This is a genomic window from Streptomyces sp. NPDC086080 (genome assembly GCF_044540255.1).
Lineage (GTDB): Bacteria > Actinomycetota > Actinomycetes > Streptomycetales > Streptomycetaceae > Streptomyces.
Map to the genome: position 1 here is coordinate 56798 of NZ_JBITRU010000029.1, position 56374 is coordinate 113171.

Genomic DNA, 56374 nt, shown 5'->3' on the forward strand with positions numbered 1-56374 from the left:
GGACGGCGTACCGTCGCGCTCTTCCGGCGATCCGCCGGCGTCCGGGCTCTGCGCGGTCACGTCCGTCGATTCCTCTCGTGTACGGGAACCCCGGCCGTTCGGCCGGCTTGTCGGGGGCCCGCCAGGATCATCGCACAGCGTGAAAACGCGAGGACAGGGAACGGGGCCGCACTTCACCCCCGATTCCGCCGATCGTGCCGGTTCGGCCGACACCGCCCCGGCACATCCGTACGGGCGGACGACGGCCTCTCGAAGTCGCCCCGTCCCAGGGGCCCCTCATGGCACCCTGACGACAGGGGAAGACGCCGCGGCACACGGGAAGCGGCTGCCGCGGACCGACGCCCCGGACGTCGGTCCGGGGCGTCGCGCCCGCCCGCCCGCGCGCTCGGCGGACAGCGGCCGGGATCGCCGCGCGTGTTAGGTTCCCCTTCGGACCGTGACCGCGTTCACTCACAGGGGACGGTGACTCTCATGACGTCGGAGGAGAGCGGGGCACCGGGCGGCGAAGCCCCTCTGCCGCGGATCCTGTGCGACACGGCCGCGCTGGGCGCCGCCGTCGACGACACGTCGGCCGGCGCGCTGTGGCGGCTCGAGGAACCCGGCCGGCAACTCGACGCCAACGTCGTACGCCTCCCGCCGGGGCACCAGGTCGACACCCACCGTGAACCCGAACTCGACGTCCTCCTGCTCGTCCTCGCGGGGGACGGCACCCTCACCGCCCCGGACGGCCCCCACGCCCTGTCCGCCGGCACCCTGACCTGGCTCCCGCACGGCTCCACCCGGCGTCTCGCCGCCGGCCCCGGCGGTCTGACCTACCTCACCACGCACCGCCGCCGCCCCGGTATGCGGATCCAAAGCCGGCCCCCGGCAGCCGAGGACAGATGACCCCGACGGCCGAAGGAGTCCGCTCACCACCATGAACCACTCCCTGCCCGGCCGCCGTTCCCGGCCCCGCGCCGCGCTGGCCATGTCCGCGGACGTCGCCTCGGCCGTCCTCGACACCGAGTCCCTCGCGGCCCTCGCCGCGCTGTGCGACCTCGCGCCGCAGCCGGTGCTGGACGACCTGACCACCCCACGGGCCCGTGGCGTGCTGGCCGATGTCGACCTGCTGGTCACCGGCTGGGGCTGCCCGCCACTGGACACGGACGTGCTGCGGGCGGCACCACGGCTGCGGGCCGTCGTGCACACCGCCGGCAGCGTGCGCGGCCATGTGACCGACGCCTGCTGGGAACGCGGCATCGAGGTGTCCTCCGCCGCCGCGGCCAACGCCCTCCCGGTCGCGGAGTACACCCTCGCCATGATCCTGCTGACCGGAAAGCGGGTGCTGGAGACCGCGCGCCACTACCACGCCTCCCGCACCGGGCCCGACTGGCTGGGCACGTCCCGCACGGTCGGCAATCACCGCCGCACCGTCGGCATCCTGTCGGCATCGCTCATCGGCCGCCGGGTCATCGACCTGCTGCGCCCGCACGACATCGAGGTACTGCTGCACGACCCGTGTGTCGATGCCGGCGAGGCCCGCGAACTCGGCGTGGAGAACGTCGGGTTGACGGAGTTGTTCCGGCGCGGCGACACCGTGAGCCTGCACACCCCGCTGCTGCCGGAGACCCACGGACTGGTCGGCCGTGACCTGATCGACTCCATGCGTCCCGACGCCGTACTGATCAACACCGCCCGCGGCGCGATCGTCGACCAGGACGCCCTCACCGATGCCGTACTGGCCGGCCGCATCCGTGCCGTGCTCGACGTCACCGACCCCGAAGTCCTGCCGCCCGAACACCCGTTGTGGGAGTGCGACAACGTTCTCCTCACCCCCCACCTGGCCGGCTCGCAGGGCAACGAATGGCGCCGGCTGGCCGGCCTCGCCGTCTCCGAGGTCGAGCGCTGGGCCTCCGGCGAGGGCTTCCGCCATCCCGTACGACGCGAAAGGCTGGCCTTCCTGGCATGAGCATCCCGTTCGCACTGCCCGCCGACGACCACGGCGTCAGCCCCCGCACCGGTTACACCCGTGCCCACTGGGAGGCCGTGGCGGACGGACTCCTCACCGCGGCCTGGCGCTGGAGCACCCCCGGCAGCGCCCTGCTGGACCTGCCGGGGCGCGCCTCCCGCTCGGGCGTGCGTTCCGACGGACTCGAGGGCTACGCCAGGACGTTCCTCGCCGCCGCGTTCCGCGTCGCGGGCGCGGACGGCGACGACCCCCACCACCTGCTGGAGCGGTACGCGACCGGTCTGGCCGCCGGCACCCGCACTCCCGGCCGCGACGACACCGAGTCCTGGCCACGGATCCTCGATTTCGACGTGCGGGGCCAGCCGATGGTCGAGTCGGCGTCGGTCGCGCTCGGCCTGCGGCTGACCGCGCCCTGGCTGTGGAACCGGCTGGACCCCGGTGTGCGGGAGCGCGCGGAGGAGTGGCTGCGGGGCGCGCTGCGGCACACCCCGGCGCCCAACAACTGGTACCTCTTTCCGTACACGGTCGCCGGGTTCCTGGAGTCCGTGGGCCGCGGTGACGCCGAGACGGCGGCCGCGCGGCAGCGCGGGCTGGAACTCCTGGAGAACTGGTACCGCGGCGACGGCTGGTTCGCCGACGGGGACGGGCGTGCCTTCGACCACTACAACGGCTGGGCCCTGCACCTGTATCCGGTCCTCGACGCCCATCTAGCCGGCGACGAGGAGGCGTTGGCACACCATGGCGCACGTCTGCGCACCCATCTGGAGGGCTTCGCCCTGATGTTCGGCGCGGACGGGGCACCGCTCCACTTCGGCCGTTCACTGACCTACCGCTTCGCCGCCTCGGCCGCCGTCTCGCTGGGCGCGGTGACCGGCCACACCCCGCTGACACCGGGCGCGTCACGCCGTATCGCCAGCGGCTGCCTGCGCCACTTCCTGGACCGGGGCGCGCTCACCGCCGACGGCCTCCTGAGTCCCGGCTGGTACGGCCCGCACGAGGCCAGTCTGCAGAGCTACTCAGGCCCGGCTTCGCCGTACTGGGCGTCGAAGGCGTTCGTCGCCCTGCTCGCCCCCGCCGGCTCCGCCTTCTGGACGGCGCGCGAGGAGGCCGCGCCCGTGGAGGAGTCCGACCGGGTGCTGGCGCTGCCCGCGCCCGGACTGCTCCTCCAGGCGACCCGGTCCGACGGGATCGTGCGGCTGCACAACCACGGCAGCGACCATGTGCGCCCGCACGAGGGCGAGTCGGCGGCCGAGGACGACCCGCACTACGGACGCCAGGCCTATTCCACCCGCACCGGACCCACGGCACCCGGCAACACCGCCGACAACCACCTCTCCGTCCGGACCGGCGGCCGGTCCAGTGTGCGCCGCCGCATCCACCCCCTGGGCGCCGGACACGGCGACGGCTGGGGCTGGGCGGCCTCCTGGCACCGGCCCGTCTTCACCGCGGGCCCGCCGATGGTGCCCGGCCTGCGCGTGGAGAGCGTCACCGTGGCACTCGGCCGTCACGAACTGCGGGCGCACCGGGTGGTGGGGGCGCCGGCGGGGTCCGGGCTCACCCACACCGGCTGGGCGACCGGCCCCGAGGAGTCACTGACCTCCGCCCTGTACGGACTGCACGGCTGGGACGACCCGTCCCCGGAGACGATCCGTGCCCCCCGGGGAACGGCCTGGACCGCGTGGGCCCGGGTCCCGCGTCTCACCGGCCGCTGCGAGGGCACCTCGGTGCATGTCGCCCTGGCCGCCCTCACCGGGGACCCCGGCCCCGCGCCCCTGTCCGAGGTGGTGGAAGAAGTGCTGGTGGACGACGGGGTGATCGAGGTCGTCTGGGCCGGCGGCACGGCCCGTACCCGGATCGGCTTCGGACCCGTGCGGGTGTGTCACACGGTGCACGGAGCGGCGAGCGGATGAGGCGACGTCAGGACGGGCCCCCGGCACCCTTCGCGGTCCGTCCGGTGGTCCCGGGGGTGCTGCCGGGCGTGGTGTCCGGCGTGGTGTAGAAGACCGATGAGCCCTGCTTGGTGCGCTGGGCCTGGTTGCGGGCGACGAGACCCTCCAGAGTGCTGCGCACCACGGTGGTCCTGATGGTGCGCTCCGGGTGCGCCTTCCCGAGCGCGTCGGCCACCTCCGCCGCCGAACGCGGCTCGCTCCGCTCGCTCAGGTGCAGTCGGACGAGTTCGACCAGCTTCGGCCCGTCCTTCCCGGTTGTCCCGGCCTTGGGCGACCGGTCCTCGGACGACCCGTTCCTGGCCGACCGGGTGGTGGTTCCCCGCGCGGCGGACGGCCCGGCCTTCGCCGCGGACGGCTTGCGCGCCTCCTTCGCCGGCGCGGTGCGCGCGGCCGCCCTCTTCGCCCGCTTCGGCTTCTCCGCCGCCCGCTTCGGTTTCTCCGTCGCCGGCTCGGCGTCGATCCTCCCGCGCGGTGCGGGAACGGTCGCGCCGCCCGGCGTCGTCCCGGCCTCGGGAGCCTCCTGGGGCGCGGGCGCGCCCGAGGTCCCGGCAGGCGCGGCGGGCGCGGCGGGCGCGGCGACGAGGCCCAGCGCCTGCCGCATGTTCACCAGAATCGTGTGGTCGTGCTGAAGCACCGTCAGCTTCTCCTGCAGCGAGGCGATCTCCGCGGTGACCCGTTCCTGCTCCTTGACGTTGCGCTCCAGGTCCCCCGCGACCTGAGCGGTGTACTGCGAGGTGAGGTCGGAGGCTGCGGTCGAGTTCTCGGACATGTCAGTGCCCCTTTCTTCCCGTTGGTTCCGCTGGTGGCCAGCCATGGTACGGCCGAGCGCGGTTGACCGTTTCTGCTGAGGGGCCCCGGTTGACGTTCCCGGGGGTGCGGGAGACGGCGACGGCCTGGGGGCGGGTTGTGTGCATGCCATTGACAAGGGAGGCGCGAGCCGGAAACTTCAATCCAGTGAGCGCAAAAATCGAACTCAGTGCTGCAAAAGATCTACTAACACATGGTAATCCACGGCAGACACATCGAGACCGACCTGGATGGCACCTCATGAGACGGATGCATTTCGGCCTGCGCACGATCACCGGCCTGCTCCTGGCCGGCCTCGTCGCCGCGGGTCTGCAACCCGGTACGGCCACCGCCGCAGCCACGGCGGTCCGTGGCCCCAACCTGGCGCTGGGGAAGAGCGTCACGGCCGACGGCTCCCACGCCGGTTACCCCGCCGGCAACATCACCGACGGACGTCAGCTGAGCTATTGGGAGGGCCTCGAGGGGGTGTTCCCGCAGTCGGTCCGCGTCGACCTCGGCGGCACGGTCGAGGCCGATCAGGTCGTGCTCGAGCTGCCCGCCACCTGGGAGCCACGCACCCAGACGCTCGCCGTCGAGGGCAGCGCCGACGGCAACTCCTACGCCGGCCTGTCGGGTTCCGCCCCCCATCGCTTCGATCCCGAGGACGGCAACACGGTCACCGTGGACTTCACGGCCCGCGAACTGCGCCACATCCGCGTCCGGGTGAGCGCCAACACCGGCTGGAACGCGGCCCAGTTGTCCGAGATCGAGGTCTACGGCAGCGACGACGGCGGTGATCCGCAGGATCCGCCCGCCGACGGCACCGACCTGGCGCTCGGCAAGCCCATCGAGGCCTCCTCCACAATTCACTCGTTCGTGGCCACCCACGCCAACGACGGTCAACTGGGCACCTACTGGGAGTCCGGCGGCCACCCCGCCACCCTCACCACCGAACTCGGTGCCGACGCCGACCTCAGCGGTGTCGTCGTCGCGCTCGATCCCGACCCCGTCTGGGTCCGGCGGACACAGAGCATCGAAGTGCTCGGCCGCACACAGACGTCGGACACCTTCACCTCGCTCAAGGCCCGCGCCGACTACACCTTCGACCCCGGCTCGAACGACAACACGGTCACCATCCCCGTCACCGGCCGCTACGCCGACATCCGGCTGAGGTTCACCCACAACTCCAGCGGATACGGCGCCCAGGTGGCCGAGCTGAAGGTCATGGGCACGGCCGCGCCCAACCCCGACCTGGTCGTCTCCGACCTCACCTGGACGCCCGCGTCCCCCACCGAGACGGACGCCGTCACCGTCCGGGCGACCGTGCGCAACGCCGGTACTGCCGCCTCCGCCGCCGCCACCGTCGATGTCAGCCTGGAGGGCACCGTCGCGGGCAGTGCCCCCGTCGGCGCGCTCGCCGCGGGCGCCTCCACCACCGTGTCCGTGAACGTCGGCAAGCGTCCCCAGGGCAATTACACGGTGTCCGCCGTGGTGGACCCCACGGACACCGTTTTCGAACTGGACGACACCAACAACAGCCGCACCGCGGCCGGAAGGCTGACGGTCGACCGGAGCCCCGGCCCTGACCTGGAGGTCCGTGGCATTCGCACCGACCCGGCGAGTCCCGCCACGGGCGCCGAGGTCTCCTTCACCGTCTCCGTGCACAACCGGGGCATCTCACCGGCCCCCGCCGGCTCCGTCACCCGTCTCGCCGTGGGCGGCAGGACCCTCGACGGAGCCACCGGGGCCATCGCCGCCGGCGCCACCGCCGAGGTGGCCGTCAGCGGCACCTGGACGGCCACCGGCGGCGCGAGCCTGATCACCGCCACCGCGGACGCCACGGACACCGTCGAGGAGACCAACGAGGACAACAACATCCTCACCCGCTCGATCGTGGTCGGCCGGGGCGCCGCCGTGCCCTACACCGAGTACGAGGCGGAGGACGGCACCTACCGGGGCACCCTCCTCACCGCCGACCCCGAAAGGACCTTCGGCCACACCAACTTCGCCACGGAGTCCTCCGGACGCGCGTCGGTCCGGCTCGACTCGACCGGTCAGTACGTGCAGTTCACCTCCACCGGCCCGACCAACTCCGTCGTCGTACGCAACTCGATCCCGGACGCCCCGGGCGGCGGCGGCACCGAGGCCACGCTCAGCCTCTACGCGAACGGCGAGTTCGTGCGAAAGGTCGGCCTCAGCTCCAAGCACAGCTGGCTGTACGGCAACACCGACACCCCCGAAGGACTCACCAACATCCCGCAGGCGGACGCCCGCCGGCTGTTCGACGAGTCCCACGCGCTGCTCGGGACCACCTATCCGGCAGGCACCGTCTTCCGGCTCCAGCGCGACACCGACGACACCGCCGCCTTCTACATCGTCGACCTGGTCGACCTGGAGCAGGTGGCGCCGGCCGCCGGACAACCCGCCGGATGCGTCTCCATCACCGAGTACGGGGCCGTCCCCAACGACGGCATCGACGACACCGACGCCCTCCGGCGCGCGGTGACCGACGACCAGAACGGGCGGATCGACTGCGTCTGGATCCCCCCGGGCCAGTGGCGCCAGGAGCAGAAGATCCTCACCGACGACCCGCAGGATCGCGGCCAGTACAACCAGGTCGGCATCCGGGACGTCACCATCCGGGGCGCCGGCATGTGGCACTCCCAGTTCCACACGCTGACACCACCGCACCAGGCGGGCGGCATCAACCACCCGCACGAGGGCAACTTCGGCTTCGACATCGACGACAACACCAGGATCTCGGACATCGCCATCTTCGGCTCGGGCACCATCCGGGGAGGCGACGGGGGAGCCGAGGGCGGAGTCGGCCTCAACGGCAGATTCGGCAAGAACACCAGGATCAGCAACGTCTGGATCGAGCACGCCAACGTCGGGGTGTGGGTGGGCCGCGACTACAGCAACATCCCCGAGCTCTGGGGCCCGGCCGACGGACTCCGCTTCAGCGGGATGCGCATCCGCAACACCTACGCCGACGGCATCAACTTCGCCAACGGAACACGCAATTCCGAAGTGGAGAACTCCTCGTTCCGCAACACCGGCGACGACGCGCTCGCGGTGTGGGCCAGCAAGTACGTCAAGGACCCGTCGGTCGACATCGGCCATGACAACCACTTCCGCAACAACACCGTTCAACTGCCCTGGCGCGCCAACGGCATCGCCGTCTACGGCGGCTACGGCAACACCATCGAGAACAACCTGGTCCACGACACCATGAACTACCCGGGCATCATGCTGGCGACCGACCACGACCCGCTGCCCTTCTCCGGGCAGACCCTCATCGCCAACAACGGCCTCCATCGCACAGGCGGTGCCTTCTGGAACGAGGACCAGGAGTTCGGTGCCATCACCCTGTTCGCCCAGGGGCCGGACATCCCCGGTGTGGTGATCCGCGACACCGACATCCATGACTCGACCTACGACGGCATCCAGTTCAAGACGGGCGGCGGCGCGATACCCGACGCCCGGATCGTCTCGGTCACCATCGACAGGTCCAACAACGGCTCCGGGATCCTCGCCATGGGCGGCGCCCGCGGCAGCGCCACACTGACGGGCGTCACCATCACCGATTCGGCCGAAGGGGACGTGGTGATCGAACCGGGCTCGCAGTTCGTGATCAACCGGTAGCGCCACCCCCCGCGCGCTGCTCCGTCCGGCGGGCCCGTACTCCACCCGGGGTGCGGGCCCGTCACTCGTAAGGGTGTGTCCCGGGGCCGGGTGACGCGGTACCGGGACAGGGCAGACGGGGGACTTCCCCGGACTCGCGCGGGGGAGCCGAGGCGAATCGGGCCGGTCGAAGTCAGGCTGAGGGCATGGCTGCATCGATCGACTGCCCGCGCCGTCCCCGTCACCGAGCCGCGGCCCGGGGCGGACACCGGGCCGCGGTTCCCGTCCGGGCGGACGGCCGTGTGCCGTTGACGGCCGTCCTCCTGCTGGTTCTGGCGGCTCTGGCCGGGTGCGGGGCGGGCACCGGGACCAGGACGCCGGACGCGCCGGTGCCCACCGCGCAGGCGGGCGGGCCCCCGGGCATCGCGGATCCCGCCCAGGGCCGGGCCGCCGCCGGAACGGAGGCACGGCCGCCGGCCCGGCTCCCCGGCCTCGGACCCCGCACGCTGGCGTGGATTCCGCAGAACGCCCGTCAGGTCCTCGTGGTCACCGGCCGGGACAGGGACGCCAACCGCTCCGAGGCCGTGCTCTACGAACACACCGGCTCCGGCTGGGAGGCGGGACCGGCGTGGCCCGCCCGCAACGCCCTCAGGGGGTGGACCGACGACCACTGGGCGGGCGACCTCCGCTCACCGATCGGCGTGTACACCCTCACCGACGCCGGAGGACTGCTGCCCGATCCCGGCACCGCCATGCCGTACGACCGGTCGGACGGCTTCAGCGTCAGCGGCACGGGCTTCGAGGGGGAGCCGCTGGAGGGTTCCTTCGACTACGTCGTCGCCATCGACTACAACCGCCAACCGGGCACCACCCCGCTGGACCTGACGCGTCCGCGCGGTGCCGACCGGGGTGGCGGCATCTGGCTGCACGTCGACCATCAGGGACCCACCCAGGGCTGCGTCAGCCTGGAGAAGCACCATATGAGGGAACTCCTGCGCGCCCTCGACCCCACCAGGCACCCGGTGGTGGTGATGGGAGACATCGACTCCCTGAGCGAGTGACGCCGGCGCCGGAAGGGCTGGAATCAGCCCTTCCGGCGCCGGCGTCGAAGGACGTCAGCCCGCGTCCCGTGTCCGCCCGCCCCCTTCCGGCGGTGACCGCCCCGCCGCGGATTCCCCCGCCGTCAGATGCTCCAGCACCTCCACCAGCTCGTCGCACGCCCGCTCCACCGACCGCCGCGTGTTCTGCTGCTCGGTGATCACCGCGGACAGCAGCAGGGAGGTCAGGGCCAGAGCCCCGTTGAAGGTCTGCAGATTGACCATCACCTCGACCTCGGACAGGCCCTCGAACGGCCCGATGCGGTCGGTCGCCGCGATCGTGGCCATGACGGAGGCGAACAGCGCGCACAGCATGCTCCCGGGCAGCCGGAACCGCAGCGCCGCCCAGATCAGCAGCGGATAGACGGAGAACAGCAGACTCCCCGGACCGCGCGTGGCCACCGGCACGAGGAAGCCCGCCATCACCGTCAGCCCCACCGCCTCCTTCCACCTCGACCAGTGCAGGGGAGGCCGCAGCCGCAGGAGCACGAGCAGCACCGGGGTGATGAGCAGCACGCCCATCGCGTCGCCCACCCACCAGGCCATCCACACCCCCCAGAAGCTCCTCCACGGAAGGTCGCCCGTGGCGACCAGCAGCCCCGCTCCGGTCGACGAGCTGATCAGCATGGCCGAGAAGGCGCCCAGGAACACCAGGGTGAGACAGTCGCGTAATCGGCTGAGATCGCTGCGGAAGTCCACCATGCGCAGCAGGAAGTACCCGCACACCGGCGCGGCGGTGTTGCCCGCGATGACGCCGACCGAGGCCGGGCTCAGCGTGGTGAGGTACATGAGGACGAACATCGCACCCAGGGCGATTCCCACCCAGCTGCGCAGCCCGAGGATCAGCAGAGAGGCGACGGCCACCCCGGTCGGCGGCCAGATGGGTGAGACCACCGCACCGGCGACGGTCAGGTCGCCCAGCAGCCCCAGTCGTCCACCGGCGTAGTAGCAGACGGCGACGGCCAGAGTCTCGAGCACGAAGACGGCCGGTGTACGAAGATCCTTGCGAGCCACCACACAACCCATCACACACCGAGGCGGCCGTGTCGGCGAGGCGGGGCACCGGGTGCTGTCGGCTCTATGGATGAGCGTCCGGTCCGTCGTGCCCGATCACCAGGACGGCCGCGTCGTCCTCGTGGCCCACCTGCTCCGCGCCCTTGATCAGGGCGGCGGCCAACGCGTCCGCGCTCATGCGCGCGACCGCCGCGATGCCCGCGAGGCGCGCCGCTTGTTCGAGACCTTCGTCGAGCGGCATGGACGGCCCTTCCACGACCCCGTCGGTGAGCATCACGAACACCCCGCCGGTGTCGAGCCGGTACCGGGTGACGGGGTAGACCACCCCGGACTGGATTCCCAGCGGAGGGCCTCCCTCGTCCTGGGTCACCCCGGACCGGCCGTCCGCGGTGGCCCATACGCACGGCAGGTGCCCGGCGCGGGCGCTCTCCAGCAGCCGGGTCTCCGGGTCGAGCCGCATGAAGGTGCAGGTGGCGAACAGGCCGGAGCCCAGTGACAGCAGCAGTTCGTTCGTCCGGGCGAGGAGCTCACCCGGGTCGCTGTCCACCGAGGCGAGCGCGCGCAGCCCGACCCGGATCTGCCCCATGAAGGCGGCGGCCTCGATGTTGTGCCCCTGCACGTCGCCAATGGACAGTCCGATCCGGCCGTCGGGCATGGTGAACGCGTCGTACCAGTCCCCGCCGACGTTGAGACCCTGGTACGCGGGCACGTACCGCACGGCCAGCTGCACACCGTCGGCGACCGGGAGCCCGCGCGGCAGCATGCCGCGCTGGAGGGCGATGGCCAGTTCCACCCGGGAGCGCTGCACCTCGGCCTGCGCCCGTGCCTGAGCCGTCAGCGTCCCGAGCCTGACCAGAAGCTCGTCGCCGTCGTCCGTGGAGCCGGTGCGGGACATGGATCACTCACTCGGGCGAGGACACGCACGCGCGCTGGCCGCCCTGGGGGACAGAATGCGCATTGATCTATGGAAAGGATGATAGTCAGCGGGAGGGCGGCCGGGCCAGTCGCACGCTCGCCGGCGCCGGCCGGAGCGGACCGCGGCGGCCGTTCCCGTCCGGTCGGTCGCCGGACAGCCCCTAGGGTGTGGGCATGGAGCAGCGGGAGATCATGCAGCGGAGCGTCGGCATCCTCACCGAAGCCCTCGAGATGCGGCGGCGGTTGCGTGAGAACCCGGACGACGACGTGGCCAGGAGCGGTGCGGTGGCCACCCTCCTGGAGGAGATGCTGCCGCACGTCCAGTTGCCGGCCGACGCGAGCGCGCGCGAGGTGGCGGACATCGTCACCGAGAAGCTCGGCCCCGCCATCGTGCAGATCACCTCGGCGCTCACCTTCGCCTTCGTCCAGCTCGCCGAGATCCACGACGAGGGCCGCACCGATGTGTCCTCCGCGGACGTCCTGCGCTCCATCTCGCTGTACTACGAGACCGGAGGCGAGCGGTAGCCCTCCGCGGCCCGGCTCCCGGCAGGTCTTCTCGTACAGGCACAGAGCGGACGGGTGCCGCGCGCACCCTTGACGCCTTACGGGTCAGTAGCGATCCTCGGCCCATGAGCTTGTTCCGGTCATGACAAATTGCCGGTCATGACACATCTTGACGGAGGGCCGTGCCCGATGACCACGTATCGCACACGACGACACGCCGGGTTCGTCACGCTGCTCCTCCTCGTGCTGGCCGCGCTCCTCGTCCCCACGCCCAGCTCCGCGGCCGACCGGGACTGGTGGGATCCCGCCGCCCGGCCCGTGCCGGACTCCGGGATCAATGTCACCGGCGAACCGTTCAAGGGCACCGATTCCGCCGGAGAGGTACGGGGGTTCGTCGACGCGCACAACCACATCATGTCCAACGAGGCCTTCGGGGGCCGGCTGATCTGCGGCAAGGCGTTCTCCGGCAAGGGCATCGCGGACGCGCTCAAGGACTGCCCCGAGCACTACCCCGACGGTTCGCTCGCCGTCTTCGACTTCATCACCAACGGCGGTGACGGCAGACACGATCCGGTCGGCTGGCCGTCCTTCGCCGACTGGCCCGCCCACGACTCGCTGACCCACCAGCAGAACTACTACGCCTGGATCGAACGGGCCTGGCGCGGCGGTCAGCGGGTGCTCGTGAACGACCTCGTCACCAACGGCGTGATCTGCTCCGTGTACTTCTTCAAGGACCGGAGCTGCGACGAGATGACGTCGATCCGGCTCCAGGCGAAGCTGACGTACGACCTGCAGGTGTACATCGACGGCATGTACGGCGGGCCGGGAAAGGGCTGGTTCCGGATCGTCACCGACAGCGCGCAGGCGCGTGACGTCATCGCCCAGGGCAAACTCGCGGTCGTGCTCGGTGTCGAGACCTCCGAACCCTTCGGGTGCAAGCAGATCCTGGACATCGCGCAGTGCGACCGGGCGGACATCGACGCCGGCCTCGACGAGTTGTACGCGCTGGGCGTGCGCAGCATGTTCCTGTGCCACAAGTTCGACAACGCGCTGTGCGGGGTGCGCTTCGACTCGGGTGCGCTCGGCACCGCGATCAACGTCGGGCAGTTCCTGTCCACCGGTACCTTCTGGCGCACCGAGAAGTGCGCCGGTCCGCAAGCCGACAATCCCATCGGTCTCGCCGCCGCGCCCCGGGCCGAGAAGGAACTGCCGGAAGGCGTGGCCGTACCGTCCTACGCCGAGGACGCACAGTGCAACGTCCGCGGCCTCACCGAACTCGGTGAGTACGCCGTGCGCGGCATGATGCAACGCAACATGATGCTCGAGATCGACCACATGAGCGTCAAGGCGACCGGCAGGGTCCTCGACATCTTCGAGGCCGAGTCGTACCCCGGCGTTCTCTCCTCGCACAGCTGGATGGACCTGAACTGGACCGAACGGCTCTACGGCCTCGGCGGGTTCGCCGCTCAGTACATGAACGGCTCGGAGCAGTTCGTCGCGGAGGCGGAGCGCACCCGGTCACTGCGCGACGAGCACGGGGTGGGCTACGGCTACGGCACGGACATGAACGGTGTCGGCGGCTGGCCGGCCCCGCGCGGGGCGGACGCCCCGAACCCCGTCACCTATCCCTTCCGCAGCGTCGACGGCGGGTCCGTCCTCGACCGGCAGACCACCGGCGAGCGCACCTGGGACCTGAACACCGACGGCGCCGCGCACTACGGCCTCGTCCCGGACTGGATCGAGGACATCCGGCGCGTCGGCGGGCAGGCCGTGGTGGACGACCTCTTCCGGGGCGCCGAGTCCTACCTCGACACCTGGGGGGCCTCCGAACGGCACCGGGCCGGGGCGAACCTCGCCAGGAACGCCCGCGCCACCGCCAGTTCGGCGGAGTGGAACCCGTTCACCAGCTATGCGCCCGGTCGTGCCGTGGACGGTGACGCGGGCACCCGCTGGGCCAGCGACTGGAGCGACGACCAGTGGCTCGGCATCGACCTCGGTGCCACCCACCGGGTCGGGCGGGTCACCCTGGACTGGGAACGCGCGTACGGCACTTCGTACCGCGTCGAGCTCTCCACCGACGGCACGGACTGGCGCACCGCCTGGTCCACCACCTCCGGCGACGGCGGGCTGGACACCGCCGAGTTCACCCCTGTCGAGGCACGCCATGTACGCATCGCCGGCCTGAAACGCGGGACCCAGTGGGGCTACTCGCTGCACGAGGTCACCGTCCACGGCGGTTGAGACGACCGCCCCCGGCGGCGGTGCGCTGCCTGGACGGGGGAAACCGGCAGCAGGGGCGGGCGGTCTGCCACCTGGGCATGCTCCGGTGGGCGGCGTCGCTGCTGCCGCCCGAGGAGGGTGCGCGCGCCGTCGCCGAACCGGACGCCGGCATGCTCACCGCGCTCGCCGGGCCCCTGCCGGCCGGTCCGCTCGCCGCCCCCCACCCCCGGACGACCGACTGGTCCCCGCCCCGCGCGCGGCACGGACCCCGCAGGCGTGTGACCGCCTGCTCACCGGAACGACCGTGGACCGGGAGGAGACGGCAGCCGCCCGTGCGAGCCGTCCACCGGGGCCGGACTCCGGCATCTGGACCTGCCCCACCTCGGTGTTCAGCGGAGCGCGGCGGCGGAGGAGACACCGGAGGGGGACTGAACGGCGCCCCCCGTGGGCGGCGCCCGTTCCGGAAGGGCTGGGCCCGCTCGCCGCCGGCCGGGTGACGGCGGCGGGCAGGAGTCCGGTCACACGGGGCGGCGGCCGCTGCGCGGAAGGTCCTCGGCCAGCAGGGCGCGTACCGCGTCCAGTGCCGTCGTCCGGTCGGCGGGGACGAGCCCGATCCGAGTGCGGCGGTCCAGGACGTCCTCTTCGTCGAGGGCTCCCTCGTGCCGCACGGCCCACAGGAGTTCGGCTCCGGTGACCGGATACCCGGGCAGCACCGGCTCGGCCAGCCGGGGATCGCGCGCGGTGAGCGCCTGCACGGCCGGTGCCTCGGTGCCGTAGAGCCGGACGAGCCGGCGGGGCGCGGGCAGGGCGGCGAGGACGTGCGGTGCGGCGGCGCCCACCAGGGGCAGGGACGCCGTGGGGGACGGGCCCGCTTCCAGTCCGCGGAGGCGGACCGCGGCGTCGACGGCGTCCTCGGCCATCCGCCGGTAGGTGGTGAGCTTGCCGCCCACGACGGTGACGACGCCCTCCGAGGAGGTGAGCACCGCGTGCCGGCGGGAGAGGTCGGCCGTCCTCGCCTCGGCGCCCGGGCGGTCCGCGGCCGTGTCCAGCAGGGGACGCAGCCCCGCGAAGGCGCCCACCACGTCGGCGCGGTGGACCGGGACGCGCAGTACGGAGCACAGCACGTCGAGAAGGAACCCGATGTCGGTCTCCGGGGCCTCGGGGACGTCGGGGACGTCCCCCTCCACGGGCTCGTCGGTGAGGCCGACGTAGACCCGGCCGTCGTCCTGGGGCAGGACGAGGACGAAACGGTTGCTCTCCCCGGGGATCGGGATGTGCAGGCCGGCGGTCAGCGGTCCGAGGGTCTCGGGACGCAGCACGAGGTGGGTGCCGCGCGAGGGACGTATCCGTACGCCGTCGACGAGGCCGCCCGCCCAGACGCCGGACGCGTTGATCACCGCGCGGGCGCGGATCTCGCCCTCCTCGCCGGTGAGTTCCTCCCGGACCCGGGCGCCCGTCGAGGTCAGCTCCAGGGCCCGGACGCGGGTGAGGACGCGGGCCCCGCGCGCGGCGGCCGTCCGGGCGAGCGCGGTCACCAGACGGGCGTCGTCGGTGAGCCGCCCGTCCCAGGACAGCAGACCGCCGCGCAGTCCGTCGCGCCGCAGGGCGGGCGCGAGATGGCGGGTCTCCACCGCGCTGAGGCGGCGCGGCGCGGGCAGCGTGGCCCGGGCCGTGCGGGCGGCCAGACGCAGGGTGTCACCGGCGTGGAAACCGGCCCGCGCCAGGGCGGCCTGCCCGCGGGAGACGAGCGGGGTGAGGGGCAGCACGAACGGCTGGGGCTGCACCAGGTGGGGCGCGGTGCGCTCCATCAGCACCCCGCGCTCGACCGCGCTCTCGTGGGCCACGTCGAGCCGGCCGGAAGCGAGGTAGCGCAGCCCTCCGTGGATGAGTTTGCTGCTGAAGCGGGAGGTGCCGAAGGCCAGGTCGTGGGCGTCGACGGCGACGACGCCCAGCCCGCGGGCGGCCGCGTCCAGCGCGGCCCCCGCACCGGTGGCCCCGAGACCGACGACCAGCACGTCGACGGTGCGTCCGCCCAGGGAGTCGGTCAGTTCGCGGGCGCGGCGGGCGGCGGAGAGGGAGGAGTCGCGGGCGCGGGCGCCGGGAGCGGTCATGGGGTGAGGGTCCTCTCCAGAATGCCGCGCAGTTCGCCGAGGAAGGCCTCGGCGGCGAGCTCGGGGTCGTCCTCGTCGGTCATCGTGCGCAGGGACAGGGTGAAGGACTGCACGATCAGCAGTACCGACCGGGCCTGCCGTTCCAGGTGGGCGGTGCGCACCGAGCCGTCGGCGTGCCCCTCGCGCAGGGAGCCGGACAGGAGTTCCAGCAGAGCCTCCTGGCTGGCTCCGCGGCGGTCCAGCACATAGGGCAGGAGCAGTTCGGGGTCCACGTCGAGGATCTTCCGGAACAGCGGATGGGCGCCGAAGGCCCGTACCGCGGCCACCAGGCCCTCGGTGAGCAGCTCGCGGACGGGCACCCCGGGACGCCGCTCGGGGATGGCTCCGGTGGCCACCGCGATCCACTCCCGGGTCATCAGGTCGCCGACCAGTGACCGGACGTCGGGCCACCGCCGGTACAGCGTCATCCGGGAGACCCCGGCGCGGCGGGCCACGTCGGTGAGCGTGGTGCGGCGGACCCCGACGGCCAGGACGCAGTCCCGCACCGCGTCGAGCACCGCGTCGTTGTCCGGACCGCCGGAAGCGTTGTGACGAATAGGCGTCATGTGTCACAGTGTAACGCCACGTGACGCCGTCGGTCGACGGCATCGCTCGTTTCCGACCCGTGAGGACGACAGCCATGGACATGCTGTGGAGCGGCTGGGGCGACCCGGCCGAGGCGACGCCGCTGCCCGACACGGTGATCGGGCTGTTGCGCGATCTGCTCGGGGTCAAGCCGCGCGAGGCCGCGCCCGTGGCCCTCGAGGACCTGGCCGTCCCCGCGAGCCCGCTGCCGCCCGCCGCCCACCGTGCCCTGGCCGCGGCCCTGGGCGACGAGGCCCATGTACGCACCGACGCGGAGACCCGTGTCCGGCACACGCGCGGCAAGTCCACCCCCGACCTGCTGCGCATCCGGGAGGGCGATGTCGCCGCCGTCCCCGCGGCCGTGCTTCTGCCCTCCGGGCACGAAGAGGTGCTCGCCGTCCTGCGGGTGTGCGCCGAACACGGTCTGCCGCTGGTGCCGTTCGGCGGCGGCACCTCCGTCGTCGGCGGCCTCGCGCCCGAACCGCACGGCGTCTTCGTCGCCCTGGACCTGCGGCGCATGGACGGTCTGCTCGACCTCGACCCGGTCTCCCGCACCGCCACCCTGCAGCCCGGCCTGCGCGCCCCTCGGGCCGAGGAGCTGCTCGCCGAACACGGCTACACCCTCGGCCACTTCCCCCAGTCCTACGAGTGGGCCACCATCGGCGGCTTCGCCGCCACCCGCTCCAGCGGTCAGGCGTCCGCCGGGTACGGCCGGTTCGACGAGATGGTGCTGTCCCTCACCCTCGCCACCCCCGAGGGCACCCTCGACACCGGTCGCGCCCCCCGCTCGGCCGCCGGACCCGACCTGCGTCAGCTCGTCCTCGGATCGGAGGGCGCGTTCGGCGTCATCACCTCCGTGACCGTCCGCATCCGCCCCGTCCCCCGGGCCCGCGTCTACGAGGGCTGGCACTTCCCCACCTTCGAGGAGGGGACCACCGCGCTGCGCCGGCTCGCCCAGGACGGACCGCGCCCCACCGTCCTGCGCCTGTCCGACGAGACCGAGACCCTGGTCGGGCTGGCCAACCCGGCGGCGATCGGCTCCGGCACCCACCAGGCCACGGGCTGCACGGCCGTCGCCGGGTACGAGGGCACCGACGAGGACACGGAGCAGCGCAGGGAGCGCGCCGCGGCCGTCCTGCGCGCCTGCGGCGGCACCCCCTTGGGCGAGGAACCCGGCCGGCGCTGGGCCCACGGCCGTTACTCCGCCCCGTATCTGCGCGACGCGCTCCTGGACGCCGGGGCGTTCGCGGAGACGCTGGAGACGGCGACGTTCTGGTCCCGCGTCCCCGCGCTGTACGCCGCCGTCCGCGACGCGCTCACCGCCACCCTCACCGGGGCCGGCACCCCGCCGCTGGTGATGTGCCACATCTCCCACGTCTACGAGAACGGCGCGTCGCTCTACTTCACCGTGGTCTCGGCCCAGGGCGAGGACCCGGTGGCGCACTGGAACCGCGCCAAGCACGCCGCCAACGAGGCGATCCTGGCCGCCGGCGGCACGATCAGCCACCACCACGGAGTCGGCACCGACCACCGCGACTGGTACGTCCGCGAGGCCGGCGCCCTGGGCATCGACGCTCTGCGCGCGGTGAAGCGGACGCTGGATCCCGCCGGACTGCTCAACCCCGGGGTCCTCCTGCCCGCCGACTGACCCGCACCGCTTTCAGGTCACCCGCCCGTCCCCCTTTCCGCCGGCCCGCCAGGAGGCACCCGATGCGCCAGTTCACCGCCGTCGTCAACCCCGCCGCGGGAGCGGCCGCCGGAGCGGCCGCACTGCTCGCCCTGGCCCGGCACCTGCGCGAGGAGGGAGCCGACCTGCGGACCGAGTACAGCCGCAGCCTGGCGCACGCGCGGGAACTGGCCCGCGCCGCCGGGGGCGAGGGGCGGGTCGTCCTCGCCGTCGGCGGTGACGGCATCGCGGGCGGAGTCGGCGGCGCCCTCAGCGGGACCGGAGCCGTGCTCGGCCTGGTCCCCGCGGGCCGCGGCAACGACTTCGCCCGCGCGCTGGGGCTGCCCTCCGCCCCGGCCGCCCTGGCCCGCCTCCTGCTCCACGGCGAGTCACGGCCGGTGGACACCATCGAGGTCGTCTCGGCCACGCACGACCGCACCGTCGTCCTCGGCAGTGTCTACGCCGGTGTGGATGCCCTCGCCAACCGTCACGCCAACCGGTCCAGGGTGCTGCGGGGTTCGGCCTCCTACTACGCGGGCGGCCTGCGGGCCGTCACGACCTGGCGGCCCGCCCGCTACCGGGTCACCGTCGACGGCCGGGAACACTCGCACACCGGCTACACCGTGGTGGCCGCCAACTCCGGCTTCTACGGGTCCGGCCGGATCATCGCCCCCGACGCCCGCGTGGACGACGGCCTGCTGGACATCGTCATGATCGACAAGGCGCCCCGGTGGATGTTCTTCGCCCTGATGAACGAGCTCAGGACCGGCGCGCACGTCCGCCGGCCCCAGGTGCGGATCCTGCGCGGAAGCGAGATCCGCATCGAGGCCCACCGGGAGATCCCCTACGGCACCGACGGGGAGGTGGACGCCGTCCTCCCCGTCTCGGTCAGGGTCCTGCCCGGAGCGTTGAACGTGCTGTACTGACCGCACTGACCGCTCGTCAGGACCCGGTGCCGCCCCGGTGGTAGTGCTGGGCCAGGCGCGTGAGCGCCACCGCGCCCAGAAGCAGCCCGAAGTCCCGCAGTGCGACGTTGTAGTAGCCGGACAGCGTGAGCAGACTGACGATGATGCCCGCGAGCCGGCCGGCGACCAGCCGGCACTGCTCCACGACGCCCGGCTCGCCCGGTCCTGGAGGTCAGGACCCGCCCCGGCACCGACCGCCACCCCGATGCGGGCCGGAGCCGGCCGGCGGAACGGCTGCCCGGGGGCGACCTCGCCTGCCCGCCGTAAGCAGAACCCTGCGGCTCGAGCGATCCGCCGCCCTGATCGCCCTGCGCGCCGCCTGCCCTGCTCGTCCGGTGCCGTCCTGGCGCCGTCCTGTGTCACGGGGCCTTCCCGGCTGCGGCGCCCACCCCGCCCTCCCGCCGTCGTCAGGGCGGTAACCGCCCTGACGGCACGGCCGGCCGGCCGCGCTGGTGTTCGGTGGGTCCCCCGCCGGGCGTACCCCCGCGTGCCGGCGGACCGATCGTTCACGACCGGCACCGCCGTGCGTCGGGCGCGGGCGGCGCGACGCAACCCGGGAGTCACCCGCCGTTACCGGACACACCCCAAAACTGGACGTCTTCGTTCTCTGGAATTATTCGCGTCTGGGCCTTAGGTTCGGCGCATGACCTCATCCCGGCCGCCCACCGCCGCCGAGGAGCTCCGCGGTGCGGGCCTGCGTGCGACGGCGGCCCGCGTCGCCCTCCTCGACACCGTCCGCCGGGGCGGCCATCTCGACGCCGAGGCGATCGCCTCCGAGGTGCGCCGGCGGACCGGACACGTCTCCCTGCAGGCGGTGTACGAGGCACTCCACGCGCTCACCGGGGCGGGTCTTGTGCGCCGCATCGCACCCGCCGGCGGTCCCGCCCGCTACGAGGGCCGCGTCGGGGACAACCACCACCATCTGGTGTGCCGTTCCTGCGGTGCCGTCGCCGACGTCGACTGCGCGGTCGGTGACGTGCCCTGTCTGACCGCGTCCGACGCCCACGGCTTCGTGATCGACGAGGCCGAGGTCGTCTACTGGGGCCTGTGCCCCGGCTGTTCCAGCTCCCGCAGTACCTGAACTGCGCGAACCTTTTCGCCCGGAAGGACTCCCATGACCGACAACCATGACGCGATCGTCACCGAACCCAAGGCGGAGGGGGAGGGCGGCTGCCCGGTCGCGCACGGACGCGCCCCGCACCCCACCCAGGGCGGCGGGAACCACCAGTGGTGGCCCGAGCGCCTCAACCTGAAGATCCTCGCCAAGAACCCGGCCGTGGCGAACCCCCTCGGTGAGGACTTCGACTACGCCGAGGCGTTCCAGGCCCTCGACCTCCCGGCGGTGAAGCGGGACATCGCCGAGGTGCTGACCACCTCCCAGGAGTGGTGGCCGGCCGACTTCGGGCACTACGGCCCGCTCGTCGTCCGCATGGCCTGGCACAGCGCGGGCACCTACCGCATCAGCGACGGCCGCGGCGGCGCCGGAGCCGGCCAGCAGCGCTTCGCCCCGCTCAACAGCTGGCCGGACAACGCCAACCTCGACAAGGCCCGCCGGCTGCTGTGGCCCGTCAAGAAGAAATACGGCAAGAGCCTGTCCTGGGCCGACCTGCTGATCCTCTCCGGCAACGTCGCCCTGGAGACGATGGGCTTCACGACCTTCGGCTTCGCCGGTGGCCGCGTCGACGTCTGGGAGCCGGAGGAGGACGTCTACTGGGGTCCCGAGTCCACCTGGCTCGGCGACGAGCGCTACACCGGCGACCGGGAACTGGAGAATCCGCTCGGCGCGGTCCAGATGGGCCTCATCTACGTCAACCCCGAGGGCCCGGGCGGCAATCCGGACCCGATCGCCTCGGCCCGCGACATCCGCGAGACGTTCCGCCGGATGGCGATGAACGACGAGGAGACGGTCGCCCTGATCGCCGGCGGCCACACCTTCGGCAAGACCCACGGCGCGGGCCCGGCCGATCACGTCGGCGACGACCCGGAGGCCGCCGGCCTGGAGGAGCAGGGTCTCGGCTGGAGGAACACCTTCGGCACCGGAAAGGGCGCCGACACGATCACCAGTGGTCTCGAGGTGACCTGGACCAACACGCCGACCACCTGGGACAACAGCTTCTTCGAGATCCTCTTCGGCTACGAGTGGGAGCTGTTCAAGAGCCCCGCGGGCGCCCACCAGTGGCGGCCGAAGGACGGCGCCGGGGCGGGCACCGTGCCCGACGCCCACGACCCGGCGAAGAGCCACCAGCCGACCATGCTGACGACGGACCTCGCCCTCCGCTTCGACCCCGTCTACGGCCCGATCTCCCGGCGTTTCCTGGAGAACCCGGACCAGTTCGCGGACGCCTTCGCCCGCGCCTGGTTCAAGCTGACCCACCGCGACATGGGACCGAAGTCGCTCTACCTCGGCCCGGAGGTGCCCGCCGAGACGCTGCTGTGGCAGGACCCGCTTCCCGAGCGGACGTACGACCTCATCGACGCCGCGGACATCGCCGGCCTCAAGGAGCGCGTCCTGGCCTCGGGCCTGTCGGTGTCCGAGCTGGTGTCGACGGCGTGGGCGTCGGCCTCGTCCTTCCGCGGCAGCGACAAGCGCGGCGGCGCCGACGGCGCGCGCATCCGCCTGGAGCCGCAGCGCGGCTGGGAGGCCAACGACCCCGACCGGCTGGCGACGGTGCTGCGCACGCTGGAGGGCATCCAGGAGTCCTTCAACTCGGCGCAGACCGGCGGCAAGGGGGTCTCGCTCGCCGACCTGATCGTGCTGGCCGGCGCCGCGGCCGTCGAGAAGGCCGCCAAGGACGGCGGCTTCGACATCGAGGTGCCCTTCACTCCGGGCCGCGTGGACGCCTCGCAGGAGCAGACGGACACGGAGTCGTTCTCCGCCCTCGAGCCGACCGCCGACGGCTTCCGCAACTACCAGGGCAAGAGCAACCGGCTGCCGGCCGAGTTCCTGCTGCTGGACAAGGCCAACCTGCTGACCCTGAGTGCCCCCGAGATGACCGTACTCGTCGGCGGTCTGCGCGTCCTGGGCGCCAACCACCAGCAGTCGTCGCTCGGTGTTCTCACCGACGCCCCCGGCACCCTGACGAACGACTTCTTCGTCAACCTGCTCGACATGGGCACCACGTGGAAGGCGACGTCCGAGGACCGGGCCACGTTCGAGGGCCGCGACGCGGCCACCGGAGAGGTCAGGTGGACCGGCACCCGTGCCGACCTGGTGTTCGGATCGAACTCCGAACTGCGCGCACTCGCCGAGGTCTACGCGAGCGACGACGCCGGGGAGAAGTTCGTGACGGACTTCGTCAAGGCGTGGGACAAGGTCATGAACCTGGACCGGTTCGACCTCGTCTGAGTCCTCCGTTGCGCTGATCCGGGCCGGCCGTCGCAGGCTGGCCCGGATCCGTGTGCGGGCCCGGGTACGCGACACGCCGACACGGGAACCGGCCGAATCCTTCCCGAGTTGTCAGTGTGAGGTTGCACAATGATCAGAAAAGGAGATCAACTCCGGCGCGGTGCTGGGTAGACGGTCTCGTGTCCGGCTCCGGAAAGGTCCTGCTGATGCTCTCCACCGTCGACCGCTCGAGGTCCCTCGTCGCCCTGCCGACGGCGCGCCGCCGGTACTCGCGTGAAGGCGCCGGCCCGGTGCCCGCCGGCCGCCCGGTGGGTGCCGCCGCCGAGGCGCTGCGCGTCATCGCCGACCCCCGCACCCCCACGTATGTCACGGTGTACGCGAACGGCCGCCGCAGATACAGCTACTGGCGCCCCCTGGACTCCGCCACCGGCACCGGGGGCTGCTACGCCGCGCTGCCCACGGCCGACTGCGACGAACTGCGGGCGGCAGGCCGGATCACCCTGGGCGAGCCCGTCGTGGACCCCAACCGCACGACGTACCGGGTCCGTCCCGCCGACCGTGTCCCGTCAGCCGCCCGCGCCGAGCAGACGGCCGCGCGCACCCGGCCCCAGCCGGTGCCCGGCGCCGTACCGGAGCGCTTCCGGGTGGCGTGAACGGCGGCGGGGCCGCCCCGGAGACGCTGACGCTCTTCGGTTCCCTCGCCCGTCACGGCACCCGTGGCGCCGACGACCGGATCCGTGCCCTGGCGTCCACCGCGGCAGGGCTTCCGTCAGGGCTCCGAAGGTTTCGGGTGTTCGCCCTTGCTCGGACAGAGTCAACCTCGTACGCGGTCGCCCACAGTGTTGTCATGCCCCGGACGCATTCCTCCTTGAGGGTGCTCCCACGGGTGACAACGGTGGTGGCACCGACAGTGACACGGGCGGCGCTCCCGGTACACAGGACGACGGCTTCACCGCCACCGGCGGTTCGACGGCGCCAGTGGTCTCCCACCTGCGCCATAGGCTCCTGAACCCGTCGGCGGGCTTCCCGGAGAGGGGAAGCCCGCCGTGGCGCGTCAGGCGATCGACGCCGAGACGATGGCCGACACCGCGAGATTGCAGGACGCGGTCACCCAGACCGCCGGGTGCGGTTCCGGCTCCACCAGCGTCGCACCCAGACGGCCCGGCGTGATGAGATCCACCACCAGGAAGGCCACGGCCATCATCACCAGCCCCAGCACCCCGAACGCCGCGGTCGACACCAGTCCCTTGCCGAAGTCGTCGTACGTCGTCCAGATCGAGGTGAACACGATCCCGCCGATACCGAGCAGCGAGGAGCTGAGCACGACGGAGGCGTTGCGGTTGCGCTCCTGCCAGATCTGCCGGCCGAGCTTTCCGGGCGTCAGCACGTCGACCAGCACGATGCCGAGGACCAGCAGGACCAGTCCGAGTGCGCCGTAGGCGGTGGCCCGGCCAAGTCCGTTGACGATGTCGCTCATGGGGTGCCGGCTCCGTAGCGTGAGAGATCGTGAATGATCGCGGTCAAGGGCGTGCAAAATGTAGCGCACCCGTTCGGCCGTTCGGCCCCGTGGCCCCTGGAGCCCGGGGGCCGATGCGGTCCGCCGCGACAGCACCGCGAGGCCTCACGCGGGGGCCGGCACCGGCGCGACGCGGCCGCTCAGTGCCGTGGAGAACTCGTCGGTGACCCGGTGGAGGGCCGCCGCCGGGCCTGGAGCGATGGTCAGTGTGCCCTCCTCGTCCACGACGATGTCCTTGTCGAGGGTGAACCAGCCCTGCACGATGTGGCCCGCGCCCATGGAGCTGAGCACGGGGCGCAGGGCGTAGTCGATGGCCAGGACGTGGGCGGTGGTGCCGCCCGTTGCCAGGGGCAGCACCGTCCTGCCCGCGAGGGCGTACTGCGGGAGCAGATCGAGCAGCGACTTCAGCAGCCCGGAGTAGGCGGCCTTGTAGACGGGCGTACCGATCACCACGCCGTCCGCCTCCTCGAACAGCGCCGCGACCCCGGTGATCGCCGGGTGCCCGAAGTCGGCCCCGAGCAACGCCTCGGCGGGCAGGGTGCGCAGGTCCAGCGGGATCACCCGGTGGCCGTGGTCCTCGAGACGGCCGTCCAGATGGCGCAGGAGGCGTGCGGTGCGAGAGGTGGCGGAGGGACTTCCTGAGACGGACAGGACGACGGCCATGGTGGACCTTTCCGGATCGGGTTCGGACATCAGGGGTTCGGGGAGACAGCGGGCGCGGCGGTGGCCGGCGGACGGTGTGTCACCATGCGCTCGACTCCACCGTGACCAGGGGCACCAACTCGTTGCGCAGCGTTTCGAGGAAGGTCACGATCTCCGCCGCCACCGAGCGGTGCTGGACGTCGTTGAGGACGTCGTGGCGGGCGCCCCGGACCACCGAGAGGCGGGCGCGGGGCACTGCCTTCGCGGCGCGCGCCAGGGCGTCGCGGTCGGTGAGCGGATCCGCGTCGCCGGCGAGCAGCAGCGCCGGGACAGGCACATCACCGGCGTACACCGCGGACACCGCGGCTTCGGGCACCGCGTTGTTCAGTGCGCCGCGTCCGACCTCAGCGTCCTCGGTGAGCGTGCCGCGGTGCGCGGGGCAGGCGGTGCGGACGTCGAGTTCCTCCTCCCAGGTTCCCGCGACGGTCGCGCCGGGGGCCGGGAGACCGGCCAGGACGACGGCGTCCGGCCGGGCGGCCGGGGCCGCGAGGTCCGATCGGCCGAGAAGCGTGGCGATCGCGGCGGCGCCGGTGTCCGCGCCGATCAGGACGACCGGACGGGCGACGCCGCCGTCCGGCGCGGTGCCCTCGATCGCGGCGGCGATGCGCGCAGCCAGCCGGGGGAGAGGGTCCTCGGCCGAGGCGTCGGTGGCCAGGTGAGGGCCGTCGATCACTCGTACGCGATAGGCGTCGGCGGCGAGCCGTCTGCCCAGCCGGGTGTAGGTCGCCCGGGTCTCACCGCGTCCCGGCACCACGACGACGGTGCCGCGCGTGCGCAGACCCCGAGGACCACGGTGGTCGGTGTACTGGCTCATCTCATACTCCTGCCGACCGGGGCACGGATGCGGGTGGTGGCCCGGTCATGGTGTCGGGGGTGGGGTTCCTCAGCCCTGCGCGAGCCGGCGCTCTCGGGTGTGCCGGTTCTCGGGCACCGGCAGGCCGAGGTGGCCGCGCAGGGTGTCGGCTTCGTACCCGGTGCGGAACAGGCCGCGCTTCTGCAGCAGCGGGACCACCCCGTCGACGAACAGCTCCAGTTCGTCGTTGGTACGGAAGGCGAGGTTGATGCCGTCGAACGTGCCGGCCTCGAACCACGTCTCGATGGCGTCGGCGACGGTCGTCGGTGCGCCGACGAAGGGGGAGCGGCGGAACTCGTTGGCGGATGCGGCGACCTGACGCAGCGTGAGTCGTTCTGCCCGGGCCCGTTCGATGATGTGGTTCGCGGCGGTCCGGCCTCCCCGCTCGGCGAGGTGGGCGACGTCCGGGAAGGGCGCGTCCAGGTCGTGCCCGCTGAAGTCGTAGGCGCCGAAGGAGCGGCCCAGGAGCGCGAGGTTGCCCTCGAGGTCGTTGTCCTCCTCGAAAATCTCCCGCTCGCGGCGCCTGGCGGCCTCGTCGGTCGCGGCCACGACGGGGCCGCCGTGAAGGAAGATCTTGATGTGCTCGGGGTCGCGGCCGTGGGCGGCGGTGCGTTCCTTGATGTCGGTGTAGTACGCGCGGGCCTGCTCCAGGGAGCCGCCGGGCGCGTAGATGCCCTCGGCGACCCTTGCCGCCAGGTCGCGGCCCTCCTCGGAGACACCGGCCTGGAAGATGACGGGCTGGCCCTGGGGCGAGCGGGAGATGTTGAGCGGGCCGGCGACCTGGAAGTGCTCCCCGGCGTGGTCGAGGGCGTGCAGCCTGCCGGGTTCGAGGAAGACGCCGCGCTCGACGTCGGCGGGGAAGGCGTCGTCCTCGTAGGAGTCCCACAGGCCGCGGGCGACCTGGACGAATTCCAGGGCCCGGCCGTAACGGGTGGTGTAGTCGAGGTGTTCGTCCAGGCCGTAGTTGCGGGCGGTGCCGGTGTCGAAACTGGTGACGACGTTCCAGCCGGCACGGCCCCCGCTGATGTGGTCCAGGGAGGCGAAGCGGCGGGCGAGGTTGAACGGGGAGTTGTACGTCGAACTGGCGGTGCCCACCAGGCCGATGTGCCGCGTGTGCGTGGCGACGGCCGACAACAGGGTGAGCGGCTCCAGGCGGTTGAGATAGTGGGCCGGGTAGGTGTGGTTGATGAACTGGCTGTCGACGATGAACAGCGCGTCGAACAGGGCGTGTTCGGCGGCCTGGGCCTGCTGGATGTAGTAGTTGATGTCGATGCTGGCGTTCTTGGCGACGCGCGGATCCTTCCACAGGCCGTGCTGGCCGGGACCGCCGACGCCGTAGGGGTGCAGGGCGAGGTGGATCTTGCGGGACATGGGTTTCTCTCTTCCTGTTCTGCGGGAGGGTTCAGGCGTGTACGAGGGCGCGCAGGGCCTCGCGCTCGGCCCGGTCGGCCGAGGCGCCGTTCAGGGTGGGTGCGGAGCCGACGAGCAGCCGGGTGTAGACGTGCTCGGGCCGTGTGATGACGTCCTCGGCCGGGCCGTCCTCGACGAGTTCGCCGCGGTACAGCACCGCGATGCGGTCGGCGATGCCGGCCACCGATCCGAGGTCGTGGGAGATGAAGACCAGGGCGACCCCGTCGGCGCGCAGCTCCTTGAGAATCCGCAGGACCTGCACGCGGTTGGCGGAGTCCAGGGCGCTCACCGGTTCGTCGAGGATGACCAGCCGCGGTTCGGTGACCAGGGCCCGGGCCACGGCGACGCGCTGACGCTGACCGCCGGAGAGCTCCCCGGGCAGCCGGCCGAGGAGGTCCTCCGACAGACGCACCCGGCTCAGGAAGGCACGGACCCGCTCGGTGGCCGGTGGGCGGGGCACGCCCTTGACCAGCAGTGGCTCGGTGAGCGACTCCTCGATGGTCAGGTCGGGGTCAAGACTGCGCAGCGGGTCCTGGAAGACGTACTGGACGACGCCGCGGCGGCGCAGCTCCCGCCACTGGCGGTGGCCGTGGGCGGTGACGTCCTGCCCGTCGATCACCAGTGATCCCGCCGTGGGACGCACCAGGCCGAGCGCGGCCCGCGCGAGGGTCGACTTGCCCGACCCGGTCTCGCCGATCAGGCCGACCGTCTCTCCGGGCGAGACGGCGAGGGACACCCCGCGCAGCGCGCGGTGGCGCCGGCGGCGCGGACCGTAGTGGACGTCGAGACCGGTGATCTCCAGGACGGGACCCGCTTCGGCGTGCTCGGTGGACGTTCGTCGCTCGCTCATCCCTCCTCCTTCGGCGCGAGGAACTTCTCCAGGCCGTACTGCTCGTGCTCGTCGATGAGCAGCCGGGTGTACGCGTGGCGCGGGTGGTGCAGGACGGCCTCGGTCGGGCCCTGTTCGACCACCTCGCCCTGCCGCATCACGAGGACCTCGTCGCAGAGCTGGGCGACGACGGCGAGGTCGTGGGAGACGATGACGAGGGCCAGTCCGGTCCGCTCGCGCAGGTCGGCCAGCAGGTCGAGGACCTCGGCCTGGACGGTCACGTCGAGGGCCGTGGTCGCTTCGTCGGCGATGAGGATCTGCGGGTCAGCGGCGATCGCGGCCGCGATGAGGACTCGTTGCAGCATGCCGCCGGACAGTTCGTAGGTGTACCGGTCGTAGACCAGGTGGGGATCGCGCAGGCGCACGGCTCCCAGCAGGTCGAGCGCACGCTGCCGGGCCTCGCGCCGGCGCACCTTCTTCTTGACGCGGACGACCTCGGCGATCTGTGCGCCGACCCGGATCGAGGGGTTGAGGTAGGACGCGGGGTCCTGGAAGACGGCGCTGATGGTGTCACCCCGCAGCGCCGTCCACCGCTGGGGCGTGAGCGTGCTGATGTCGGTGCCGTCGATCGCGATCGTGCCGCCGCTGACCTCGAAGTGGGGCGGCAGGACACCGAGCGCGGCACGGCAGGTGAGGGTCTTGCCGCTGCCCGACTCGCCGACGATGCCGACGGTCCTGCCGGGCGTCAGGTCGAAGCTGACGCCGTGGACGATCTCGCGGTCGGTGACGCGGTCGGAGATGCGCACCTGGCGTACGGACAGCACGGGTGCCACCGGAGCCGGTGAGGTGCCGGCCGTGGTGTCGCCGGGACGCTCCCGGACGGCAGGGGTGGACAGGGTGGTCATCCGGTACCTCCGGTGGTGGCGGGTGCGGCGGTGGCGGGGCGGTCGGTGCGGGCCTTGCGACGGTTGACCAGGGCGCGGCCCGCTTCGCCGGAGACGTCGCGAATGGCGTCGGCGAGCAGGTTGGCGGCCCACACGGTGACCATGATCAGCAGCGCCGGGACCACCGGGGCCCACGGCTGGTGGCCGAGGTAACCGAGATCGGAGGCGAGCAGGCCGCCCCAGGTGGGCTCGGGCGGCTGCACACCGATGCCGAGGAAGGTCAGACTGGAGACGATGACGAATCCGGTGCCGACGGTCTGGGCGAGTGCGACCGCGATCGGTGGAAGCACCTTGACCCACACATGGCGGCGCACGATCCAGCCGAGCGAGGCGCCGCAGACGAGTGCGGCCTCGACGTACGGGGAGCGGGCCACGGCGAGGGTCGCGGCGCGGGAGACCCGGTAGAACAGGGGTGACACCAGCACCCCCGTCACCAGCATGGCCTGGGTGATGCCGTTGCCGAGCAGCGCGATCACGGCGACGGCGAAAAGCAGGAACGGCAGGGCCACCAGGGTGTCGGTCAGCCGGAGGGTGATCCACTCGAAGGTCCGGCCCAGGTACACCGACAGGATCCCGGGGACGACTCCCACGACCAGGGCGGTGAGCGCGACTTCGAGCGAGCTGAGGACGCTGACACGGGAACCGTCGAGGAGGCGGCTGAACACGTCCCGGCCGAGGTAGTCGGTGCCCAGCCAGTGCGCCGCCGAAGGGGGTGCGAGGGTGTTGTCGCTGGGGGCCAGGGGATTCTGCGGGGCCAGCAGCGGACCGAGGACCGCCAGCAGGACGACCACGGTGAGGACGGCGACGGCCGTCCGCCCGGAGGCGAGGGACAGAACGCGGCGCACCATGGGTCACACTCCTCTCTGTGAGGCCGGCGTCACGCGCGCGAGCACCAGGTTGACGATCAGGTTGAACGTGACGACCAGGACGATCGACACCACGAGGACGCCCTGTACGGCGGGTACGTCCCCGGATTGCGCCGCGTCGTTGGCGAACCGGCCGAAGCCCTGCAGGCCGAAGATCCATTCGGTGACGACGGACGCGCCGACCAAGGAGGGGAACTTCAGTCCGAGCGTGGCGAGCGCGGGCCCGAGGCCGCCCCGCAGCACGTGCCGGAAGAAGATCCGGCGGGGTCCGAGCCCGCGGACCACCGCGCCGGTGACGTAGTTCTCGCTGTAGGCGGCGACGAGGCTGCCGCGCAATTGACGGGCGACATCGGCGACGACGTCGAAGCTCAGCGCGAGTGCCGGCAGGGTGATGTGCGTCAGCCAGGGACCGACCCCGCCCTCCAGCGCGGTGACGTATCCGGCGGACGGGAACCAGTTCAGTCCCACTGCGAACACGGCGACCAGGACGATGCCCACGACGAAGGCCGGCATCACCGAGATGATCGTGACGAAGCCGGTGACGGCGCGGTCGATCCAGGTGGTGCGGCGCAGTGCCGCCAGGGTGCCGAGGACGAAGCCGAGCGTCACGCCGATGACGAGCGCCAGGACCGCCACCGACAGGCTCACGCCCAGGCCGAGCCCGATCAGGGCGGAGACATCGGCCCCGTTGGTCCAGCTGGTGCCGAGCCGGCCCTGCAGGACGTCGGTGAACCAGTCCCCGTACTGCTCCAGGAAGGGCCGGTCCAGACCCCACTCAGCCTCCACCCGGGCGATGGCCTCGGGAGTCGCCTCCTCGCCCAACTGGAGTCGTGCCGGGCTGAGCCCGCTCAGCGACCGCAGCGCGAACGTCACGAACGTCGCGACCAGGAACACCGGCACGAAGAGCGCGACCGCTCGGGCGAGGGCGGCCAGGACGCGGCCGAGCGCGTGCCGGGTCCTGGTCACGGCGACCCCGCCACGGAGTGCGGGCGGCGCCGGTGCGTCGGTCGTCTTCATGGGGTGGCCCCCTCTCTGACTGTGGTGGACGGAGGTCAGTTGCCGCCGGAGACGGTCACTCCGGTCCAGTTGATGTGGGTCGGGTTCTTCGGCAGGTCCGAGACGGACCCGCTCTTGGCGAAGAGGTTGGGTGAGGAGTACGTGAAGACCAGCGCCCCGCTCTCCAGCCCGGCCCGGGTTGCCGCTTGCAGGACCGAGGCGTACCGCGGGTCGTCGAGCGGGGTCTGGCGGACCTCGGCGACGGCGTCCTCGAAGCCGTCCGGCTCGTACGGCGAACTGAGGTTGAGCGGTCCGTCGGGCCCGAAGTGGGCGGTGAGGGTCTGCAGGGCCGAGTCGCGTCCGGTGGTTCCGTACAGCGAGAACGTCAGGTCCTTGGCGAAGAAGGGTGTCGCCCAGTTCTTGTCGATCTTGATGGTGACGGTGATGCCGACCTTCGCCAGCTGGGACTGCACGATCTCGGCCGCCGGGTCCTCGGCCGGGATGACCAGGTCGAGCGCTATGTCGCCCGGTCGGTAGCCGGCTTGCGCCAGCAGTTTCTCGGACTTCGCCGGGTCGTACGGGTAGCGGTTCTCCGACTCCGGGTCGTAGGCGACGTAGCCCTTGGGGAAGGGCTGGTCGGTGACCTCGCCGTAGCCGAAGGTCAGCTTGTCGACGAACTCCTCGCGGTTGACGGCGTGGCGGACGGCGTCCACGACCCTGTCGTCCTTGAACGGCGCCTTGTTGACGTTCAGGCTGATGTTGGAGGCGTTGAACCCGGGCTGGACGAAGACGTCGAGCCCTGCCTTCTTCGCCGATTCGGCCTGGCTGGGGTCGATGTCGGCGAAGTTGTAGACGCCGGTGCGCAGACCGGACACCACCGTGGAGGCGTCGGGCGCGGAGGTGAGCTCCACCTTGTCGATGTGGATGTTCTTCGCGTCCCAGTAGTCCGGGTTCTTCGTCAGCACCGCCTTGGTGCCGGGGATGAGCCGGGTGACGGTGAACGGCCCGGCGCCGACCGGGTTCTGATCCAGTTTCTCCGGCGCCTCGGCCGCCTTGGGGCTGGCGATCTGCAGGACGCGCTCACCGAGCAACTGGGGAATCTGGTAGTCGACCTGGGTCAGGTGGACGATGGCGTCGAGTCCCTTGGCCTCCACCGACTCGATCGAGGTGAGATCGCCGAACAGGGCGGAGTTCTTCTGCTTCTTGGCGCGTTCGACGGCGGCCTTCACCGCGGCGCCGTCGACCGGTTCCCCGTCGCTGAACGTCAGGCCGGGACGCAGATGAAAGGTGACCTGGTCGCCCTGGGCGTTGTAGTCCCAGCTCTCGGCCAGATCCGGGACGGCCTCGCCCTTCTCGTTGACCCGCGTCAAAGAGGCGTACACCAGGGCAAGTTGGCGGAACTGGGCGCCGCTGCCGCTGACCACCGGGTCCCAGTGACCGGGGAAGTAGGACGAGGCCCACTTCAGGGTGCCGTCCGGGGAGGCCGCGGCGGACCCGCCCCCGCAGGCGCCCAGCGAGGGGACCAGTACCGTGGCGAGCGCCACGCCGAGGGCTGCGCCACGCAGGCGGCCGGAGCGGCGCACGGACCGACGGACGGGCCGGGGGGACGGTTCGGAGGTACGGAGCACAAGCTGTCCTGACATGTCATACCTTCTGTGACGTCCCTTCCCCACGGTGAGCCGCGCGGAAGGGGAGAACGAAAGAGGGGGCGCACCCGTGGGGGCCTGCGCCGGGCAGGCCGGCGGAGCCCTCGGGGCACACGTGGGGCACACCGTGCCCCGGGCAGTGGGCGACCGAGGATCAGGGCGCCGACCGGGATGCGGTGGACGAAGTGGGATGCGATGTGAAGCGAAAGGCGTGGGCCGACGGGTGTGGCCGACCGGCCGGGAAGCGGCTGGCGGCGGAGACGTCAGGGGCGTGGGCGCGGTGCGCGGTCAGCCGTCCCGGTTCCGTCCGGTGTCGGTCGTCCGAGTGCCGTGGGCAGTCAGCGACAGAGGGCGCTGGACGTGCGCCGCAGGTCCACGTAGCGGCACATCACGCCGGGGTGCGTCGTGTGCATGTCCCACATAGTCGGGCTGTTCTCGGTCACTGTCAATGGACACTTATTGATGTCTCATTGGGCGGACGTGCGGCATCGCTCGATGGGCGGGCCCCTCAGGGCCGGTTGGGGCGGGTGGCCGGGTGCGTGGCGGCCTCGTCGGGGTGCAGCCACAGGGAACCGCCGGCGGTGTCGACCCGGACGGCGTGCGGCGGCGGCCACTGACCCTCCGTCAGCAGCCGTGCCTCGGGGCCGGTCAGACTGCGGTACCGCAGCAGCGCGGCCTCCGGGGCCGGACGGGCCGGCGATGGGGGCGGCTCCGGACCCAACTCACCCACCGCCGCGGCGTATTCCTCCCAGCCGCGCCAGCCGGGCACCAGCCGGCGCGCGGTGCCCGCCCGGAACAACACGGTCGGCAGCGCATAGCGCAGGCCGCCGTCGGCTGTCTCCTTGGCGGTGCCCGGATGAGGGGACCCGCCCCGCACGGACAGCGCCTCGCGCACCGGCCGGCGCGCCTCGGCGTGGTCGGAGCGGACCCGCCGGAGTACCGCGCTCGACGCCGCGTCGGCCCCGAGGCGGGCGAGGTCCACGCCCGGTACGCCCCGGGCGGCGGACAGCGCCGACGCGAGTGTGTCGGCGGGCTCCCCGAGGACGAAGACGGTCTCGCGCAGTCGCCGCAGCACGCGCTCGGCCACCTCCTCGCCCTGCAGTTCCGCCGCCTTGGCCACGAGCGAGGACGGCCAGGAACTCGCCGCCACCCGGGTCAGACGCGTGGGCCCGGGTGCCCCCGTGTGCCCGGCGATCTCCTCGATGTGCCGCTCGTACCAGGCGGTCTCGGCCACCGGATCGGGTGCCGGATCGTCGTCGTCGAGGAACAGGAGGCAGAACACCCGGCGCCAGCGGGCCCGGCCCGCCAGCGCGGTGCGCAGACACCGCAGAACGGGCTCCGACCCCCAGGCCCACGGACACAGCGGATCGGTGTACTCCACGACCTCCACCGGAAGGTGCTCCGGTACCGCCGTCACGCGACGCCCCGCCGGTCCGGTCCGTCGAGCACGGGCGTGGGCAGCAGTGCATCGAGGGTCGTCCCGCCGAGGACGGTGGTGGCGTCGGCCTCGATACGGCGCCACACGCCGGGCAGCCCTTCGGCGGGGCCGGGGTAGGCGAGTTCACCCAGCGGCTCTCCGCGCAGGGTGAGCACCTCGCCGTCGACGGCGCGTACGACGTCGAGCAGGGAGATCTCGCCGGCGGGGCGGCCGAGCCAGTATCCGCCCTCGCAGCCGCGCTGGCTGCGCACCAGGCCGGCCCTGCGCAACTCGCCCACGACGGACTTCAGGAACCGGAACGGGATCTGCTGCGAGGAGGCGATGGACTCACAGGTCAGCGGACGGGAAGGTTCGCGGGCGAGTTCCAGAAGGGCTCGCGTGGCGTAGTCCGCCTTCGCGGAGATATGCATACGCCCATCATGCCCGAGGTGTTGTGGGCCGTGAGGAGTTACGTCGCACTCGGATCCTTCATTGCGGGATTGTTTCCGCAGGTGACAAGCAAAAGATACCTCTTGACATCCTTTCTGGCGCGAACCTAGCGTCCCGGCCATGAGCGAGCCGTTGACAACCCCCGGTGACAAGTTCCACCCTCATCTGCACGAGACCCCGGACGTCCCGGTGGCCCCCCTGCGTGCCCGTCTGCACCACATTCGCGCCGACTCCCTGGACGGCGGCACCGCGCAGACCGGCGGCATGCGGCGGTTCGCCGCCGTCAGCGGCGCGACGGTGGGTTCCGAGAAGCTGTGGATGGGCCAGACCCACGTCGCCCCGGCGACAGCGTCCTCCGACCATCACCACGGCGAGTCCGAGACCGCGATCTACGTGGTGAGCGGGCACCCCGAGTTCGTCTTCCTGGACGACTCGGGCGAGGAGCCGCAGGAGATCCGGCTGAAGACCTCCCCCGGGGACTACGTGTTCGTCCCGCCCTTCGTGCCGCACCGGGAGGAGAACCCCGACCCCGTGGACGAGGCCGTGGTCGTCATCGCCCGCAGCACGCAGGAAGCGATCGTGGTGAACCTTTCCCGGCTGTACGCACTGCCGGCGGAAGAATCCTGACGGTCCGTGTCCGTCCGGCAAGGTGGAACCACGAGCCACGAGCCGAAGTCGTCGTCACCCCTCCGGTGTGCTTCACCGCCCTCGACGGACCGCGGCCGGCGCCGGTGCGTGACCGGTACCGGCGGCTCCGGCTCGCCGGGCTCGTGCCCCGTCACGCCCGGCGGCCGATGTCGTCCGCGCGGGCGAGGAAGGGGCGGTCCGGACCGCGGCGTCCAGCGAGCGGCGGTCCGGACCGCGGAGTCCAGCGGACCGCGGTAGGCGAAGGCCGTCACGCCCACGGCCGGCGGGGGAGCGGGTGGCCGCCGGGCCGTCGTCCGTCTCCTCGGCGACCACGTGCGGCAGCGCGTCGCCGCCCAGAACCCGCTGCCACTGCCGGAGCAGCAGGATGCCCTGGTCCTGGACGACCGTTCCGCCCGCCCGGTCCAGCACCGCGCCGATCCTGCCCGTCTTTCCGGTGAGTGGGGCGTGCAGCACCACCCAGTGGGGCCGCTGTCTGCGGAACTCGACGCCGAAGTAGTCGCACGGTACGTCGAGTTCGCGTACGAAGGCGACCGCCTCGGCCCGGGTCCGGGGCGCCCGGCCCTCGGGCGGGTGTACGGCTCGTCCTCCTCCGGAGTGTCCGGGGAGGACGGACCGGGACATGGGGCAGCGGCCGTGTTCCTCTCCGGCCCGGACGGGTCGGGGCGACGTGGCCGCGCCGGCCCCCTCGCCCGTTCCGTCCGTGTAGCCCGCCACCAGCAACGCTCCCGCCACCGGGGCCACGACCGGTCTGTGCGCGACCGTGCCCCCGCACCCGCTCACCCCTTGACGTCCGGTTCTCTGGCGTCAGTGTGACGCACGGGGCACGGGAAAGTAGCAACTCATTGGCAAACAAAAGGACTTGCTCGATCTGCGGGTGAGCAGGTCATGTCGGCGCGCATCCGGGGCATCAGAAGTCCATCGGCCGGACCGGGAAGGGACAAGCGTCATGAGCAGGGGCAGTCGCACTCTCACCGTGATGTACGTCGCCGTCGCCCTCTGGCTCTCCTTCTGCACGGTGCGCACCTGGGGCACCGTTCCCCCCTGGACCACCCTCGCCATGGCTGTGGCCGCCCTCGCCCCCGTCGTCGGTGTGGTCCGCGAAACGGTGATCGCCGACGAACGGCGCGCCGTCGCCGTCCTCCGCGAACGGGAGGGCCGCCGGGCTGCGTGGCGCGACTCGGTGGCCGCGGCGCTCGCGCAGGCCGAGGTGGAGGCCGCGTGCTGCGAACGCTGGTGGACGTCCTGCGCCACCGAGCACGACCCGGCCTGCGCGCACCGGACGTCGTGGGGCACAACGGCGTGAATCACCGGCCGGCCCTCGGGTCCGGCAGGTGCTGCGCCGATTTCTGGTCTGTACCAAAGTCTTGACGTCCGCTCACCTCGCCTCTTGAATCGAGTCGTTGCGCATTCACCCCCCCCCACACCCTCGTTCGGCGCACCCGTCCCCACGGGCCGCCGTACGGAAGGGAGAGCCATGTTCTCTCCGCGCACCCGTCGCCGATGGCTGATCGCCGCCCTGTCCGCCGTACTCGTCGCCTCCGGCGCGGTCGGTACGACCGCGCGGGCCGAACCGGCGGACGCCACCGCCGCGGCGGCCGTCACGTTCTCGGACACCTTCGACGGGCCCGCCGGCGCGGCCGTCGACTCCTCGAAGTGGCAGACCGAGACCGGCGACAACGTCAACAACCACGAGCGGCAGTACTACACATCGGGCAACCGGAACGCCGCCCTGGACGGTCAGGGCCATCTGGTCATCACGGCCCGCAAGGAGAACCCGGCCAACTACCAGTGCTGGTACGGCACCTGTCAGTACACCTCGGCACGGCTCAACACCGCGGGCAGGTTCACCGCGCAGTACGGGCACGTCGAGGCGCGGATGAAGATCCCGCGCGGACAGGGCATGTGGCCGGCGTTCTGGATGCTGGGCACGCCGGTGAACTGGCCGGACTCGGGCGAGATCGACATCATGGAGAACGTCGGCTTCGAGCCCTCCACGGTGCACGGAACGATCCACGGTCCCGGTTACTCCGGCTCCGGCGGCATCGGCGCCGGGTACACACTGCCGGGCGGACAGGCCTTCGCGGACGCCTTCCACACCTTCGCCGTCGACTGGGCACCGGACTCGATCACCTGGTCCGTGGACGGGAACGTCTACCAGCGGCGCACCCCCGCCGACCTGGGCGGAAAGCAGTGGGTGTTCAACAAGCCGTTCTTCCTGATCCTCAACCTGGCAGTGGGCGGCTACTGGCCCGGTGACCCGGACGGATCCACCGTCTTCCCGCAGCAACTCGTGGTGGACCACGTATCGGTGACCACGAGCGACTCACCGGCCGGTGGCGCGATCCGCGGCCTGGCCGGCAAGTGCGTCGACGTCGCGGGGGCCGGCACGGCGAACGGCACCCCCGTTCAGCTCTACGACTGCAACGGCACCGCCGCCCAGCAGTGGTCGGTGGGCGGCGACGGCACGATCCGGGCGCTCGGCAAGTGCCTCGACGTCGCGTCGGGCGGCACGGCGGACGGCACGCCCGTCCAGCTGTGGGACTGCAACGGCACCGCGGCCCAGAAATGGGTCGTGACCGCGGCACGCGACATCGTCAACCCGCAGGCCGACAAGTGCCTGGACGTGACGGGCAACAGTTCCGCCAACAGCACCCGGCTGCAGATCTGGACCTGCTCGGGCGGCGCCAACCAGAAGTGGACGGTGGGCTGAGCCGGAGCCGGAGCCGGAGCCGGAGCCGGAGCCGACGTCGCCGACCGTCGCCCAGGACCTCACCGTCCGGGGCGGCGGTCGTTCGTCCAGCCCGGCGGTGGCCCGGCGGTGGCCCGGCGGTGGCCCGGCGGTGGCCCGTCGCGGACGACGCCCCGATGGGCTTTGCCCTTCTTCCGTCCCGCGGGAACATGGCCGGGGCCGCGTCCGTTTGACCGGACGACCGTGCAGACCCGGGCTGACGACCAGGACCGGGTGGACAGCGACACAACCCGAGGTGGCACCGAATGGCGATGTGGGACCGGCTCAAGGACCAGGCAAGGACGCTCCAGCAGTCCCAGGGCGCAGCGAGGCCGGGAGCACGGCAGCAGGGGCACGGCTCGTCCTCCCCCGGCGGCGGCTCCAAGGCCAAGCTGGTGGGGCTGTTCAAGACCCAGCTCGCCTCGGCCAAGGCGGAGCTGAAGAGCGGCGCCTACCGCGACGCGAGCATGGCGATGTGCGCGCTGGTCGCGGCGGCCGACGGCCGGGTCGACCCGGTGGAGCGGCAGCGGGTGGAGGAGCTGATCGTCTCCAACGAGGTGCTGCAGAATTTCCCGCCGGACCAGCTCCGCAAGCGGTTCAACGAGCATGTGGACCGGCTCACGGCCCACTTCGAGCAGGGCAAGGCGCGGGCGCTGGAGGACATCGCCAAGGCGGCGAAGAAGCCGGTCGAGGCGCGGGCGGTGGTGCAGACCGGAATGGTCGTCGCCGGCGCGGACGGCAGCTTCGAGCCCGCCGAGCAGTACGCCGTCCGTGAGGCGTGCGCGGCGCTCGGTCTCTCGCCGCAGGAGTTCGGCCTCTGACGGCAGCCCCGATGTCAGTGGCACCTCCTACGGTGTGATCAGTGGGCCCGCCGGAGCGGCCGAGGGCCCGTCTGGGGAGGGGTGTTGCCATGTCCGCCGGGACCGCGGTGTCGACGACGTATCTGGAGCTGTCGCAGGAGGGTGGCGGCGCGCACAAGTTCTACGAGGTGTCGGTCGACGGCCAGGTGGTGACGGTGCGGTACGGCCGGATCGGCGCGGCGGGGCAGACCCAGACGACGACGTTCGCCTCGGCGGCGAAGGCGCGGGCCGCCGCGGCGAAGAAGGTGGGGGAGAAGGTCCGCAAGGGCTATGAGCCGGCGGTGCCCGGCGGGCGGGCCCCGCGTGCGGTGACCCGGCGTCAGGTGGCCTCGGCGCCGTCCACCGCGCGCGCCGTGGCTCCCGTGCTGTGGCGGTTCGGGACGGGCTCCTCGGCGTTCGGCATCCATGTCGACGACGACCGCTGCTGGGTCGGCAACCAGTCAGGAGACGTCTTCACCCTGGACCACGAGGGCGGCGTACTGGCCCGGTTCAGTCTGCCGGACGGCGTGAAGTGCCTGGTGGCCGACGACTTCTGGATCTACGCGGGCTGTGACGACGGCCGGGTCTACGACCTGTCCTCGAAACTGCCGTTCGCCGCCTACGACATCGCCGCGGATGTCGACATCTTCTGGCTGGACATCCACGAGGGCGTTCTCGACGTCTCGGACCGCGAGGGCCGGCTCACCGTCATCGACCACGAGGACGAGCACCAGTGGTCCCGCCGCAGCCAGGGTGAGCACGCATGGATGGTCCGTGCCGACGACCGGGCCGTCTATCACGGCCACCATCGGGGCGTCACGGCCTACGCACCCGACGGGAGCGGCGAGTTGTGGCACACGCCCACCCGCGGCGGTGTGCTGTTCGGCTGGCAGGAGGACGACACCGTCTACGCGGGTACGGCGCACCGGGTGGTGCAGCGGCTGTCGAAGGCGACCGGTGCCGTCGAAGCCACCTACGCCTGCGACAGCTCCGTGTACTCGTGCGCCACCGCGCCGGGCGGACGGTTCGTCTTCGCCGGCGACTCCGCGTCGTCCGTCTACTGCTTCGACCGGGACGGCACCCGGCTGTGGAAGCTCGGCACGGGAGGCGGATCGGCGCTGTCGATGCAGTACCGGGACGAGCGGCTGTACCTGGTGACCACGGACGGTTCGCTGGTGTGCGTGGACGCGAGCGAGGCGGCGGTCTCCGCGGCGCAGCAGGGCACCGTGCCGGTCGCGCGGGACGTCAAGCTCGCCGCGGCCCTGCCCACCTACACACCGGCCACGACCGCGACCGCGGTGGCCACCGTCGCGCAGGCGCCGTCCGGCGCCGTGGTCGTCGAGTGCGTGCAGGACCACGGGCGGCTGCGGGTCCATGTCGTGTCCGGCGGCTACGACGCGTCCTGGAACGTGCAGTTCCCGCGCGCGATACGGGTCCCCGGCGCGCGCTATGTCGTGGACGCGCTGCACCCGGCGGCCGGCGGCTTCTACCGGGTGCGGGGTGAGATCCGGCGGCTGCTGTGACCCGCAGGCGCACCGCCCGTTCCGGCGCCCGGAGGTTCCCCGGAAGGGCCGGGGAACCCCCGCTCGGCGGCCGGCGTCCGTTCAGATGCCGCAGGTCGGCGCGGACCAGTAGCGGCTGGCGCGGTGGTCGACGTGGGTGTGGTCGTCGTGTCCCGGGTAGCCGGGTCCGAGGATGCCGCTGAAGCCGTGGTTGCGGGCCTGCTTGGCCAGGGTGCACAAGGAGTGCGGTCCCGCGCCCAGGTCGGCCGCGTCGCCGTACAGATGGCGGCTGTTGCTCGCTCCGCCGACGGCGTCGTTGCAGGAGTGGGAGCGGAAGCCGCTGGTGACCCGGATCGACTGGTCACCGAGCGCGTGCCGCAGGGCCTCCAGCTTCCACATCGTCCGCAGCGCGTTGGACTTGGCCGTTGCGGCACTGACCGCGCCGCCCGACCAGGTCGAGTTGCAGCGGTTCAGTTCGGCGTAGGAGAAGTGGATCGGCGTGCAGTCGTCGTCCTGGAGGGCGTACAGCTTGTTGTAGGTGTTGGGGCCCGCCACCCCGTCGGCGGCCAGGCCGTAGGCCGACTGGAAGCGTTTGAGCGCGGCCGCCGTGGCCGGGCCGAAACTGCCATCGACAGCCAGCACCGACCCGTAACCCGGATAGCCGCCCAGCCGGATCTGGAGCTGGGTGACATCGGCGCCCGAGGCGCCCTGGGACAGGGTGCGGGGCCAGGTGTAACAGCCGTCGGCGTGCGCGGTGCCCGCGGTGGCGACGGTACCCACGACTATGCCGGTCGTGAGCATGACAATCGAGAGAATGAGTCGTACAGCGCGTCCGAGCATGCGATCTCCGGTCCTGGGACGTGTGGGCTGGGCTGAGTGACGAGTCATGTGACGCGCGTCAACCATGAGGCACGCACCCGACCGAGCGCAAGGGCACGCCCTGATGGGCGCACGCGGCCGTCCCGTGAGCCTTGTACGCGCCCCCGGAGCCGGGCCGACAATGCAATGCCCCGATCACCCCGTGAAGTGGCGTGTCTCCCCGCCCCTGTTGAGGAAAGCAGGTCGCCCGTCGTGCTGCTGCATCTGCCCACGTCCCTGTCCGAAGCCCAGCGCTGTCTCGCCGAGGGAGCGGTACCCGTAGGCGGCGCCACGCTCGTGTGGGGCCTCTGGCAACGCGACGGCTTCCCCGAGCAGGCGATGTCCCTGCGCGCGCTCTCCGAGGCAAATCTGATAGACCGCCAGGCACTGGGCGGGGCGGTCCTGCTGCACCAGGTGGACGACCGGGTGCCGGAAGTGCTGCACCGGGCGGCCTCCACCGTCGGGACCGGCGCCGTACGCCGCACGGCCACCGTCGGCGGCAACATCGTGGGCAGCACGCTGCGCTGTCTGCTCCCGGCCGCGCTGGTCCTCGACGCGCGGGCGACCGTTCTGGACAGCGAGGGCGCGTACGAGACCGACCTCGGCGAAGTGGTGGCCAAGCGTCATGTGCTGCTGGGTCTGCGCTGGCGCGACCCCCTGACGAGCGGCTACTACAAGGCGCCCGGCGAAGTGGGAGGCCCGCCGCCGCTGGTCGTCGCCACCGCCGTACATGCGGGGAACGACGGCCGGCGGCGTCTCTCCGTCGCCGTCCGGGACGGCTACGAGGTGACCAGCGCGACCGCCGACTGCCACACCGGACCCGAGCTGACGCTCGGCGCTCTCGACCGCACCGTCCTGGCGTCGCTGCCCGGGCCGGCCCGGGAGGCGGTGCGCCGGGAAGCGACCCGCGTCCTGGACCGTCTCGCGGACCGCTGACCACGGCGCGCCCTCCGTGCTGCCCGAACGGCACGGGGACGAAGGGGCAGCCGTCCGCGTCCTTGCGGCGCCGGACCACGGCGACCGGGCAGGACGCGTGCCGGGCGTGGCGCCGGCCGACCGAGCCCGGCACCGCCCGGGCGAACCCGCCCCGTCCGCGGTGGCCCCCCACCGGCCGTACGAGGAGGGTGATCCGTCCACCCCCACGGCCCCCGCGCCCCGGGCTCGGCGGATCGCACGGTCACCCCGCTCACCGGTCGCTGTCCGGGGCTCCCCGCCGCCGGGCTCAGCAGATACGCGGGAGCTGTTCACCCATCGGCAGATCCACCACCCGGGTACCTCCGAGCCCGGTCCGTGCGACGACCATCCCCGGATGCTCCGCGACCGCCTCACCGATGACGGCGGCACCGGAGCCCAGAGGGTGCGCCCGCATCGCGGCCAGGACCGCGTCGGCGTGCTCCCGGGGCACGAAAGCGACGAGCTTGCCCTCGTTGGCCACGTACATCGGGTCGAGCCCCAGCATGGCGCAGGCTCCGGCCACCGGCGGCGGCACCGGCACGGCTCGTTCCCGGACGACGACCCCGCACCCCGACGCCACGGCGATCTCGTTCAGCGAGGCGGCCAGGCCCCCGCGGGTCGGGTCGCGCAGCACGTGCAGGTCCGGGGTGACCGACAGCATCGCCTCGACGAGCCCGCCGAGCGGCGCGCAGTCGCTCTCGATCTCCACCTCGAACGTCAGGTTCTCCCGCCGGCTCATGACGGCCACACCGTGCACGCCGATGTCGCCGCTCACCAGCACCACATCTCCGGGCTCCACCCGCTGCGGACGCAGATCGACGCCGGCGGGAACCACACCGATGCCGGACGTGTTGATGTACACGCCGTCACCGTGTCCTGCCTCCACGACCTTGGTGTCACCGGTCACCACGCGTACCCCGGCGGCGCGGGCCGCACGGCCGAGCGCCTCCGCGACCCGGCCGACGGTCTCCATCCCGACGCCCTCCTCCAGGATCAGCCCGCAGGAGAGGTACGCCGCCCGGGCCCCGCTCATCGCGAGGTCGTTGACCGTGCCGTTGACCGCCAGGTCACCGATGCTGCCGCCAGGGAAGAACAGCGGCCGGACCACGAAGGAGTCGGTGGAGAACGCGAGCCGGGCACCGCCGAGCTCGACCACGGCGGAGTCGGTGAGCGCGGCCGGAGCGGCCCCGCCGAGCCCCGGAAGGACCACCTGCTCGACGAGCTCGGCGGACAGTGCGCCGCCCCCGCCGTGGCCCATCACCACACGCGGCCGGTCACGCAGGGGCGCCGGACAGCTCCAGGAGAGCATGTCGGGCGCGGTGGTGGTGTCAGACAACGGAACTCGCCTCCCGGTCCGGGGCGGCCGCGTTCGGCACGGGCAGGTCCAGCCGCCGGTACAGGTAGTACGCGGCGCAGGCGCCCTCACTGGACACCATGGTGGCCCCCAGCGGCGTGCGCGGCGTGCACGTCGTCCCGAAGGCCTCGCACTCGTGCGGCTTCAGCAGTCCCTGCAGCACCTCGCCACTGCGGCACTCCGCCGGTTCCGCCGTGGCGATGTGTCCCACCTGGAACCGGTGCTCGGCGTCGTAGTCCCGGTAGCGCGCCGCCAGCCGCCAGCCGCTGTCCGGGATCACCCCGATGCCGCGCCAGGCGCGGTCGGCGACCTCGAAGACGTCGTCCAGCATCGCCCGCGCGGCGGGGTTGCCCTCGTCCCGTACGGCGCGCGGATAGGCGTTGTCGACGATGTACTCGCCACGCTCCAGCTGACGCACGGTCCGCCGGACGCCTTCCAAAATGTCCAGCGGCTCGAACCCGGTCACCACGATGGGCACCCGGAACCGCTCGGCGAGCGTGGGGTACTCCCGCGTTCCCATCACGCTGCACACGTGTCCGGCCGCCAGGAACCCCTGGACCCGGCAGTCCGGCGACTGCATGATCGCCTCGATCGCGGGAGGCACCCGGACGTGCGAGACCAGCAGACTGAAGTTGCGGATGCCGCGTTTGCGGGCCTGATGCACCGTCATCGCGTTGGGCGGCGCCGTGGTCTCGAAACCGATACCGAAGAACACCACCTCCCGGTCCGGGTTCTCCTCCGCGATCCGCAGCGCGTCGAGCGGCGAGTACACCACGCGGACGTCGCCGCCCTCCCCGCGGACCTGGAACAGGTCACGTCCCGTGCCCGGCACCCGGAGCATGTCGCCGAAGGAGCAGAAGACGACCTCGGGCCGTGAGGCGATCGCCAGCGCCTTGTCGATCACCTCCAGCGGCGTCACACAGACCGGACAGCCCGGGCCATGGATCAACTCCACCTCGTCGGGGAGCAGTTGGTCGATGCCGTGCCGGATGATGCTGTGCGTCTGGCCGCCGCACACCTCCATCAGCGCCCACGGCCGGGTCACCGTGGCCCTGATGTCGTCGAGCAGGCGTGCCGCCAGCCCGGGGTCCTGGAACTCGTCGATGTACTTCACCGCCGTGCCTCCCGCACCAGCTCGTCGCCGCCCGCCTGCGCGGCCTGTTCCCATGGATCGCCGAACTCCTCCTGGAGCATGCCGAGGTCCTCGAACAGCTCCAGGGTCCGGCGGGCCGACTCCTCGTCCAGCCGCTGCAGCGCGAAGCCGACATGGACGATGGCGTACTCACCGACCCGCAGATCGGGCAGGTACTCCAGACACACCTCCTTGACCACCCCGCCGAAATCGACGGTGGCCATCCGGGTGCCGTCCCGTTCCTCCACGCCCAGCACTCTGCCGGGTACCGCCAGACACATGCGGATCTCCTCACTTGTCGCGCGGGGGGCGCCCGCGTCCTTCATCGGGCCGTGGCCCCCGCCCGGGCGGCCACGACCAGCTGGCCGAGCGCCAGTCCGCCGTCGTTCGGCGGGACGTCGTGGTGGCGCAGTACGGTGAAACCGGCCGTACGCAGCTCACGGGCGCAGGCCGAGGAGAGCAGGGCGTTGGAGAACACCCCACCGGTCAGGGCCACCGTCCGCAGCCCGGCCGCCCGCCGGGCCGCCACGCACACGTCCCGCACCAGCCGGGCGACGGCCAGATGGAACCGGACGGCGATCACCGCCGCGGGCACCCCGCGCCGTACGTCCTCCACCACCGCCGTCAGCAGGGGCGCCGCGGAAGCGGCCGACGGTCCCGGGCCGTCCGTGAGAGCGAACGCGTAGCGCGGGTCGTGCGGCTCGTCGTCACCGGCCGCGACCGCCGCGGCCTCCAGCTCGATTGCCGCCTGCGCCTCGTATCCCGCGTGGTGGCACACCCCCGCCAGGGAAGAGACCGCGTCGAAGAGCCGGCCCATGCTGGAGGTCGGTACGCAGTTCAGGTTCCGCGCCAATTGGGTACGCAGCACGCCGAGTTCGTCCGGAGGACAGGCGACGGTGCAGGGCAGGTCCGCGTCGGCGGTGATGCCGGCGGCGTGCAGATGGGCCAGCGCCATCCGGTACGGCCTGCGCACCGCCGCGTCGCCGCCGGGCAGCGGCACATAGGCCAGATGCGCGAACCGGTGGAACCCGTCGTAGTCCGCGAGGAGGAATTCACCGCCCCACACGGCACCGTCGTCGCCGTGCCCGGTGCCGTCGAAGGCGACCCCGATCACCCGGCTTCCCCCGGCGACGCCGTGCTCGGCCAGGACGGAGGCGATGTGGGCGTGGTGATGCTGGACCCGTACCACCGGACGGCCCCGGGCGTGCCGCCGCGCCCACGATCCCGACCGGTATGCCGGATGTGTGTCGGTGGCCAGCAGCCCCGGCCGCACCCCGGTCACCGACTCCAGGTGCCGCTCGGCCCGGCCGAACGCCTCCTGTGTGGCGAGGTCGTCCATGTCCCCGACATGAGCGGACAGCCAGGCCCGGTCCCCCTGCCCGAGGCAGAAGACGTTCTTGAGATCCCCGCCGACCGCCAGCGCCGGTACCACGGGAACCGGCAGAGTGACCGGCAGCGGCGCGTAGCCCCGGGAACGGCGCAGCACCAGCGGCTCGCCGTCGAGGACGCGGACGACGGAGTCGTCGCACGGCACATGGACGGGGCGGTCGTGGGTCAGCCATGCGTCGGCCAGTTCGGACAGCCGCTCCAGGGCCTCGTCGTCGTCCGTCACGATGGGCTCCCCGGACACGTTCCCGCTCGTCATCACCAGCAGCCGGGGCGCCCCCGCCGCCAGCAGCAGATGGTGCACCGGCGAGTACGGCAGCAGGACACCGAGGTCGGGGCAGCCCGGCGCGACGGAATCGGCGGGCACCGGCACCCCCGGTCCGGTCCGGACGGCGGTGCGCCGCCGCATCAGCACCACGGGCCGCACCCGCCCCGTGAGCAGTTCCCGCTCCACCGGGCCCATGTGCACCAGATGCTCGACGTCCCGCGCGCCCGGCGCCATGAGCGCGAACGGTTTGTCCCCGCGGGCCTTGCGCCGGCGCAGCTCGGCCACCGCCTCCGGGCGGGTGGCGTCGCAGGCGAGGTGATAGCCGCCGATCCCCTTCACGGCGAGCACCTTGCCCGCGGCGAGCAGCGCGCGCGCCGCACCGAGGGGGTCGTCGTCCGCGGGCAGTGACAGGCCGGCGCAGCCGGGGCCGGTGACGAGCCGCAGCCGCGGACCGCAGGCGGGACAGGCGACCGGCTGTGCGTGGAAACGACGGTCACGGGGGTCGTGGTACTCGCGCGCACAGTCCGGGCACAGCGGGAAGCCCGCCATCGTCGTGTGCTCACGGTCGTACGGCAGTCCGGTGACGATGGTGAAGCGCGGCCCGCAGTGCGTACAGGTGATGAAGGGATGGCGGTGGCGCCGGTCGCCGGGGTCGCCCAGTTCGGCCAGACAGTCGTGGCAGGTCGCGGTGTCGGGGGCGACCAGCGTGCGCACGGGACCGCAGGACCGGGACGCGACGATGCCGAATCCGCTCTCCCGTGTCACGGGCAGCTCGGAGGTCTCCACCGACTCCACCACCGCGAGCGGCGGTGCGTCGGCCGACAGGCGCGCGCAGAACCGGTCGATCGCCGGGGACGGGCCCTCGACCTCCACCACCACGCCGTCACCGGTGTTCGTCACGTGCCCCGCCAGGCCGAGACCGGTGGCCAGCCCGTACACGAACGGCCGGAACCCCACACCCTGCACCACGCCCCTTACGACCACCCGGGCGCGCCGCACGGCACCCGCCCCGACGGCAGTCGCAGGGCGGACCCCGGGAGCGGTGCTCACGCCCCGGCCCGCGCCATCACCGGCGCGTGAACGCTCTTCCCGTCGGCCGCCGCGAGCGCCCGGTCCACCAGGACCCCGGCGCCCTCGCCGGTCCGCACGGAGGTGAGCACCACCTCGACGCCCGGGTTGACCCGCTCCACATGGGCGCGGAAGGCGGCCTCGTCGAAGGCGGCGGGACCGGCGAGGTCGGACTTGGTGACGATCACCAGCTGGGCGAGCCCGAACGCGGTCGGGTACTTGAGCGGCTTGTCCTCGCCCTCCGTGACGGACGCCAGGACGACCCGCAGGGACTCGCCCAGGTCGTAGGAGGCGGGGCACACCAGGTTGCCCACGTTCTCCACGAACAGCAGGCGGGTGGCGTCGGGCAGCCAGTCGTGCAGATGCCCGGCGAGCATGTCCGCCTCCAGATGGCACAGACCGTCGGTGAGTACCTGCTTGACCGGGACACCGGAGCGGGCCAGCCGGGTGGCGTCGTTCTCGGTGGCGAGGTCGGCGGTGAGGGCCGCGGTCGCGACACCGCGCTCCCGGGCCAGCCGCAGCTCACGCTCCAGCAGGGCGGTCTTCCCGCTGCCCGGGCTGGACAGGAGGTTGACGACCGTCGTGCCCCGGGCGGTGAGTTCGGTACGCAGGATGCGTGCCGCCATGGTGTTCTTGGCGAGCACGGCCTGCCGGAGGTCGACTGTGCGGCACATCGTCAGCTCTCCTCGGATTGCGCCGCCGGTGCGGGACCGGGGGCGGTGGAAGCCGCGGACCAGTGCACCTCGGTGATCCTCAGTTCACGGCCCGCGAGCAGTTCGGTGGCGCCGGCGCGGCAGGTGGCGCAGATCATGTCCGGTGGCATCCCCGTCTCCCAGCTGCGCCCGCACGGGGCGCACGACGCCCGCCCGGGCACGAACCGGGTGACGAGCTCGGCGCCCTCCAGCCGTGTCCCGGCACAGGCAAGTTCGAAGCAGAAGGCGAGCGCGTCGGGGACGACCCCGGCCAGCTCACCGATCTCGACGGCGACCCGGCGCACCCCGTGCGCGCCGTCCGGCCGTGCCGCCTGCTCGACCTGGTCCACGACCGACAGGGCGACGGACATCTCGTGCATCGCCGCTCCGTCCTGGGCCGGGGGTGGTGGGGCCGCTGCCCATTAGAGGCACGACCGGGACGGCCGGCCGCCCGGCGCGCCGGAGCCGTAGCCCGATCGGACCGCCTCACATCCTGCGCATGCGCAGGTAACGCCGCACGTCGGGCCAGATGCTCGCGGCGATCGCCACCAGTGCGGACAGGGAGATGACGGCGGCGACACCGCCGGCGACGCGCTTGCTGCTCATGGTGCTCTCCGGATGGGGGAAGGGGGATGAGGGCCGGGTCGGACGACGGCTTCGTCGCCGACCGGTTCGCCGATCAGGCCGACGACCAGGTGCACCGCCTCGGGCACCGCCGCGGCGACCCGGGGGCTGAGGCCGATGCGCTCCTCGACGGTGGCGGGTTCGCATCCCACCACCAGCGTGCGCCGGGGCGGCACCGCACCGGTGCCCGCGCACAGGGTGTCGAGCAGGGCGAGTACGGCGTCGGGTGACATGCGGTGGCCGTCCAGGGGGACGCCGTCCGGTGGCTGGCGGCTGCCGGGTTCCGCCGCGTCGATCACGTACAGGGTGCCCGGCTCCCCGCCCCGCGCCGTCGCGTCGAGGACGACCAGCGTGTCGTAGCCGTCGAGGAGCCGGTAGGCCAGATGGACGCCGCGGATGCCGATGTCGGCCACCTCGACCCCGTCCGGCAGCGGTCGCCCGGCCAGGGCGCGGGCGGCCTCGACACCGAACCCGTCGTCGCCGAGGAAGATGTTGCCGACTCCGGCGACCAGGGCGCGCGGGCGGGCACTGCCGCCGGTCATGGTGTCTCCACGGCGATCTCGTCGGGCTGGAAGTACAGGTACCGGCCCTGCTCGCGGCGGATGTCGGCGCCCGGATCGTCCTCGACGGTGACCGCGATGTGCACGCCCCCGTCGACGTCGTGCAGCACCGCCTCCACCAGGGCGCGCCGGCCGGTCAGGAACAGGTCCTGGGCGTCGGTGTGCCGCAGCCGGGGCCGCAGGACGACACGGCTGCCCGCCCGCACCTCCTGGCCGTCGACCAGCACGTGGTCGTGGGCCGGGTCCACCGAGGCGTCCGCGCCCGGATCCCACCAGGGGGTGTCCGGCCGGGCGACGCCGCCCCGCGCGTCGGCGAACACCGGTGTACGCGGGACGGGTTCGGTGACCTCGCGCAGACCGCGGACCGCGCCGTGCAGCCGCTCCAGCACCTCCGCCGGCATCGACTCGGTGAGGTCGATCACCGCCGCCGCCCGGTCGTCCGTACCCCTGGCCTCCCGCTTCTCCTCGTCGGTGAGCGCCGCGGTGCGCAGGGCGAGGATCTCGTCGATCTCCGTGGCGTCGTAGAGGGCGCCCGGACTCTCCGGGGCGATGGCCGGATGGTCCTCCAGGATGATCGGGGAGGAGAGCACCAGGTCGGCGGAGGCCGGTTCACCGGCCGGCACGGGCCAGGTGTGCAGATTGCGGCAGGCCGCGGCCGCGCCCCTGGCCCACTCCGGAGGATCCGTCAGCGACAGGAAGTGCCCGGCGTCCAGGTGCAGCAGTGTGTGCGTGGCGACCAGGGAGCGGGACAGCGCGGCGTCCCGTCCGGCGCCCTCCTCGGGCAGCCACTCGCCGGTGTTCTCCACGACCACGCTCAGCCGCTGGGTCGTGTACGGCCCGTCCAGCGGGACCGCCGACAGGCGCAGGACGCCCTCGACCGCCTCGCGGCGCCGCACCAGGCGTCCCACGACCGTCCCGGCGGCGTCGGCGACCGGTTCGGTCTCCTCGCCCGCCGGCCGGCCGAAGGGGACCACGGTGCCCCCGTCCGCCAGTTCCCCGACCGGAACGGTGATCCGGACCCGTTCCTCCCTGCCCTCGTCCCACGGGACCACCACCCGGTCCTCCAGGCGCAGTTCACCGACGGTCTCGAAACCGCCGCCCGGCACGACCCGCTGGACGGTGCGCCGCTGGGCGTGCAGGAACCGCACCTCGACCGAAAGGGTGGCGCCCCGGCGGGGCTCCATCAGCACTTCGGTGTGCTGGAACTCGTGCTCCCCCTCCCGCGCCGTCCAGGACGGGGGCACCAGCACCCCGAACTGCCAGCGCAGCCGGTTCTTGGCGGCCGACGCCCGGTACGGGTAGAGCACGTACCCCTCGAACAGCACGGCGTCGGCGACCTGGCGCGCCACCGCCAGCCGGGCCTCGGCCGAGGAGGTGAACGTCGTCGTGGTCATGGTGTCCTCTCGCCCGCCGCTGCCAGCAGCCGGTCCACGGTCGTCCGCCAGGAGGGCAGGGCCCGGCGGGACCGGTAGGCGAGCAGCGCGTCCATCGTGTCCCTGGGCAGCCTGATCCAGGCCGAGCCCGGGAAGTGCTGGTCGACCATCTCCCGCCAGGTCTTCACCGGCATCCGGAACACGGCCTCCCGGTCCCAGGGGACCGGCTCGACCCGGAAGCCGCCGGTGCCGGTGAAGGCGGTACCGGAGAACAGCATCCGCAGCGGCACCTCCCCGTCCGTGAGGGCGTGGAAGTAGCGGGAGGAGGCGATGTCCATGTCGTAGGTGCAGGGCACGACCACATCGGTCTCCGTCTCGCCGGTGAACCCCTTGACCATCACCGGGACCTGGGCGAACTCCAGCGGGTTGAGACTGCTGCCCCAGCGGGAGCGTTCACCGAACAGATCGGTCAGCGCGGCGGCCTCGGTGTCGTCGTAGCTCCGGCGGGCAGGCTCGATCCGGATCTGGCAGCGCAGCGCCAGCGCGTGGACCGGGGTGCCGGAAGAGGCGGTGACCCGCAGCCGGAAGACCAGCGCAGGACCCACGGCGTACGGGTCGGCGCGCACCCCCGTGCACAGGAAGCCGAAATCGGTCACGACGCGCTCTCCCGGGGGACACGGGCCCGCTCGCGCACATGGCCGAAGAACTCCTCCAGATCGGCCCGCGCCTCGGCGCCCCCGTCGAAGCCCTGCCAGCGCAGTCGCATGCGGCCCACCAGTTCGTAGCAGATGTCGATCGGCACCAGATGGCACTCCACCCGTCCCTCGTGGCGGCGCAGCAGCAGCGCCTCCACATCGGGTTCGAGGAGCCCGGCCAGCGGCGTCGCCTCCAGCACGGTCTGCCAGGCCTCGGGCTCCAGCTCGCTCTCGGTGGCCCCGGCGGGGCTCGGGTAGAGCGCGACCGGCCGGTCGAGCGCGGAGTTGCGGAAGAAGAAGACGACACCGACCGGGATACGCAGACGTTCCCAGGCCGTCTCGTCCAGACCGTCCCCCGGGTCGCCCAGATACCGGCCGGGAACCGTGCGGAACCGTCCCCCTGCCGCGCCGGGCCGGTCCAGCAGCTGGGCGCAGGGGCCGCAGGCGCAGGCCAGAGCCCGGTTCTCGACGTCGACCAGATGCCGGTGACCGGAGCCCGGCAGCGTCGCCGAGCACAGCTCGCAGCGTTCCCCGGGGGGCCGGCGCGGCCCGGTGAACCGGAACAGTCCCCGGCGCTGCCGCGTACCCGGTCCGGGCGGGGAGGCGCTCACGGTGCCGCGGTGGCCGGCGGCCGGCCGCTCGTCCCGGCCGGGGACCCGCCGGGCGGGCCGGCGCCGATCTGGAGCAGCACCGGCCCGGGGGCCGGTTCCGGCTCCAGCGTCACCGCCGTCACCTCCGGCGCGGCGCACGCGAGAGCGTCGCGGCACGCCTGCTCGACGGCGTCCCGGGACCCGCCGCAGCCGCAGCCCCCCGAGGAGGTCAGCCGCAGCCGCAACTCACCCGTGTCCGGGTCGAATCCGGCGTCCTCCACGGCGTGCGGGAGGGCGTCGAGGGCGCGTCGGATCCGGGTCGGTGCGTCGTCCGGGTGCAGACCGTGCAACACCAGCAGACCCGCCACGAGTTCGTCCCGGAGCAGGGCGTCCACGGCCTGCTGGGACGGCCGTTGTGGATGGCGGCCGAGCAGTTCCATGGTCCGCGCGAATCCGGCGCCGTAGAACTCCATGAGCACACGCACGAGTTCCTCGGCGGCCTCGCAGGCCGCGCGGTCGCCGGAGGAGGCGAGCCGGTCGAGGACCTCTTCCACCATCCGCCCCGCCGTCTCCGCGTCCGGTCCCGCGGTCGTGCGGCTCATCCGGCCAGTCCGCTCAGACCGGTGGGGACGTGCATCGACTTCACCGTCCGGCCGTCACCGACGTACATGTGCACACCGCACGGCAGACACGGGTCGAAGCTGCGCACGGTCCGCATGATGTCGATGCCCTTGAAGTTCTCCGGGGAGTTCTCCTCGAAGATCGGTGTGTTCTGCACCGCGTCCTCGTACGGGCCCGGGGTGCCGTAGGTGTCACGGGTCGAGGCGTTCCACGGGGTCGGCGGGTACGGGTGATAGTTCGCGATCTTTCCGTCCCGGATCACCATGTGATGGGAGAGGACTCCGCGCACCGCCTCGGTGAAGCCCACGCCGATGGCCTCGTCCGGCACCTCGAACTTCTCCCACGTCTGGGTGCGTCCGGCCCGTACCTCCTCGAGCCCCTTCTCCGCGCTGTGCAGGGCCACGGCCGCGGCGTACGCCTGGAAATAGGTGCGCGCGCGGTTGCGTTCCAGCGCGTTGGACCACTTCGGGATCTTCCACTCGAAGGTGGTCTCCGGCTTGGTGAGCGTGCGCGGCAGGTTGATGACGACGCTGTGCCCGGTCGCCTTGACGTACCCGACGTCCACCAGCCCGGACAGCGCGGTGGACCACAGCCGGGCGAGGGGGCCGCCGCCGGTGTCGAGCGGCAGGTGGTCCGTGCCGTCGAACCAGCGCGGGGACATCACCCAGCTGTACTTGTCGTCGAAGTTCCGCTTCTGCGGTGCGGGGATGGTGTGCTGGTTCCACGGGTGCCGCGGGTCGACCGGGTTGCCGAGCGGGTCGTGGGTGACGAACCGCTCCTGGCCCTCCCAGTCCTCGTAGTAGGAACTGCCCAGCAGGATGCGGATGCCGAGGTTGATCTCGGTGAGGTCGTTGGTGACCAGTTTGCCGTCCACGATCACACCCGGGGTGACCAGCATGCGCCGTCCCCAGTCCGTCATGCCGGCGTAACGGAAGTCGCAGTGCTCCGGGTCCTGGAACGCGCCCCAGCAGCCGAGCAGTACCCGTCGCCTGCCGACCTCCTCGTAGCCCGGCAGGGCCTCGTAGAAGAAGTCGAACAGGTCGTCGTGGAGCGGCACGACCCGCTTCATGAACTCGCAGTAGCGCATGAGGCGGGTCATGTAGTCCGTGAAGAGCTGCACCGAACCGATGGTGCCGACGCCGCCCGGGTACAGCGTGGAGGGGTGCACATGGCGGCCCTCCATCAGGCAGAACATCTCCCGGGTGTACCGGCTGACCTGGAGCGCCTCCCGGTAGAACTCGCCCTCCAGCGGGTTGAGCGAGCGCATGATGTCGGCGATGGTGCGGTAGCCGTGGTCGGCGGCGTGCGGGGCCTCGGTGCGTTCGGCGAGTTCGAGGACGCCCGGGTTGGTCTCGCGGACCATCTTCTCGCAGTAGTCGACCCCCACCAGGTTCTCCTGGAAGATGTTGTGGTCGAACATGTACTCCGCGGCCTCACCGCAGTTGATGATCCACTCACCGAGGTGCGGCGGCTTCACGCCGTACGCCATGTTCTGCGCGTACACCGAGCAGGTGGCGTGGTTGTCGCCGCAGATGCCGCAGATGCGGCTGGTGATGAAGTGCGCGTCGCGCGGGTCCTTGCCCCGCATGAAGACGCTGTAGCCGCGGAAGACCGACGAGGTGCTGTAGCACTCGGCGACCCGCTTCTGCTTGAAGTCGATCTTCGTGTGGATGCCGAGGCTGCCCACGATCCGGGTGATCGGGTCCCACGCCATCTCCACCAGGCCGGTGCCGTCACCGGTCGTCGTCGAGGTCGCCATTGTGTCGGTACTGCCCTTCGGTCGTTCGGGTCGGTGAGCGGGTCGGCCAGTCGGTGGGGCAGGAGGCGCCGGTCACCAGGGCGGCCGGTAGCCGGTGGTGAGCTTGCGGCCCGTGCGGCGCCACTTGGGCTCCTTGTCCACGGTCTGCATCGTGATGGTCCGCAGCTTGCGCACCACCGCTCCGTAGGCGCCGCTGGCCGCGCTGGAGAGCCGCGCGCCCGGCGGCTCGTCCATGAACGGCATGAACTTGTCGGGGAAGCCGGGCATGGTGCAGGCGATGCAGATGCCGCCGACGTTCGGGCAGCCTCCGATGCCGTTCATCCAGCCGCGCTTGGGCACGTTGCACTTCACCACGGGCCCCCAGCAGCCGACCTTCACCAGGCACTGCGGTGAGTCGTACGAGGTGGCGAACTGCCCCTGCTCGTAGTAGCCGGCCCGGTCGCAGCCCTCGTGCACGGTGGCGCCGAACAGCCAGGTGGGGCGGAGCTTGTCGTCCAGCGGGATCATCGGCGCGGAGCCCGCCGCCTGGTAGAGCAGATAGGTGAGGGTCTCGGCGAAGTTGTCGGGCTGGATGGGACAGCCCGGGACACACACGATCGGGATGCCGGCCCGTGACGTCCAGTCCCAGCCCAGATAGTCCGGCACCCCCATGGCGCCGGTCGGATTGCCGGCCATGGCGTGGATGCCGCCGTAGGTCGCGCAGGTGCCGATGGCCACGACGGCGAGCGCCTTGGGGGCGAGCCGGTCGATCCACTCGCTGGTGGTGATCGGCTGACCGGTCTCCGGGTTGTCCCCGAAGCCGGACCAGTAGCCCTCCCGTTTGATCGCCTCGTTCGGCACGGACCCCTCGACCACCAGGACGAACGGATCGATCTCGCCGCGCTCGCCCTTGAAGAACCACTCGATGAAGGTGTCCGCGCCCCCGACCGGCCCGCATTCGAAGTCGATGAGCGGCCAGTGCACGGCGATCTTCGGCAGTCCCGGCAGTCCGCCGAGTGCGATCTCCTCGATGCTGGGCTGCATGGCGGCCGTCAGGGCGACCGAGTCGCCGTCGCAGCTCAGCCCGGCGTTGATCCAGAGGATGTGGATCGGCTTGTCGTCCGTGCCGACGGCGCCGGAGGTCTCCGGCTCGGCGTTCGCGGCCGGGGGGCTTGCGTTCATCAGGGCCTCCTGGGGAGGGGTGCGGCAGTGCCGGTGTCCCGGTGGGTGTGCGTGGCTCAAGCGTCGGCCACACCGGCCGGTACCGCAGGCGGGACCGTCGGTGGTTCCTTGCGTACGAACGCCCGGCGGAGCGCGTGGTACGGCGCCGCGGGGTCAAAGAAGATCCTGTGCATGTGCGCGAGTTCCCGCTCGCGCACCGCCGCCAGCGGGGTGACGGACTCCCGGCGCTCGCTCTCGGCCTTCTTCCCGACGAGCCGTGACCGGGCACCGGAGGAATCGGCCCAGCGCTGAGCCAGCCGGGTGACCTCGGCGCGGAAGCGGGCGGGAGCGCAGTCGATCACCCGGTCGGCCAGGCCGATGTCCCGTGCCCGTGCGGCACCGACCGGAAGTGCCTCCCGGGTGAGCCGCCGCGCGGCCGCGGCGCCCACCCGCCGGGGCAGGCTGTAGGTCCAGTACTCGGAGCCGTACAGGCCCATGAGGCGGTAGTGAGGGTTCAGCACGGAGCCGGAGCGGCACCACACCTCGTCGGCGGCCAGCGCCAGCATGACGCCCCCCGCTGCCGCGTTGCCGCCGATCGCGGCGACGACGAGGCGGTCGGTGGTGGTCAGGACGGCCTCGACGAGGTCGTCCATCGCGTTGATGCACGACCAGGACTCCACCGCCGGATCGGGCGCCGCCTCGATGACGCCGAGGTGGATGCCGTTGGAGAAGAAGTCGCGGTCGCCGCCGAGGACCAGCACCGACGTGGGCCGCTCGCAGGCGGCCCGGTAGGCGTCCAGCAGCCGCCGGCAGTGGTCGGTGGACATCGCGCCGCCGGGGAAGGAGAACGACAGCGTCCCCACGGGGCCGTCCTCCCGGTACCGGATGTCCGACCAGGGGGCGCCGTCCCCGGCGGGGCACAGCGGCGGCGCGGACACCTCCGGGACGCGCGACAGCCGTCCGGCCAGGGCCAGTGCGGCGGGCAGCTTGGGGGCCCGTGGCACGCCGGGGCCGGTACGGGCCCGCAGTTCGGGGATCCACACGGCGCCGTCGGCCGTGGCCCGGCAGACGGCGCCCGCCCGGGTGGCCAGCAGTTCGCCGGGGCGTCCGCGCAGCCGGTACTCGGGATGCCCGCCGTGCAGGAACCATTCCTCGCCCAGCAGTTCGTCCCGGACGCCGGGCTGG

General features: G+C 72.3%; 53 protein-coding genes and 1 pseudogene (2 of these 54 cut by a window edge). 18 read left to right on the top strand and 36 right to left on the bottom strand.

Annotation, left to right across the window (positions count from 1 at the left end; all coding sequences use genetic code 11):
- Positions 1–60 carry the 5' portion of a hypothetical protein gene (locus tag ACIF9R_RS28530; protein ID WP_399985246.1) on the bottom strand. The gene continues 456 nt to the left of window position 1, outside the view, so the window shows 60 of its 516 coding nt (coding positions 1–60); the start codon lies at positions 58–60; its stop codon lies beyond the left edge, outside the window.
- A gap of 411 nt (positions 61–471) precedes the next feature.
- On the opposite strand from ACIF9R_RS28530, the gene ACIF9R_RS28535 reads away from it, so the two are divergent.
- The 3 genes from ACIF9R_RS28535 to ACIF9R_RS28545 are packed head-to-tail and all read left to right on the top strand — an operon-like array spanning position 472 to position 3858.
- On the top strand, positions 472–885 hold the full coding sequence (locus ACIF9R_RS28535; protein WP_399985247.1) for a cupin domain-containing protein: 414 nt from the start codon (positions 472–474) through the stop codon (positions 883–885).
- A 31-nt stretch (positions 886–916) separates the two neighbouring features.
- Entirely contained in the window at positions 917–1948 is a 1032-nt protein-coding gene (locus tag ACIF9R_RS28540) for a hydroxyacid dehydrogenase (RefSeq protein WP_399985248.1), read from the top strand.
- The gene (locus ACIF9R_RS28545) at positions 1945–3858 is read left to right on the top strand and encodes a DUF2264 domain-containing protein (protein ID WP_399985249.1); all 1914 of its coding nucleotides are present in this window, start codon (positions 1945–1947) and stop codon (positions 3856–3858) included. Before ACIF9R_RS28540 ends, ACIF9R_RS28545 begins: the two co-directional genes overlap by 4 nt.
- A gap of 7 nt (positions 3859–3865) precedes the next feature.
- On the opposite strand, the gene ACIF9R_RS28550 is transcribed toward ACIF9R_RS28545, so the two are convergent.
- Positions 3866–4666 (bottom strand): hypothetical protein, encoded by an 801-nt coding sequence (locus tag ACIF9R_RS28550; RefSeq protein WP_399985250.1) that lies wholly within the window; start codon positions 4664–4666, stop codon positions 3866–3868.
- A gap of 278 nt (positions 4667–4944) precedes the next feature.
- Here ACIF9R_RS28550 and ACIF9R_RS28555 point away from each other — a divergent pair, with 278 nt between their 5' ends.
- Positions 4945–8328, top strand: a complete 3384-nt coding sequence (locus ACIF9R_RS28555; RefSeq protein WP_399985251.1) for a CARDB domain-containing protein — start codon at positions 4945–4947, stop codon at positions 8326–8328.
- A 185-nt stretch (positions 8329–8513) separates the two neighbouring features.
- Positions 8514–9368 carry a L,D-transpeptidase family protein gene (locus ACIF9R_RS28560; protein ID WP_399985252.1) on the top strand — a complete coding sequence of 285 codons (855 nt, stop codon included), beginning with the start codon at positions 8514–8516 and terminating at the stop codon, positions 9366–9368.
- Between the two features lie 54 nt (positions 9369–9422).
- Here ACIF9R_RS28560 and ACIF9R_RS28565 read toward each other — a convergent pair whose 3' ends face one another.
- Positions 9423–10430, bottom strand: a complete 1008-nt coding sequence (locus tag ACIF9R_RS28565) for an MASE1 domain-containing protein (RefSeq protein ID WP_399985253.1) — start codon at positions 10428–10430, stop codon at positions 9423–9425.
- Between the two features lie 52 nt (positions 10431–10482).
- A complete protein-coding gene (locus tag ACIF9R_RS28570) occupies positions 10483–11313 on the bottom strand; it encodes a PP2C family protein-serine/threonine phosphatase (RefSeq protein WP_399985254.1) in 831 nt (276 codons plus the stop codon).
- 194 nt (positions 11314–11507) lie between these two features.
- Between ACIF9R_RS28570 and ACIF9R_RS28575 the strand changes: the two genes are divergently transcribed.
- Both ACIF9R_RS28575 and ACIF9R_RS28580 read left to right on the top strand, forming a co-directional pair.
- On the top strand, positions 11508–11858 hold the full coding sequence (locus tag ACIF9R_RS28575) for a hypothetical protein (protein ID WP_399985255.1): 351 nt from the start codon (positions 11508–11510) through the stop codon (positions 11856–11858).
- Positions 11859–12026: 168 nt separating this feature from the next.
- Positions 12027–14078, top strand: a complete 2052-nt coding sequence (locus ACIF9R_RS28580; protein WP_399985256.1) for a discoidin domain-containing protein — start codon at positions 12027–12029, stop codon at positions 14076–14078.
- Positions 14079–14575: 497 nt separating this feature from the next.
- Here the strand turns inward: ACIF9R_RS28580 and ACIF9R_RS28585 are convergent, their stop codons facing one another.
- Both ACIF9R_RS28585 and ACIF9R_RS28590 read right to left on the bottom strand, forming a co-directional pair.
- Complete coding sequence (locus tag ACIF9R_RS28585; protein WP_399985257.1) at positions 14576–16168, bottom strand: glycerol-3-phosphate dehydrogenase/oxidase; 1593 nt, start codon at positions 16166–16168, stop codon at positions 14576–14578.
- On the bottom strand, positions 16165–16773 hold the full coding sequence (locus ACIF9R_RS28590) for a TetR/AcrR family transcriptional regulator (RefSeq protein WP_399985258.1): 609 nt from the start codon (positions 16771–16773) through the stop codon (positions 16165–16167). The genes ACIF9R_RS28585 and ACIF9R_RS28590 overlap by 4 nt, the downstream gene beginning before the upstream one ends.
- Before the next feature lie 74 nt (positions 16774–16847).
- On the opposite strand from ACIF9R_RS28590, the gene ACIF9R_RS28595 reads away from it, so the two are divergent.
- Both ACIF9R_RS28595 and ACIF9R_RS28600 read left to right on the top strand, forming a co-directional pair.
- Complete coding sequence (locus ACIF9R_RS28595) at positions 16848–18440, top strand: FAD-binding oxidoreductase (RefSeq protein WP_399985259.1); 1593 nt, start codon at positions 16848–16850, stop codon at positions 18438–18440.
- Between the two features lie 62 nt (positions 18441–18502).
- The gene (locus tag ACIF9R_RS28600) at positions 18503–19384 is read left to right on the top strand and encodes a YegS/Rv2252/BmrU family lipid kinase (protein ID WP_399985260.1); all 882 of its coding nucleotides are present in this window, start codon (positions 18503–18505) and stop codon (positions 19382–19384) included.
- Between the two features lie 16 nt (positions 19385–19400).
- Here ACIF9R_RS28600 and ACIF9R_RS28605 read toward each other — a convergent pair whose 3' ends face one another.
- The gene (locus ACIF9R_RS28605) at positions 19401–19568 is read right to left on the bottom strand and encodes a hypothetical protein (protein ID WP_399985315.1); all 168 of its coding nucleotides are present in this window, start codon (positions 19566–19568) and stop codon (positions 19401–19403) included.
- A 498-nt stretch (positions 19569–20066) separates the two neighbouring features.
- Between ACIF9R_RS28605 and ACIF9R_RS28610 the strand changes: the two genes are divergently transcribed.
- The 3 genes from ACIF9R_RS28610 (at position 20067) to ACIF9R_RS28620 (ending at position 23422) form a co-directional block, all read left to right on the top strand.
- Positions 20067–20504, top strand: coding sequence for a Fur family transcriptional regulator (locus tag ACIF9R_RS28610; protein ID WP_399985261.1), 438 nt, complete (start codon positions 20067–20069; stop codon positions 20502–20504).
- Positions 20505–20537: 33 nt separating this feature from the next.
- A complete protein-coding gene (gene katG / locus ACIF9R_RS28615; protein ID WP_399985262.1) occupies positions 20538–22769 on the top strand; it encodes a catalase/peroxidase HPI in 2232 nt (743 codons plus the stop codon).
- 179 nt (positions 22770–22948) lie between these two features.
- On the top strand, positions 22949–23422 hold the full coding sequence (locus ACIF9R_RS28620; RefSeq protein WP_399985263.1) for a hypothetical protein: 474 nt from the start codon (positions 22949–22951) through the stop codon (positions 23420–23422).
- 401 nt (positions 23423–23823) lie between these two features.
- Here ACIF9R_RS28620 and ACIF9R_RS28625 read toward each other — a convergent pair whose 3' ends face one another.
- The 11 genes from ACIF9R_RS28625 to ACIF9R_RS28675 all read right to left on the bottom strand — a co-directional run bounded on the left by ACIF9R_RS28625 (position 23824) and on the right by ACIF9R_RS28675 (position 34379).
- A complete protein-coding gene (locus ACIF9R_RS28625; protein ID WP_399985264.1) occupies positions 23824–24246 on the bottom strand; it encodes a DUF350 domain-containing protein in 423 nt (140 codons plus the stop codon).
- Between the two features lie 144 nt (positions 24247–24390).
- The gene (ssuE, locus tag ACIF9R_RS28630) at positions 24391–24948 is read right to left on the bottom strand and encodes an NADPH-dependent FMN reductase (protein ID WP_399985314.1); all 558 of its coding nucleotides are present in this window, start codon (positions 24946–24948) and stop codon (positions 24391–24393) included.
- A 79-nt stretch (positions 24949–25027) separates the two neighbouring features.
- Positions 25028–25801 (bottom strand): alpha/beta hydrolase, encoded by a 774-nt coding sequence (locus tag ACIF9R_RS28635; protein WP_399985265.1) that lies wholly within the window; start codon positions 25799–25801, stop codon positions 25028–25030.
- 69 nt (positions 25802–25870) lie between these two features.
- Positions 25871–27211 carry an NtaA/DmoA family FMN-dependent monooxygenase gene (locus ACIF9R_RS28640; protein WP_399985266.1) on the bottom strand — a complete coding sequence of 447 codons (1341 nt, stop codon included), beginning with the start codon at positions 27209–27211 and terminating at the stop codon, positions 25871–25873.
- Positions 27212–27242: 31 nt separating this feature from the next.
- A complete protein-coding gene (locus ACIF9R_RS28645; RefSeq protein WP_399985267.1) occupies positions 27243–28100 on the bottom strand; it encodes an ABC transporter ATP-binding protein in 858 nt (285 codons plus the stop codon).
- Complete coding sequence (locus tag ACIF9R_RS28650; RefSeq protein WP_399985268.1) at positions 28097–28984, bottom strand: ABC transporter ATP-binding protein; 888 nt, start codon at positions 28982–28984, stop codon at positions 28097–28099. Before ACIF9R_RS28650 ends, ACIF9R_RS28645 begins: the two co-directional genes overlap by 4 nt.
- Positions 28981–29871, bottom strand: coding sequence for an ABC transporter permease (locus tag ACIF9R_RS28655; protein ID WP_399985269.1), 891 nt, complete (start codon positions 29869–29871; stop codon positions 28981–28983). The genes ACIF9R_RS28650 and ACIF9R_RS28655 overlap by 4 nt, the downstream gene beginning before the upstream one ends.
- Before the next feature lie 3 nt (positions 29872–29874).
- Positions 29875–30906 carry an ABC transporter permease gene (locus tag ACIF9R_RS28660; protein ID WP_399985270.1) on the bottom strand — a complete coding sequence of 344 codons (1032 nt, stop codon included), beginning with the start codon at positions 30904–30906 and terminating at the stop codon, positions 29875–29877.
- 35 nt (positions 30907–30941) lie between these two features.
- The gene (locus ACIF9R_RS28665; protein ID WP_399985271.1) at positions 30942–32528 is read right to left on the bottom strand and encodes an ABC transporter substrate-binding protein; all 1587 of its coding nucleotides are present in this window, start codon (positions 32526–32528) and stop codon (positions 30942–30944) included.
- A 511-nt stretch (positions 32529–33039) separates the two neighbouring features.
- Positions 33040–33948 (bottom strand): DsbA family protein, encoded by a 909-nt coding sequence (locus ACIF9R_RS28670; RefSeq protein ID WP_399985272.1) that lies wholly within the window; start codon positions 33946–33948, stop codon positions 33040–33042.
- Positions 33945–34379, bottom strand: coding sequence for an RrF2 family transcriptional regulator (locus ACIF9R_RS28675; protein WP_399985273.1), 435 nt, complete (start codon positions 34377–34379; stop codon positions 33945–33947). The genes ACIF9R_RS28670 and ACIF9R_RS28675 overlap by 4 nt, the downstream gene beginning before the upstream one ends.
- 139 nt (positions 34380–34518) lie before the next feature.
- On the opposite strand from ACIF9R_RS28675, the gene ACIF9R_RS28680 reads away from it, so the two are divergent.
- Positions 34519–35025: a cupin domain-containing protein gene (locus tag ACIF9R_RS28680; RefSeq protein WP_399985274.1), complete on the top strand. Its 507-nt coding sequence runs from the start codon at positions 34519–34521 to the stop codon at positions 35023–35025.
- A 72-nt stretch (positions 35026–35097) separates the two neighbouring features.
- Here ACIF9R_RS28680 and ACIF9R_RS28685 read toward each other — a convergent pair whose 3' ends face one another.
- Positions 35098–35787, bottom strand: coding sequence for a hypothetical protein (locus ACIF9R_RS28685; protein WP_399985275.1), 690 nt, complete (start codon positions 35785–35787; stop codon positions 35098–35100).
- Positions 35788–35992: 205 nt separating this feature from the next.
- Here ACIF9R_RS28685 and ACIF9R_RS28690 point away from each other — a divergent pair, with 205 nt between their 5' ends.
- The 4 genes from ACIF9R_RS28690 (at position 35993) to ACIF9R_RS28705 (ending at position 40136) form a co-directional block, all read left to right on the top strand.
- On the top strand, positions 35993–36349 hold the full coding sequence (locus tag ACIF9R_RS28690; protein WP_399985276.1) for a hypothetical protein: 357 nt from the start codon (positions 35993–35995) through the stop codon (positions 36347–36349).
- A gap of 171 nt (positions 36350–36520) precedes the next feature.
- Positions 36521–37756 carry a ricin-type beta-trefoil lectin domain protein gene (locus ACIF9R_RS28695; protein WP_399985277.1) on the top strand — a complete coding sequence of 412 codons (1236 nt, stop codon included), beginning with the start codon at positions 36521–36523 and terminating at the stop codon, positions 37754–37756.
- Positions 37757–38040: 284 nt separating this feature from the next.
- Positions 38041–38595 (top strand): tellurite resistance TerB family protein, encoded by a 555-nt coding sequence (locus tag ACIF9R_RS28700; RefSeq protein ID WP_399985278.1) that lies wholly within the window; start codon positions 38041–38043, stop codon positions 38593–38595.
- A gap of 89 nt (positions 38596–38684) precedes the next feature.
- Complete coding sequence (locus ACIF9R_RS28705; RefSeq protein WP_399985279.1) at positions 38685–40136, top strand: WGR domain-containing protein; 1452 nt, start codon at positions 38685–38687, stop codon at positions 40134–40136.
- Between the two features lie 81 nt (positions 40137–40217).
- Here ACIF9R_RS28705 and ACIF9R_RS28710 read toward each other — a convergent pair whose 3' ends face one another.
- Entirely contained in the window at positions 40218–40955 is a 738-nt protein-coding gene (locus ACIF9R_RS28710; RefSeq protein WP_399985280.1) for a D-Ala-D-Ala carboxypeptidase family metallohydrolase, read from the bottom strand.
- A gap of 231 nt (positions 40956–41186) precedes the next feature.
- Here ACIF9R_RS28710 and ACIF9R_RS28715 point away from each other — a divergent pair, with 231 nt between their 5' ends.
- Positions 41187–41909, top strand: coding sequence for an FAD binding domain-containing protein (locus ACIF9R_RS28715; RefSeq protein ID WP_399985281.1), 723 nt, complete (start codon positions 41187–41189; stop codon positions 41907–41909).
- An 82-nt stretch (positions 41910–41991) separates the two neighbouring features.
- Here ACIF9R_RS28715 and ACIF9R_RS28720 read toward each other — a convergent pair.
- The 16 genes and pseudogenes from ACIF9R_RS28720 to ACIF9R_RS28795 all read right to left on the bottom strand — a co-directional run.
- Positions 41992–42081 (bottom strand): annotated as a pseudogene (locus ACIF9R_RS28720) (universal stress protein); the annotation flags it as partial.
- Positions 42082–42195: 114 nt separating this feature from the next.
- Positions 42196–43263, bottom strand: a complete 1068-nt coding sequence (gene hypE, locus ACIF9R_RS28725) for a hydrogenase expression/formation protein HypE (RefSeq protein WP_399985282.1) — start codon at positions 43261–43263, stop codon at positions 42196–42198.
- Positions 43256–44395 (bottom strand): hydrogenase formation protein HypD, encoded by a 1140-nt coding sequence (gene hypD, locus ACIF9R_RS28730; RefSeq protein ID WP_399985283.1) that lies wholly within the window; start codon positions 44393–44395, stop codon positions 43256–43258. The genes hypE and hypD overlap by 8 nt, the downstream gene beginning before the upstream one ends.
- Complete coding sequence (locus ACIF9R_RS28735) at positions 44392–44694, bottom strand: HypC/HybG/HupF family hydrogenase formation chaperone (protein WP_399985284.1); 303 nt, start codon at positions 44692–44694, stop codon at positions 44392–44394. Before ACIF9R_RS28735 ends, hypD begins: the two co-directional genes overlap by 4 nt.
- Positions 44695–44735: 41 nt before the next feature.
- Positions 44736–47117, bottom strand: coding sequence for a carbamoyltransferase HypF (gene hypF / locus ACIF9R_RS28740; protein WP_399985285.1), 2382 nt, complete (start codon positions 47115–47117; stop codon positions 44736–44738).
- A complete protein-coding gene (gene hypB, locus ACIF9R_RS28745; RefSeq protein ID WP_399985286.1) occupies positions 47114–47809 on the bottom strand; it encodes a hydrogenase nickel incorporation protein HypB in 696 nt (231 codons plus the stop codon). Before hypB ends, hypF begins: the two co-directional genes overlap by 4 nt.
- A 2-nt stretch (positions 47810–47811) precedes the next feature.
- Entirely contained in the window at positions 47812–48207 is a 396-nt protein-coding gene (locus tag ACIF9R_RS28750) for a hydrogenase maturation nickel metallochaperone HypA (protein ID WP_399985287.1), read from the bottom strand.
- 106 nt (positions 48208–48313) lie between these two features.
- Positions 48314–48433: a DUF6893 family small protein gene (locus tag ACIF9R_RS28755; protein ID WP_399985288.1), complete on the bottom strand. Its 120-nt coding sequence runs from the start codon at positions 48431–48433 to the stop codon at positions 48314–48316.
- On the bottom strand, positions 48430–48993 hold the full coding sequence (locus ACIF9R_RS28760; RefSeq protein ID WP_399985289.1) for a hydrogenase maturation protease: 564 nt from the start codon (positions 48991–48993) through the stop codon (positions 48430–48432). Before ACIF9R_RS28760 ends, ACIF9R_RS28755 begins: the two co-directional genes overlap by 4 nt.
- Complete coding sequence (locus tag ACIF9R_RS28765; protein WP_399985290.1) at positions 48990–50405, bottom strand: hypothetical protein; 1416 nt, start codon at positions 50403–50405, stop codon at positions 48990–48992. Before ACIF9R_RS28765 ends, ACIF9R_RS28760 begins: the two co-directional genes overlap by 4 nt.
- Positions 50402–51040, bottom strand: a complete 639-nt coding sequence (locus ACIF9R_RS28770; protein ID WP_399985291.1) for a DUF6084 family protein — start codon at positions 51038–51040, stop codon at positions 50402–50404. Before ACIF9R_RS28770 ends, ACIF9R_RS28765 begins: the two co-directional genes overlap by 4 nt.
- Positions 51037–51690: a DUF5947 family protein gene (locus ACIF9R_RS28775; protein WP_399985292.1), complete on the bottom strand. Its 654-nt coding sequence runs from the start codon at positions 51688–51690 to the stop codon at positions 51037–51039. The genes ACIF9R_RS28770 and ACIF9R_RS28775 overlap by 4 nt, the downstream gene beginning before the upstream one ends.
- On the bottom strand, positions 51687–52271 hold the full coding sequence (locus tag ACIF9R_RS28780) for a hypothetical protein (protein WP_399985293.1): 585 nt from the start codon (positions 52269–52271) through the stop codon (positions 51687–51689). Before ACIF9R_RS28780 ends, ACIF9R_RS28775 begins: the two co-directional genes overlap by 4 nt.
- Positions 52268–54049 carry a nickel-dependent hydrogenase large subunit gene (locus ACIF9R_RS28785; RefSeq protein WP_399985294.1) on the bottom strand — a complete coding sequence of 594 codons (1782 nt, stop codon included), beginning with the start codon at positions 54047–54049 and terminating at the stop codon, positions 52268–52270. The genes ACIF9R_RS28780 and ACIF9R_RS28785 overlap by 4 nt, the downstream gene beginning before the upstream one ends.
- Positions 54050–54121: 72 nt before the next feature.
- Positions 54122–55210: a hydrogenase expression protein HypE gene (locus ACIF9R_RS28790; protein ID WP_399985295.1), complete on the bottom strand. Its 1089-nt coding sequence runs from the start codon at positions 55208–55210 to the stop codon at positions 54122–54124.
- Between the two features lie 56 nt (positions 55211–55266).
- Positions 55267–56374, bottom strand: partial view of a hydrogenase maturation protein gene (locus tag ACIF9R_RS28795; RefSeq protein WP_399985296.1) — the 3' portion only. The gene runs 599 nt beyond the window's last position; 1108 of the gene's 1707 nt are visible here — the last part of the coding sequence; the start codon falls outside the window, past its right edge; its stop codon occupies positions 55267–55269.

Coding starts and splice junctions, on each gene's coding strand:
- ssuE (WP_399985314.1), bottom strand. CDS start 24,948: ATGGCCGTCGTCCTGTCCGTCTCAGGAAGTCCCTCCGCCACCTCTCGC.
- ACIF9R_RS28710 (WP_399985280.1), bottom strand. CDS start 40,955: ATGCTCGGACGCGCTGTACGACTCATTCTCTCGATTGTCATGCTCACG.
- ACIF9R_RS28575 (WP_399985255.1), top strand. CDS start 11,508: ATGGAGCAGCGGGAGATCATGCAGCGGAGCGTCGGCATCCTCACCGAA.
- ACIF9R_RS28570 (WP_399985254.1), bottom strand. CDS start 11,313: ATGTCCCGCACCGGCTCCACGGACGACGGCGACGAGCTTCTGGTCAGG.
- ACIF9R_RS28600 (WP_399985260.1), top strand. CDS start 18,503: ATGCGCCAGTTCACCGCCGTCGTCAACCCCGCCGCGGGAGCGGCCGCC.
- ACIF9R_RS28655 (WP_399985269.1), bottom strand. CDS start 29,871: ATGGTGCGCCGCGTTCTGTCCCTCGCCTCCGGGCGGACGGCCGTCGCC.
- ACIF9R_RS28750 (WP_399985287.1), bottom strand. CDS start 48,207: ATGCACGAGATGTCCGTCGCCCTGTCGGTCGTGGACCAGGTCGAGCAG.
- ACIF9R_RS28585 (WP_399985257.1), bottom strand. CDS start 16,168: ATGACCGCTCCCGGCGCCCGCGCCCGCGACTCCTCCCTCTCCGCCGCC.
- katG (WP_399985262.1), top strand. CDS start 20,538: ATGACCGACAACCATGACGCGATCGTCACCGAACCCAAGGCGGAGGGG.
- ACIF9R_RS28665 (WP_399985271.1), bottom strand. CDS start 32,528: ATGTCAGGACAGCTTGTGCTCCGTACCTCCGAACCGTCCCCCCGGCCC.
- ACIF9R_RS28780 (WP_399985293.1), bottom strand. CDS start 52,271: ATGAGCCGCACGACCGCGGGACCGGACGCGGAGACGGCGGGGCGGATG.
- ACIF9R_RS28625 (WP_399985264.1), bottom strand. CDS start 24,246: ATGAGCGACATCGTCAACGGACTTGGCCGGGCCACCGCCTACGGCGCA.
- ACIF9R_RS28765 (WP_399985290.1), bottom strand. CDS start 50,405: ATGACCACGACGACGTTCACCTCCTCGGCCGAGGCCCGGCTGGCGGTG.
- ACIF9R_RS28540 (WP_399985248.1), top strand. CDS start 917: ATGAACCACTCCCTGCCCGGCCGCCGTTCCCGGCCCCGCGCCGCGCTG.
- ACIF9R_RS28700 (WP_399985278.1), top strand. CDS start 38,041: ATGGCGATGTGGGACCGGCTCAAGGACCAGGCAAGGACGCTCCAGCAG.
- ACIF9R_RS28660 (WP_399985270.1), bottom strand. CDS start 30,906: ATGAAGACGACCGACGCACCGGCGCCGCCCGCACTCCGTGGCGGGGTC.
- ACIF9R_RS28650 (WP_399985268.1), bottom strand. CDS start 28,984: ATGACCACCCTGTCCACCCCTGCCGTCCGGGAGCGTCCCGGCGACACC.
- ACIF9R_RS28695 (WP_399985277.1), top strand. CDS start 36,521: ATGTTCTCTCCGCGCACCCGTCGCCGATGGCTGATCGCCGCCCTGTCC.
- ACIF9R_RS28675 (WP_399985273.1), bottom strand. CDS start 34,379: ATGCATATCTCCGCGAAGGCGGACTACGCCACGCGAGCCCTTCTGGAA.
- ACIF9R_RS28635 (WP_399985265.1), bottom strand. CDS start 25,801: ATGAGCCAGTACACCGACCACCGTGGTCCTCGGGGTCTGCGCACGCGC.
- hypB (WP_399985286.1), bottom strand. CDS start 47,809: ATGTGCCGCACAGTCGACCTCCGGCAGGCCGTGCTCGCCAAGAACACC.
- ACIF9R_RS28680 (WP_399985274.1), top strand. CDS start 34,519: ATGAGCGAGCCGTTGACAACCCCCGGTGACAAGTTCCACCCTCATCTG.
- ACIF9R_RS28580 (WP_399985256.1), top strand. CDS start 12,027: ATGACCACGTATCGCACACGACGACACGCCGGGTTCGTCACGCTGCTC.
- ACIF9R_RS28645 (WP_399985267.1), bottom strand. CDS start 28,100: ATGAGCGAGCGACGAACGTCCACCGAGCACGCCGAAGCGGGTCCCGTC.
- ACIF9R_RS28705 (WP_399985279.1), top strand. CDS start 38,685: ATGTCCGCCGGGACCGCGGTGTCGACGACGTATCTGGAGCTGTCGCAG.
- ACIF9R_RS28560 (WP_399985252.1), top strand. CDS start 8,514: ATGGCTGCATCGATCGACTGCCCGCGCCGTCCCCGTCACCGAGCCGCG.
- ACIF9R_RS28760 (WP_399985289.1), bottom strand. CDS start 48,993: ATGACCGGCGGCAGTGCCCGCCCGCGCGCCCTGGTCGCCGGAGTCGGC.
- ACIF9R_RS28535 (WP_399985247.1), top strand. CDS start 472: ATGACGTCGGAGGAGAGCGGGGCACCGGGCGGCGAAGCCCCTCTGCCG.
- ACIF9R_RS28545 (WP_399985249.1), top strand. CDS start 1,945: ATGAGCATCCCGTTCGCACTGCCCGCCGACGACCACGGCGTCAGCCCC.
- ACIF9R_RS28595 (WP_399985259.1), top strand. CDS start 16,848: ATGGACATGCTGTGGAGCGGCTGGGGCGACCCGGCCGAGGCGACGCCG.
- ACIF9R_RS28640 (WP_399985266.1), bottom strand. CDS start 27,211: ATGTCCCGCAAGATCCACCTCGCCCTGCACCCCTACGGCGTCGGCGGT.
- ACIF9R_RS28610 (WP_399985261.1), top strand. CDS start 20,067: ATGACCTCATCCCGGCCGCCCACCGCCGCCGAGGAGCTCCGCGGTGCG.
- ACIF9R_RS28590 (WP_399985258.1), bottom strand. CDS start 16,773: ATGACGCCTATTCGTCACAACGCTTCCGGCGGTCCGGACAACGACGCG.
- ACIF9R_RS28735 (WP_399985284.1), bottom strand. CDS start 44,694: ATGTGTCTGGCGGTACCCGGCAGAGTGCTGGGCGTGGAGGAACGGGAC.
- ACIF9R_RS28785 (WP_399985294.1), bottom strand. CDS start 54,049: ATGGCGACCTCGACGACGACCGGTGACGGCACCGGCCTGGTGGAGATG.
- ACIF9R_RS28690 (WP_399985276.1), top strand. CDS start 35,993: ATGAGCAGGGGCAGTCGCACTCTCACCGTGATGTACGTCGCCGTCGCC.
- ACIF9R_RS28565 (WP_399985253.1), bottom strand. CDS start 10,430: ATGGGTTGTGTGGTGGCTCGCAAGGATCTTCGTACACCGGCCGTCTTC.
- ACIF9R_RS28550 (WP_399985250.1), bottom strand. CDS start 4,666: ATGTCCGAGAACTCGACCGCAGCCTCCGACCTCACCTCGCAGTACACC.
- ACIF9R_RS28555 (WP_399985251.1), top strand. CDS start 4,945: ATGAGACGGATGCATTTCGGCCTGCGCACGATCACCGGCCTGCTCCTG.
- ACIF9R_RS28755 (WP_399985288.1), bottom strand. CDS start 48,433: ATGAGCAGCAAGCGCGTCGCCGGCGGTGTCGCCGCCGTCATCTCCCTG.
- ACIF9R_RS28790 (WP_399985295.1), bottom strand. CDS start 55,210: ATGAACGCAAGCCCCCCGGCCGCGAACGCCGAGCCGGAGACCTCCGGC.